Source organism: Pseudomonas sp. TH15 (genome assembly GCF_016651105.1).
Taxonomy (GTDB): Bacteria; Pseudomonadota; Gammaproteobacteria; order Pseudomonadales; family Pseudomonadaceae; genus Aquipseudomonas.
In genome coordinates this window covers 789,896-847,312 of sequence record NZ_JAEKEL010000002.1, presented here as the reverse complement: position 1 = coordinate 847,312, position 57,417 = coordinate 789,896, and the positions used below count along the sequence as shown (strand labels likewise).

Here is a 57,417-nt window from a genome sequence, read left to right as displayed (position 1 = left end):
TGATCATGGACGTGAAGACCGGCGAGATCCTAGCCATGGTCAACCAGCCGACCTACAACCCGAACAACCGTCGCAACCTGCAGCCGGCGATGATGCGTAACCGCGCGATGATCGACGTGTTCGAACCCGGTTCGACCATGAAAGCGATCTCCATGAGTGCCGCCCTGGAAACCGGGCGCTGGAAGCCGAGCGACACCGTCGAGGTGTACCCGGGCAGCTTGCAGATTGGTAAATACACCATCAAGGACGTATCGAAGACCGAAGGTCCGGTGCTCGACCTGACCGGCATCCTGATCAACTCCAGTAACGTCGGCATGAGTAAGGTCGCGTTCGATATCGGCGGCGAAACCATTTTCCGTCTGGCGCAAAAAGTCGGCCTCGGCCAGGACACCGGCCTGGGCTTCCCGGGCGAGCGCGTCGGCAACCTGCCGAACTACCGCGAATGGCGCAAGGCTGAAACCGCCACTCTGTCCTACGGCTACGGTATTTCGGTGACGGCGATCCAGTTGGTCCACGCGTTCTCGGCGCTGGCCAACAACGGTCGTATCGCGCCGCTGACCCTGATCAAGACCGACAAGCCACCGCAGACCACCCAGGTGATCCCGGAAAACGTCGCCAAAACCATGCAAGGCATGCTGACCCAGGTGATCGAGGCCCCGCGCGGTGTATTCCGTGCCCAGGTGCCGGCGTACCACGTGGCCGGCAAGTCGGGTACCGCGCGTAAGACGTCCGTGGGCACCAAAGGCTACGCCGAGAATTCCTACCGCTCGCTGTTCGCCGGCTTCGGCCCGATGAGCGATCCGCGTTACGCCATCGTGGTGGTAATTGATGAGCCGTCCAAGGCCGGCTACTTCGGTGGTCTGGTATCGGCGCCGGTGTTCAGCCGAGTGATGTCCGGGACGCTGCGCCTGATGAACGTCACCCCGGATAACCTGCCACCGACCCAACAAGCCAACGCTGCACCGGTCGTTCCGCTGAAAGCCAATGGAGGGCGCGGCTGATGTCTCTGAGTCTGAACAAGATTTTCGCCCATGCCGGTCGTGATCTGTTGATCCGCGAACTGACCCTGGACAGCCGCAATGTACGGGCAGGTGATTTGTTCCTGGCTGTCCCTGGCGGCAAATTCGATGGTCGTGCGCACATTGCCGATGCGTTGCAGCGCGGTGCTGCTGCCGTGGCTTATGAAGTCGAAGGCGCCACCGTGCTGCCAATTACCGATGCGCCGCTGATTCCGGTCAAAGGCCTGGCGGCGCAGTTGTCGGACATTGCCGGGCGTTTTTATGGCGACCCGAGCCGCCATCTGAATCTGGTCGGTGTCACCGGCACCAACGGCAAAACCAGCGTGACACAATTGGTCGCGCAAGCCTTGGACTTGCTCGGTCAACACTGCGGCATCGTCGGCACCCTGGGCACCGGTTTCTATGGCGCGCTTGAAAGCGGCCTGCACACCACGCCGAACCCGATTGCCGTGCAAGCGACCCTTGCCGACCTGAAAAAGGCCGGTGCCAAAGCTGTGGCGATGGAAGTCTCTTCCCACGGTCTGGATCAGGGCCGCGTGACCGCATTGGCGTTCGATGTGGCAGTGATGACCAACCTGTCCCGCGATCACCTTGATTACCACGGCACCATGCAGGCCTACGGCGAAGCCAAGGCCAAGCTGTTTGCCTGGAACGATTTGAAATGCCGGGTGATCAACCTCGACGACGAGTTCGGCCGGCAACTGGCGGCGGACAAGCGCGAATCACGTTTGATCACCTATAGCCTGGAAGACACCAGCGCCTACCTTTATTGCCGTGAAGCGCAGTTTGATGACGAAGGGGTGCGCGCCACCTTGGTCACGCCGCAAGGCGAGCACCATTTGCGCAGCACCTTGCTCGGTCGTTTCAACCTGAGCAACGTCCTGGCAGCGGTCGGTGCCTTGCTCGGTCTGGACTACGCGCTGGACGAAATCCTCCAGGTCCTTCCAAAACTCGAAGGCCCTGCGGGTCGTATGCAGCGCTTGGGCGGCGGGACTCAGCCGCTGGTGGTGGTCGATTACGCCCACACCCCGGATGCGCTGGAAAAAGTCTTGCTGGCCCTGCGTCCACATGCCAGAGGCCGGTTGCTGTGCCTATTCGGTTGCGGCGGTGACCGCGATCGCGGCAAGCGTCCGCTGATGGCTGAAGTGGTAGAGCGTCTGGCCGATGGCGTGCTGGTCACCGACGACAACCCGCGCACCGAAGATCCATCCGTAATTTTCGACGACATCCGCGCCGGTTTCACCGCTGTGGAAAAAGTGACGTTCGTGGCGGGTCGTGGTCAGGCGATTGCCCAGTTGATCGCCAGCGCAACCGCTGATGATGTGATTGTCCTGGCCGGTAAAGGTCACGAGGACTATCAGGAAATCAACGGCGAACGCCATGCCTTTTCCGATCTGGTCGAGGCCGATCATGCCCTGACTGCGTGGGAGGTGTCACATGCTTAAAGCCTTGAAACTGAGCGAACTGACACGCGTGCTGAATGCTCGCCTGGTGTCCGGCGATGCCAGTTTCGACGGTGTCAGCATCGACAGCCGCGCGATTAAGCCAGGTCAGCTGTTTATTGCCCTGACCGGTCCGCGCTTCGATGGTCATGACTATCTGAACGACGTGGCTGCCAAAGGCGCCGTAGCAGCCTTGGTCGAGCGCGAAGTCGCCGACAGTTCGCTGCCGCAGCTACTTGTAAAAGACGCTCGCCAGGCCCTTGGCCAACTGGGCGCGCTGAACCGTGCGGCTTATAGCAACCCGGTCGCGGCTATCACTGGTTCCAGCGGCAAGACCACGGTCAAGGAAATGCTCGCGAGCATTCTGCGCACTCGCGGCCCTGTGCTGGCGACCCGTGGCAACCTGAACAATGACCTCGGCGTACCGCTGACCCTGCTCGAACTGGCGCCGGAACACACCGCCGCCGTGATCGAACTCGGTGCGTCGCGCCTCGGCGAAATCGCTTACACCGTGGGCATGACCAAGCCTCACGTGGCCATCCTCAATAACGCCGGGACTGCCCACGTTGGCGAATTCGGCGGGCCGGAAAAAATCGTTGAAGCCAAAGGCGAGATTATCGAAGGGCTGGATGCCGATGGCGTCGCCGTTCTCAACCTCGACGACAAGGCATTCGGCATCTGGAAGACCCGCGCTGGCGCTCGAAAAGTGCTGACGTTCGCGCTGAACAACCCAAGCGCCGACTTCTACGCCAGCGAGCTGGATCGCGATGCTCGCGGTTGCCCGGCATTCAACCTGCACAGTCCTGAAGGTGTGGAACGGGTTCAACTGAACCTGCTCGGCACCCATAACGTCGCCAATGCCATGGCTGCCGCCGCCGCCGCACACGCCCTTGGCGTGTCGCTGTTCGGCATCGCCACGGGCCTTGGTGCAGTACAACCGGTCAAGGGCCGCACCGTTGCGCAACTGGCGACGAACGGAATGCGCGTAATAGATGACACTTACAACGCGAACCCCACCTCCATGTGCGCTGCCGTTGATATACTCGCCGGCTTTTCCGGACGCACCGTTCTGGTGCTCGGGGATATCGGCGAATTGGGCGACTGGGCGGAGCAGGGGCACCGCGACGTGGGCGAGTATGCCCGTGGCAAGGTTTCTGCGCTTTACGCGGTCGGACCGATGATGGTTCATGCCGTGAACGCGTTTGGCCCGCAGGCCTTTCACTTCAGCAGCCAGGCTGAACTGATCGAAGCTCTGGGCGCCGAGCAAGATACAAACACCACTATTTTGATCAAGGGTTCGCGCAGCGCTGCGATGGAAAACATCGTCGCCGCTTTGTGCGGGTCCAGTCTGGAGAAACATTAATGCTGCTGCTGCTAGCGGAGTATCTGCAACAGTTCTACAAAGGCTTCGCGGTCTTTCAGTACCTGACCCTGCGCGGGATTCTCGGCGTGCTCACCGCGCTGGTGTTGTCGCTGTGCTACGGCCCGTGGATGATCCGCACCTTGCAGAACCGTCAGATCGGTCAATCCGTTCGCAACGATGGCCCGCAATCGCACCTGTCCAAATCGGGCACCCCGACCATGGGCGGCGCGCTGATTCTGTCGTCCATCGGCGTCAGCACCTTGCTCTGGGCTGACTTGAGCAACCGCTATGTCTGGACCGTGTTGCTGGTGACCCTGTTGTTCGGCGCCATTGGTTGGGTCGACGATTACCGCAAAGTCATCGAGAAGAACTCCCGTGGCTTGCCGAGCCGCTGGAAGTATCTCTGGCAGTCGGTGTTTGGTCTGGGCGCGGCGCTCTTCCTTTATATGACCGCGACCACGCCGGTAGAAACCACGCTGATCCTGCCGATGCTCAAGGACTACAGCATTCCGATGGGCGCAGGTTTCGTCATCCTGACCTACTTCGTGATTGTCGGTTCGAGCAACGCGGTCAACCTGACTGACGGCCTCGACGGTCTGGCGATCATGCCGACGGTGATGGTCGGCGGCGGGTTGGGGATCTTCTGCTACCTGTCCGGTAACGTGAAATTCGCTGAATACCTGCTGATCCCTTACGTACCGGGAGCGGGTGAACTGATCGTGTTCTGTGGCGCGTTGATCGGTGCGGGCCTGGGGTTCCTCTGGTTCAACACCTATCCGGCCCAAGTCTTCATGGGCGACGTCGGCGCGCTGGCACTGGGCGCCGCGTTGGGCACCATCGCGGTGATCGTCCGTCAGGAAATCGTCCTGTTCATCATGGGCGGCGTGTTCGTGATGGAAACCCTGTCGGTGGTCATCCAGGTGGCCTCCTTCAAGATGACCGGTCGCCGTGTGTTCCGAATGGCACCCATACACCACCACTTTGAACTCAAGGGCTGGCCCGAGCCGCGCGTGATCGTCCGTTTCTGGATCATCACCGTAATTCTCGTGTTGATCGGCCTTGCCACCCTGAAGCTGAGGTAGAACGAGTGTCTCTGATCGCTTCTGACCACTTCCGCATCGTTGTCGGCCTCGGCAAGAGCGGCATGTCCCTGGTTCGCTTCCTGGCGAACCGGGGCGTGTCGTTTGCTGTGGCCGATACGCGGGAAAATCCACCGGAGCTAGACACGCTGCGTCGTGACTATCCGCACGTGGAAGTGCGTTGTGGCGAGCTGGACGTCGAGTTCCTGTGCCGTGCCGACGAGCTCTACGTGAGCCCCGGCCTGGCACTGGCGACCCCAGCCCTGCAAGCCGCTGCGGCCCGTGGCGTGAAGTTGTCCGGTGACATCGAACTGTTCGCGCGTAACGCGAAGGCGCCGATTGTCGCCATCAGCGGTTCCAACGCGAAAAGCACCGTCACCACCCTGGTTGGCGAGATGGCCGTTGCGGCGGGCAAGCGTGTCGCGGTTGGCGGTAATCTCGGTACGCCGGCGCTGGATCTGCTCAGCGACGACGTCGAGTTGTACGTAATGGAGCTGTCGAGCTTCCAGCTCGAAACCACCGATCAACTTAACGCCGAAGTGGCGACTGTACTCAACGTCAGCGAAGACCACATGGACCGCTACAGCGGTCTGCCGGCCTATCACTTGGCCAAGCACCGGATCTTCCGCGGGGCCAAGCAGTTTGTGGTCAACCGTCAGGACGCCCTGAGCCGTCCGTTGATGGGCGAAGGTCAGCCATGCTGGACCTTCGGTTTGAGCAAACCTGATTTCAAGGCGTTTGGTATCCGGGAAGAGGACGGCGAGAAATACCTGGCCTTCGAATTCCAGAACCTGATGCCGGTGCGCGAATTGAAAGTTCGTGGCGCTCACAACCAGTCCAACGCCCTCGCGGCGCTGGCACTGGGGCACGCCGTTGGCCTGCCATTCGACGCGATGCTGTCGAGCCTGCGCACCTTTGCCGGGCTTGAGCATCGTTGCCAGTGGGTCCGCGACCTCAATGGCGTGAGCTATTACAACGATTCCAAAGCCACCAACGTTGGCGCCGCACTGGCCGCCATCGAAGGCTTGGGCGCGGACATCGAAGGCAAACTCGTGCTGATCGCCGGTGGCGATGGCAAGGGTGCCGAGTTCAAGGATTTGCGTGACCCGGTGGCGGCCAACTGCCGCGCCGTGGTGCTGATGGGCCGCGACTCCGACCTGATCGGCCAGGCCATCGGCGATGGCGTGCCGCTGATTCGCGTCAACTCGCTGCTTGAAGCCGTAGAGCAATGCCGCGCCCTCGCCGAACCGGGCGACGCCGTGCTGTTGTCGCCGGCCTGCGCCAGTTTCGATATGTTCAAAAATTATGAAGACCGTGGTCACCAGTTCGTCCGCGCTGTGGAGGATCTGGCATGAGCCTGAGAAATATCATCAAGCCGTATCCGTCGCCGATCATTACCGGGCGCGGTATCGACCTTGATTTCCCGATGCTCGCTGGCTGCCTGGCATTGCTGGGCCTTGGCCTGATCATGATTGCCTCGGCATCCACTGAAGTGGCCGCGGCGCAGTCGGGCAGCGCGCTGTACTACATGATTCGTCACCTTATCTACATCGTGCTGGGCCTCGGTGCCTGCGTCATCACCATGATGATCCCGATTGCCACCTGGCAACGCCTGGGCTGGTTGATGCTGCTGGGCGCGTTCGGTTTGCTGATTATGGTGATCGTCCCCGGGATCGGCCGTGAAGTGAACGGTTCGATGCGCTGGATCGGTTTTAGCTTCTTCAACGTCCAGCCTTCCGAGATCGCCAAGGTGTTCGTGGTGATCTACCTCGCCGGTTACCTGGTACGTCGTCAGAAGGAAGTGCGCGAAAGCTGGATGGGCTTCTTCAAGCCATTCATCGTGCTGCTGCCGATGGCGGGCCTGTTGCTGATGGAGCCGGACTTCGGTGCCACCGTCGTAATGATGGGGGCAGCGGCGGCGATGCTGTTCCTCGGCGGGGTCGGGCTGTTCCGGTTTTCCTTGATGGTGGTGCTCGCTGTCGCGGCCGTGGTGCTGCTGATTCAAGTGCAGCCGTATCGAATGGCGCGTCTGACCAACTTTGCGGATCCGTGGGCCGATCAGTTCGGTGCCGGCTATCAGTTGTCTCAAGCACTGATCGCGTTCGGTCGCGGCGAATGGTTGGGCGTTGGCCTGGGCAACAGCGTGCAGAAACAGTTCTACCTGCCGGAAGCCCACACGGACTTCGTGTTCTCGGTCCTGGCCGAAGAACTGGGTGCCGTGGGTTCCTTGTGTACTGTCGCGCTGTTCGTCTTTGTCTGTATTCGTGGCATGTACATCGGTTTGTGGGCAGAGAAGGCCAAGCAGTTCTTCGCGGCGTACGTGGCCTACGGCCTGTCGTTCCTGTGGATTGGTCAGTTCCTGATCAACATCGGGGTGAACGTCGGCCTGCTGCCGACCAAGGGCCTGACCCTGCCGTTCCTCAGTTACGGCGGTAGTTCGTTGGTGATCTGCTGTGCCTGTCTCGGGTTGTTGCTGCGCATCGAGTGGGAGAGTCGAACCCACCTGGGCAGTGAAGAGATGGAGTTCCAGGAGAGTGACTTCGCCGAGGAGCCACCCCATGGGCGCTAACGTATTGATCATGGCGGGCGGCACCGGCGGGCACGTGTTCCCGGCGTTGGCCTGCGCTCGCGAGTTCCAGGCCCGCGGCTACACCGTGCATTGGCTGGGTACCCCGCGCGGCATCGAAAACGACCTGGTCCCGGCGGCCGGTCTGGAACTGCATCGCATCAATGCCAGCGGTCTGCGGGGCAAGGGCAAGCTGTCGCTGCTCAAGGCACCGTTCATGTTGCTCAAATCGATCTGGCAGGCGCGGGCGATCATTCGTCGGCTGCGGCCGGTGTGTGTGGTCGGTTTTGGTGGTTATGTGACTGGCCCTGGCGGTGTTGCCGCCAAATTGTCCGGCGTGCCGATCATCGTTCACGAGCAGAACGCCGTGGCAGGTACCGCCAATCGGTTGCTCATGCCGTTGGCCGCCCGAGTCTGTGAAGCGTTCCCCGACACCTTTACCCTGTCGGACAGCCGACGGACCACCGGTAATCCGGTGCGCACCGAGCTGTTCCTCGAAACACCGCGACCAGCCCTGGCCGGTCGCAAGGCGCGTTTGCTGATCCTGGGCGGAAGCCTGGGCGCAGAACCGTTGAACAAGTTGCTGCCTGAAGCCCTGTCGCAAGTCGCCGCCGACCTGCGCCCGGAAGTGTTTCATCAGGCCGGCAAAAACCACGATGAAGTGACCGCACAGCGCTATCGCGAGGCTGGCGTCGAGGCACAAGTGCAGCCTTTCATCAAAGACATGGCCCAAGCCTATGGCTGGGCCGACCTGGTGGTGTGCCGTGCAGGCGCATTGACTATCAGTGAACTGGCCGCCGCCGGTCTGCCCTCGATGCTGGTGCCTTTGCCCCACGCGATCGACGATCACCAGACCCGCAACGCCGAATATTTGGCTCGTGAAGGTGCTGCCTTCCTGATGCCGCAAAGAACGACTGGCGCCGCAGATCTTGCCGCACGCCTGACAGAGGTCCTGATGCAACCGCAACGACTCAATGACATGGCCAACGCGGCCCGCCGACTGGCGAAACCCGATGCAACCCGTAACGTCGTCGACACCTGCCTGGAGGTGGCCCATGGTTGAGAATCAGAAAGCCATGCCTCAACCGGAAATGCGCCGCATCCGTAAAATCCACTTCGTCGGTATCGGCGGCGTAGGCATGTGCGGCATCGCTGAAGTGTTGTTGAACCTGGGCTATGAAGTCTCAGGCTCCGACCTCAAAGCATCGCCGGTGACCGAGCGCCTGGAATCTTTCGGTGCTCACATCTACATCGGCCACCGTGCCGAGAACGCCGCGAGCGCCGATGTGCTGGTGACCTCCAGTGCCGTGAACACCTCCAACCCGGAAGTCGTCACTGCCCTGGAACGCCGGATTCCGGTGGTGCCGCGTGCCGAAATGCTTGCCGAGTTGATGCGTTATCGCCACGGCATCGCCGTCGCCGGTACCCACGGCAAAACCACCACCACCAGCCTGATCGCTTCGGTGTTCGCGGCCGGTGGCCTGGACCCGACGTTCGTCATCGGTGGCCGCCTGAATGCTGCGGGCACCAATGCCCAGCTCGGCACCAGCCGTTACCTGATCGCCGAAGCCGACGAAAGCGATGCGAGCTTCCTGCACTTGCAGCCGCTGGTGGCCGTGGTCACCAACATCGACGCCGACCACATGGCGACCTACGACGGTGACTTCAACAAACTGAAGAAAACCTTCGTCGAGTTCCTCCACAACCTGCCGTTCTACGGTTTGGCGGTGGTGTGCCTGGACGATCCGGTGGTGCGTGAAATCCTGCCGCTGGTCAAACGCCCGACAGTCACCTACGGCTTCGGCGATGACTGCGACGTGCGTGCAATCAATGTGCGCCAGCAAGGCATGCAGACCTTCTTCACCGTGCTGCGCCCTGAGCGCGAGCCGCTGGATGTCTCGGTGAACATGCCGGGCAACCACAACGTATTGAACGCTTTGGCGACCATCTGCATTGCCTCCGACGAAGGCGTCAGCGATGAAGCCATCGTCCAGGGCCTGTCCGGGTTCCAGGGTGTCGGCCGACGCTTCCAGGTCTACGGCGAACTGCCGGTAGACGGCGGCAACGTGATGCTGGTCGACGACTACGGTCACCACCCGACCGAAGTGGCCGCGGTGATCAAAGCCGTACGCGGTGGCTGGCCGGAGCGTCGTCTGGTGATGGTTTACCAGCCGCACCGTTACAGCCGCACGCGGGACCTGTACGACGACTTCGTCAATGTACTGGCCGACGCCAACGTCCTGTTGCTGATGGAAGTCTACCCGGCCGGTGAAGAACCGATCCCGGGCGCCGACAGCCGCAAGCTGTGCAACAGCATCCGCCAGCGCGGTCAACTGGACCCGATCTACATCGAGCGCGGTGTCGACCTGGCGCCGATCGTCAAGCCGCTGCTGCGTGCCGGCGACATCCTGCTGTGCCAGGGCGCCGGTGATATCGGTGGTCTCGCACCAAAACTGTTGAACAGTCCGTTGTTCGTCGGTGCCATTGCTGCGCCGGCTGTGGGGAAATTGAAATGACTGCTGCCTACGCCAACCTCGTCTCCACGATCGCGCCGAAAGACTTCGGCCGCGTCGCCGTGCTCTTCGGCGGCAAGAGTGCCGAGCGTGAGGTTTCCCTGAAGTCGGGTAACGCGGTTCTCGAAGCGCTGCAAAGCGCCGGTGTGGACGCGTTTGGCCTCGACGTCGGCGATGACCTGCTGCAGCGTCTGCTGAACGAAAAAATCGATCGCGCCTTCATCATCCTCCACGGTCGTGGCGGTGAAGACGGCAGCATGCAAGGCCTGCTCGAATGCCTGGGCATTCCTTACACCGGTAGCGGCATCCTGGCGTCGGCATTGGCGATGGACAAGCTGCGCACCAAACAGGTCTGGCACAGCCTCGGGATTCCGACGCCACGCCACGCCGTTCTTGGCTCCGAGGCCGATTGTATTTCGGCGGCCACGGAACTGGGCTTCCCTTTGATCGTCAAACCGGCCCATGAAGGTTCAAGTATCGGGATGGCCAAAGTGAGTTCCGCGTCCGAGTTGATCGACGCATGGAAAGCGGCCAGTACCTACGATTCGCAAGTGTTGGTCGAGCAATGGATTCAAGGTCCGGAGTTCACCATCGCCACCCTGCGTGACCAGGTGTTGCCAGTCATCGCCTTGGGCACCACGCACAGCTTCTACGACTACGACGCCAAATACGTGGCTAACGATACCCAGTATCGGATTCCGTGTGGCCTGGACAGCAACAAAGAAAAGGAACTCATGGACCTCACGGCGAAAGCCTGCGAGGCGCTGGGTATCGCCGGTTGGGGCAGGGCAGACGTGATGCAGGACGCCGACGGGCAGTTCTGGTTCCTGGAAGTCAACACCGCACCGGGCATGACCGATCACAGCTTGGTGCCGATGGCGGCCCGTGCTGCTGGTCTGGATTTCCAGCAACTGGTTCTGGCGATTTTGGCCGCCAGCGTTGCCGGCAACCACGAGCCGCGAGGTTAAGACCATGCAAGGCGCACAGCTGAGACATCAGCCCCCCGCACCGCCCGGCCGCAAGCCGGTGTCGCGGGGTGCCAGCCGAATGGTGGCCAAAGAGCCGATGTCTGTGCGCCTGCCGAAAGCCAATTTTGGTTTTCTCAAAGCGTTGTTCTGGCCGGTGTTGTTGGTTGCACTGGGGTTTGGCACTTACGAAGGCGCGCAGCGTTTGCTGCCGTACGCCGACCGGCCGATCACCAAGATCAACGTGCAGGGCGATTTGAGTTACATCAGCCAGCAAGCCGTGCAGCAGCGGATCGCCCCGTACGTGGCGTCGAGCTTCTTCACCATCGACCTGGCGAGCATGCGTACCGAGCTGGAACAGATGCCATGGATTGCCCACGCCGAAGTGCGTCGGGTGTGGCCGGATCAGGTGGTCATCCGCCTCGAAGAACAATTGCCGGTGGCCCGTTGGGGCGACGAGGCGTTGCTGAACAACCAGGGCCAGGCGTTTACGCCCAAGGAGCTGGCGAACTACGAACACCTGCCACAGCTGTTCGGCCCACAACGGGCCCAGCAGCAAGTGATGCAGCAATACCAGGTGCTGAGCCAGATGCTCAGGCCATTGGGCTTCTCGATTGCACGCCTGGAGTTGCGTGACCGAGGCAGCTGGTTCCTGACTACGGGGGCCGGTAGCGCTGGCCCGGGGATCGAACTGCTGCTGGGACGCGGCGCTTTGGTAGAAAAGATGCGCCGCTTCATTGCCATCTACGACAAGACGCTTAAAGAACAGATTACGAACATTGCGCGCATCGATCTGCGCTACGCCAACGGCCTCGCTGTTGGCTGGCGGGAACCTGTAGCGCCGACGACAGCCAAACCCGCTGTCGCGAAGAATTAAGAAGAGGCAGGACCCATGGCAAACGTGCAAAGCGGCAAAATGATCGTCGGTCTCGATATCGGCACCTCCAAAGTGGTGGCGCTGGTCGGCGAGGTTTCGGACGACGGCACGCTGGAAATCGTCGGGATCGGCACTCATCCGTCCCGTGGCCTGAAGAAAGGCGTGGTGGTGAACATCGAGTCCACCGTGCAATCGATCCAGCGCGCCATCGAAGAAGCGCAGCTGATGGCCGGTTGCCGGATCCACTCGGCGTTCGTCGGCGTGGCCGGCAATCACATTCGCAGCCTGAACTCCCACGGCATCGTGGCGATTCGTGATCGCGAAGTCAGCGCTGCTGACCTTGAGCGTGTACTCGATGCTGCCCAGGCCGTGGCGATCCCGGCTGACCAGCGCGTGCTGCACACCCTGCCGCAGGATTACGTGATCGATAACCAGGAAGGCGTCCGTGAGCCGCTGGGCATGTCGGGCGTACGTCTGGAAGCCAAGGTTCACGTGGTGACCTGCGCCGTCAACGCCGCACAGAACATTGAAAAATGCGTGCGTCGCTGCGGTCTGGAAATCGACGACATCATTCTCGAGCAGCTTGCTTCCGCGTATTCGGTCCTGACCGACGACGAGAAAGAGCTGGGCGTGTGCCTGGTGGACATCGGCGGCGGTACCACCGACATCGCGATCTTCACCGAAGGCGCGATCCGTCACACCGCCGTGATCCCTATTGCGGGCGATCAGGTGACCAACGACATCGCCATGGCGCTGCGTACACCGACCCAATACGCCGAAGAAATCAAGATTCGTTACGCCTGCGCCCTGGCCAAACTGGCCGGTGCCGGTGAAACCATCAAGGTCCCAAGCGTTGGCGACCGTCCACCGCGCGAGCTGTCCCGCCAGGCCTTGGCCGAAGTGGTCGAGCCGCGTTACGACGAGCTGTTCACGTTGATCCAGGCTGAACTGCGCCGCAGCGGCTACGAAGACCTGATCCCGGCCGGCATCGTGCTAACCGGTGGTACGTCGAAGATGGAAGGCGCGGTCGAACTGGCCGAGGAAATCTTCCACATGCCGGTTCGCCTGGGCGTGCCGCACGGCGTGAAGGGGCTGGATGACGTGGTCCGCAACCCGATTTATTCCACTGGCGTTGGCCTGTTGATGTACGGCCTGCAAAAGCAGTCTGACGGGATTTCGTTCTCGGGCATCAGCAGCCGCGACAGCTACAGCAATGAAGAACCGAAAGCCGCCTTGCTCGATCGCATCAAGAGCTGGGTACAAGGCAATTTCTAAAGATTTACCGCAGCACCGCAACAAACGCAGTAGGCGAAAAAACTAGAGAATGTAAGGAGAGGGAAAATGTTCGAACTCGTAGACAACATCCCCGCAAGCCCGGTTATTAAAGTTATCGGTGTTGGCGGAGGCGGCGGCAACGCTGTCAACCACATGGTCAAGAGCAACATTGAAGGCGTTGAATTTATCTGCGCCAACACTGATGCCCAGGCGCTGAAATCCATCGGCGCGCGGACCATCCTGCAACTCGGTACCGGTGTGACCAAAGGTCTGGGCGCCGGCGCCAACCCTGAAGTAGGTCGTCAGGCCGCTCTCGAAGATCGTGAGCGCATTGCCGAAGTCCTGCAGGGCACCAACATGGTGTTCATCACCACTGGCATGGGCGGCGGTACCGGTACCGGTGCTGCGCCAATCATTGCCGAAGTGGCCAAGGAAATGGGGATCCTCACCGTTGCGGTGGTGACTCGTCCTTTCCCGTTCGAAGGCCGCAAGCGTATGCAGATCGCCGACGAAGGTATCCGTCTGCTGTCTGAAAGCGTCGACTCGTTGATCACCATTCCCAACGAGAAGCTGCTGACCATCCTCGGTAAAGACGCAAGCCTGCTGTCGGCTTTCGCCAAGGCTGACGATGTACTGGCCGGTGCCGTTCGCGGTATCTCCGACATCATCAAGCGTCCGGGCATGATCAACGTCGACTTCGCTGACGTACGTACCGTGATGAGCGAAATGGGCATGGCGATGATGGGCACTGGCTGCGCCAGCGGTCCGAACCGTGCACGCGAAGCCACCGAAGCGGCCATTCGCAACCCGTTGCTCGAAGACGTGAACCTGCAAGGTGCACGCGGCATCCTGGTGAACATCACCGCCGGTCCTGACCTGTCCCTGGGTGAGTACTCCGACGTGGGTAGCATCATCGAAGCCTTCGCTTCCGAGCACGCGATGGTCAAGGTCGGTACCGTTATCGATCCAGACATGCGCGACGAGCTGCACGTGACTGTGGTTGCTACTGGTCTGGGCGCGAAAATCGAGAAGCCTGTGAAGATCATCGACAACACCATGCATACGTCCGTGGCATCGCAGCCGCAGCAACAAGCGCCTTCTCGTCAGGAAGCGCCTGCTGTGAACTACCGTGACCTGGACCGTCCGACCGTCATGCGCAACCAGGCTCAGGCCGGTGCTGCGACTGCCGCGAAGATGAATCCGCAAGACGATCTGGATTACCTGGACATCCCGGCTTTCCTGCGTCGTCAGGCTGATTGATGGAATGTATCAGGGCGATGAAGGTGATTGGTGTTCAGCAAAGGTCTGGTCTGCTATCATCGCCAGCCTTTGTTGATACCAGTTCGCAATTTGCGCTGAAGCGGCCCAAGCCATGATTAAACAACGCACACTGAAAAATATTATCCGTGCCACAGGTGTAGGCCTGCACTCCGGGGAGAAGGTATACCTGACCCTCAAGCCTGCACCTATCGACACCGGCATCGTGTTTGTTCGTGCCGATCTGGACCCTGTGGTGCAGATTCCTGCTCGCGCGGAAAACGTTGGCGAAACCACGATGTCGACCACGCTGGTCAACGGTGACGTCAAAGTGGATACGGTGGAGCACTTGCTCTCGGCCATGGCTGGCCTGGGCATCGATAACGCCTACGTCGAGCTCTCCGCGTCCGAAGTCCCAATCATGGATGGTAGCGCTGGACCTTTCGTATTCCTGATTCAATCGGCCGGCCTGGAAGAACAGGACGCTGCCAAGAAGTTCATCCGGATCCTGCGGGAAGTGACAGTGGAAGACGGCGACAAGCGCGCCACTTTCGTCCCTTTCGAAGGTTTCAAAGTGAGCTTCGAGATCGATTTCGATCACCCGGTTTTCCGTAACCGCACACAAAGTGCAAGCGTGGATTTTTCCAGTACTTCGTTCGTAAAAGAAGTCAGCCGCGCCCGTACCTTTGGTTTCATGAGTGATATCGAGTACCTGCGCAAGCACAACCTCGCACTCGGCGGCAGCGTTGAAAACGCTATTGTGGTCGACGCGGATGGTGTACTGAACGAAGACGGCCTTCGCTATGAAGACGAATTCGTGAAGCACAAGATCCTCGATGCAATTGGTGACCTCTACCTGCTGGGCAATAGCCTGATTGGTGAGTTCAAGGGCTTCAAGTCCGGACATGCATTGAACAACCAGCTGCTGCGCAAGTTGATTGAGCAGACAGATGCTTGGGAAGTCGTGACTTTCGAAGACGCCAGCACTGCACCGATCTCTTACATGCGTCCTGTTGCGGCCGTGTAAGCAAAAACCTCTCTAGTTTTTAAAGGCTGCCTTCGGGTGGCCTTTTTTTATACCCGCGATTTTTTGTGTTGTCTGCGCTGGCCCCTTCGCGAGCAAGCCCGTCGGCTCAGCGAAAAACTCAGCTAAGCCACCACCCGGTTACGTCCCGTTTCCTTGGCCTGATACAACGCCTTGTCCGCCGCAAACAACAACTGCTCCAGGCTGATCTCGCTCGCACTGGTCCAGGTACTAATCCCGATACTGACAGTCATCGGCGTCTTGGCATTCGCCACCAATGGCAGTTGCTCCACCGCCTCACGGATGTGTTCGGCGATCTGCTTCGCGCCCGCGCTGTCGGTTTCCGGCAGGATCACCGAAAACTCCTCACCGCCGTAACGGGCGACCACATCCGCCGGTCGTCGTACGTTTTCAATGATCACTCGGGCCAGTGTTTTCAACGCCTGATCCCCGGCCGGATGGCCGTGGCGGTCATTGAACGCCTTGAAATGGTCGGCATCGATCATCATCACCGATATCGGCTGGCCCGAACGCTGTGCGCGGAACCATTCGTGGCGCAACGACTGATCAAGCATCCGCCGGTTGGCGACACCGGTCAGCGCATCCGTGGCCGCCAGTTGCGCCAGTTCACGCTCGGCCCGCTGGCGCAAACGCAGTTCGCGGGCGAGCAGCCAGGTCAGCCACAGCAAACCCGCGCACAGCACGCCAGTCGCGCCGCTGATCAATATCGCGGTGCGGCGCCAAGTGGCAAATACCTCATCGCTGGAGAGCGCGACCATCACCGTCAGCGGCAGATTGCCAACCCGCGAATAGGTGTAGAGGCGCCGTTGATGGTCGATACTCGAAATGCTGGTGAAACTGCCATTACCATCCTTGTCGCGCAGAATCCGCACCACGTTGGGCCGATTGCCGAAGCTCTTGCCGATGGAGTCGCTTTGCAGATAGGGCTTCTGCGCGAGCAGCACGCCGTCGTTGTCGATGATGTTCAGCGTGCTGTTTTTGCCGATGTCGAGGCTGTTGAACAACTGATCGAAGTAGTCGAGTTTCATCGACGCCACGGCCACGCCGATGAACTCCCCGGTGTCCGAGGAAATGCGCCGGCTGAAGCTGATGCGCCATTGATTGGCCTCATCGCAGTCGCAGCGGGTTTTGAACGGGCGGCTGATGAACATGCCGACATCACGGTTGAAAGCGTGCGCGAGGAAGTAGTCGCGGTCGGCGAAATTACCCGGTTTGGGGTCGACCCGCGAGGAGTCGGCAATCACCTCGCCATGCTTGTCGAGCAGCAGGATGTCGCCTTTGAAGCGCGCGGTGGTGGAGCGGTCGAACAGCGCCAGATGGCGAATCTCTGGGGTGACGTCGCGCAAGTCATCACGCTGGGCGGCGGCGATCAGGCCTTGCAGGGTCAGGTCGTACAGTTCGACCGTGCGCAGGACGTCGGCGTCGATCAATTGCGCGATGGTGGTGGCGCTGCGGGTGGCCGAGTCCTGAGCGTTGGCGTGCTCACGAATCAGCAGAAAGGTGACGATGCAGATAATCGCGATCACGGTCAGTGAACTGCCGCAGATCAGCAGCAACTCGGGGCGTCCGGTCTTGCCCGTAACGGGTGGGGTACGGCTCGCGATCATGATGGGGTTATCGGTTGGGGGATCTTATAAGCGTAGTTGCACAAACACTGCGGGGGATAACACTGAAACAGATCTACTGTGGCGAGGGGATTTATCCCCGATGGGCTGCGAAGCGGCCGCAAAAAGGGTCTGCTGCGCAGTCCATCGGGGATAAATCCCCTCGCCACAAAAACCATTTCAATCAAAATTTGTATCAGATCGCAGCTGATTTGATGCTGATCTTAGAAGACGTTGATCGGGTAATCGACGATCACACGGTATTCATCGGTGTCCTGATCGAGCGCGCCGTAGCCATTGCCACCGCGGTTGGTCGCCCATTGCAGGCGCACCGCCAGGTCCTTGGCCTTGCCGCCCTGAACCACGTATTTCAGATCGACGTCGCGCTCCCAATGCTTGGCGTGTTTGCCGTCGGCGCTGTACCACGAGGTGTAGCCCTTGCTGTCCGGATCGACCTTGGTCAAGTCCGTTTCACCCCGGGAGTAGGAAACCGCCGAGGTCAGGCCAGGCAAGCCGAGACCGACGAAATCGTAGGCGTACTTGAGTTTCCACGAACGCTCGTTCGGGCCGTTGAAGTCCGAGTACTGCTGGGAGTTGTCCAGGTAGATGCTGTCGCCCTGGCTGATGTAGTCGAACGGCGTGTTGCCGTTGACCCGCTGATACGCGGCCGTAACGCTGTGATTGCCCACGCCGACGGTGAAATGCAGGCTGTAGGTGTTGTTGTCGATGTTGCCGAGCAGCGCATCACCGGTGTCTTGTGTGTGATAGAAGTGCAGGCCCGGGTTGAGGCTAACGAGGTCGTTCAACGCGTAGGTGTAATCCAGATCGTAGTAGTACTGGTTCCAGATGTCCTTGAGCTCGGAGGCGTACAGGCTGCTGGTCAGACCCGGCAAACCGCTCCAGGCCACGCCGGCCCAGTTCAGGTGCTGGCTCTCTTCACCGTCGGCGAGGGTGCCGTAAGAGGTGCTGATGCGCTTGTGGCCGCTCTGGTTGTAAGGCTTGGTGAAACTGGCCTGGCCACCTTCAATCAACCAGCCATCGAAGCTGTGATTGGTCAGGCTGACACCACGAAAGGTCTGCGGCAGCATGCGGCTTTCACCGCCGGCGATTACCGGGTTAGTGAGAAACAGGTCACCGGCCTTCAATTCGGTATCGAAGGCGCGCATTTTCAGCGTGCCGCCGGCGGTGGAGAACGAGCCCGGCGCTTTGCCGTTGCCAGCGCTCACCGGCAGGATGCTCGAATTGTCGGTGCCGCCACCGCCGTCGAGTTTCAGCCCGAGCATGGCGTGGGCGTCGAGGCCGAAACCGACGGTGCCTTCGGTGAAGCCGGATTCGAACTTGCCGAGAAAGCCCTGGCCCCACTCGATGTTGTCATCGGTGTGCTGGTGCCGGTTGCGGTTCATGTAGTAGTTGCGGGCGTTGAGGTTGAGGCTCGACCCTTCGACAAAACCTTCTTTGGCAGGCTCATCGGCGTGAGCGGAAGATGCCATCGTTGCGGCAATTGCAATGAACAACGGAGTAAAGCGGACTGGGTAACGCACGTGCAATGGAGCTCCTTGGGTCAACTGGCACCTCTATATTTTGAGGCGCTTGATGTTTCTTGTTGTTACAGACGAACCAAACGGCTTTCAGACCACAACGAAAAAAGGCCGCTGAATGGCAGCGGCCTGGAGTGACGACGGTTGAACGGGAAGAGCCAAACAACCGCGTCGAGGGAAACGGAGCGGTGCGCGACTCAGCTGTCTTTCTCGGACGCTTGAGCCTGGGTTGCGGCAGCCTGAGGCGCCTGCGTCGCGTCTTGGGCTTTTGCGGTCATCTCGGCCTGAGACTGTTCGAACGCTTTTGCCCGTGCCGCGTTTTGGGCAACAAAGGCTGGCGACTCTTCAGCCATGGCGAGCGGGGACAGGAACAAAGCGGACAAAACGAAAGCGCTGGCAATACCCATAGTGTTGGACATCTTTAAAACCTTTGCTTGGCAAGTGCTGTTTGGTGCGCCAAGGTTAAGGTTCAAGGACGATAGGAAACAGAGCTGATTTCAGAAAGGACTGTTGCGCAGGAAGTAAAAGTCGAATAGTGCGGTGCGGCTAAGAGCTACCCCCTCACCCCAGCCCTCTCCCCCAAGGGGGCGAGGGGAAAGGGAGGTAAAGACCGGGTACATCCTTTACGTTTGAGACCGGGGACATGGTTTACAGGTATCAATCATGGTCAGGAGGTGCTGACCATGCCCTGGAATCAAGAATCCCCAATGGATCAACGAGTGAAGTTAGTCAGCGACTGGCTTGGCGGCAGTTACACCAAAAGCCAATTAAGTCGGCGCTATGGCGTCAGCCGTCCAACCATCGACAAGTGGTTGGAACGGTATGCAGCGCTGGGCGTGGATGGCTTGAAAGAGCAATCGCGTAAGCCATTGAATTGCCCTCATCAGACTCCCGACGAAATCATAGCCACGCTGCTGACCAAGAAAAACGAGCATCCCGATCGGGGGCCGAAGCAGATCATTGATCGTCTACGCGTCTCCGATCCGGATATCCACTGGCCGGCCGCGAGTACCGCCGGGATATGGTTGAAGAAGGCTGGTCTGGTCACCGCGCGGCGCCCCTATCCCGTGCGCCCACGCGCTCCGACGCATTTGCGTCCGGTCGATCAACCCAATCAGACCTGGTGTGCCGACTACAAAGGGCAATTCAAAATGCAGGATGGCAATTGGTGCTATCCGCTGACCATTACCGACCAGATGAGTCGCTATCTGCTGCTTTGCCGGGCATTGCCCAGCACGCATGGGGAGCCGACGCGGCAGGGCTTCGAGTGGGCCTTCCGGGAGTTTGGGTTGCCGGATGTGATTCGCACGGACAATGGCGCTCCCTTCGCATCAACGGGTTTGGCGCGTTTGTCGAAGTTGTCGGTGTGGTTCATCAGGCACGGAATCCACGTCGAGACAATTACGCCTGGCCGTCCCGACCAAAATGGCCGGCACGAACGGATGCACCGAACGCTGAAAGCAGCGGTATTACGAACACCTGCGGAAAATCTTGTGCGCCAGCAATTGGCCTTTGAGGATTTCATCCAGGACTTCAATCAGGTTCGACCGCACACCGCGTTGGACATGAAGCCACCTGCTTCGGTGTATAGCCCGTCGTTACGACCCTACCCCGGTTACCTGCCAGCGGTTGAATACGGCACTGACGTTGAAGTGCGTAAGGTTCGTTCGAACGGAGAGTTCAAATGGAAAGGACAGCTGATTTTTCTGGGAGAGGCACTGATCGGCGAAGAGATCGCGCTGAAGGAGGTGGCTGATGATGTGTGGGAGTTGTACCTTTGCACCTTCTGTTTAGGCAGGCTTGAACGCGGCGCTAAACGCGTAGCAAGCCTGGAAAAGGTGTAAACGATGTCCCCGGTCTAATGTGTAAAGGATGTACCGGTCTCTACAGGAGCAGATCTCTTTGCTTTTCAAAACTTGAGTTCGACTGGATATTTCAGGTCGGTGTACTTCGACAGGACAACTCGGTCAGTCCCCTCTCGCCCAAGAGGGCGAGGGGAAAGGGAGCAGATATCTTTGCTTTTCAAAACTTGAGTTCGACTGGATATTTCAGGTCGGTGTACTTCGACAGGACAACCCGGTCAGTCCCCTCTCGCCCAAGGGGGCGAGGGGAAAGGGAGCAGATCTCTTTGCTTTTTAAAACTTGAGTTCGACTGGATATTTCAGGTCGGTGTGCGACAGGACAACTCGGTCAATCCCCTCTCGCCCAAGGGGGCGAGGGGAAAGGGAGCAGATCTCTTTGCTTTTCAAAACTTGAGTTCGACTGGATATTTCAGGTCGGTGTACTTCGACAGGACAACTCGGTCAGTCCCCTCTCCCCCAAGGGGGCGAGGGGAAAGGGAGCAGATCTCTTTGCTTTTTAAAACTTGAGTTCGACTGGATATTTCAGGTCGGTGTACTTCGACAGGACAACTCGGTCAGTCCCCTCTCCTCCAAGGGTGCGAGGGGAAAGGGAGCAGATCTCTTTGCTTTTCAAAACTTGAGTTCGACTGGATATTTCAGGTCGGTGTATGTCGAGAGGACAACTCGGTCAGTCCCCTCTCCCTTTGGGAGAGGGTTAGGGTGAGGGGCTTTTAAACAGGCAGGTGAATCCCGAACGTATTCATCCCATGCTCACTGCGCACAAAAACATCCCCGCCATGCATCAACGCAATCGCCTTGACGATCGCCAACCCCAGCCCATGGTTATTCCCACTGTTGCTGCGCGACGCATCCACCCGATAAAACCGCTCGAACAATCGCGACAAATGCTCACTGGCAATCGGTGAGCCCGGATTGGCCACACCAATACTCACCTGATGCTCTTCAACCACAATCCGCACCTCAATCACCTGGCCAGGCTCGGTGTGTTGCACCGCATTGCTCAGCAGGTTGATCAATGCTCGCCGCAGATGCGCGATCTCAATGCTCACCTGTGCATCACCGCTGACCCGAACCTGAACCTGAGCATCTTCAAGAATGAAATCCAGATACTCCAGGGTCGTGGCCACTTCATCAGCCAGGGACGTGGAAGTCAGTTTGGTTGCCTTGCTACCTTGATCGGCGCTGGCGAGGAACAGCATGTCATTGATGATCGAGCGCAGCCGTTCCAGTTCTTCAAGGTTCGATTGCAGCACCTCGAAATAGTGTTCGGCCGAACGTCCGCGGGTCAGCGCCACTTGCGTTTGGCCAATCAGGTTGGTCAGCGGCGAGCGCAGTTCGTGGGCGACGTCGGCGTTGAACGACTCAAGCCGCGAATAGGCCTGTTCGACTCGCTCCAATGTGGAGTTGAACGAACTGACAAACTGATCCAGCTCCGGCGGCAACGGCGACAACCGTAAACGCCCGGAGCGCAATGGCGGGGCCAGACGCTGGGCCTCCTGCGACAACTTGATCAACGGCTTGAGACCGATCCGCGCCACCCAATAACCAAGCGCCGAGGCCAGCAACACGCCGATAATCGCCAGGCTGATCAAGGCGAGCAGAAGATGATGCTGAGTCTGCAAAAACGTCTCGGTGTCGATGCCGATGATGAAACGCAGCGGCGGGCGCTGGTCCTTGGCCGGAAACTGACTGACCAGCACTTTCAGCGGGTAGGCATGTTCCGGTAATTGAAGGTCGCGCCGGCCCAGCGGCCCTTCGGCAAAGGCACGGATCTGCGGGGTGATGTTGCCGTACTCGTATTGCGAATCGCCGCTGATGATCCAGAAACTGATGCGCTTGTCTTCTTCGCCCAGCAGTTTGAGCTTGTTGTAGATCTTCACCCAGTGCTCGGGCGTGCCGAACCGTCCGACCGTAGACTCAAGCACGCTGTAGCGCGCATCCAGCTCGGCTTCGGGCAACAACCCCAAACCCTTGTCGACCTGCTGGTACAACGCCCAGCCGATCAACAGAAACACCAGCAATGCCACCAGCGTGAACATCCCGCTCAAACGTAGCGCGATTGAGTTACTGGACACCGCGACTCTCCAGCACATAACCCATGCCACGAATGGTGTGCAGCAACTTCTCGTCGAAAGGCCCGTCGAGCTTGGCCCGCAAGCGTTTGATTGCGACTTCGACGACGTTCGCGTCGCTGTCGAAATTGATGTCCCAGACCATCTCGGCGATGGCGGTTTTCGAGAGGATTTCACCTTGGCGTCGGGCCAGCACGCTGAGCAGTGAAAACTCCTTGGCGGTCAGGTCCAGGCGAGCACCGGCGCGGGTGGCTTTACGGCTGATCAAATCTATCCACAGGTCGGCGATGCTCACTTGCACCGGTTCATGGCCGCCGCTGCGCCGGGTCAGCGCTTGCAGGCGCGCCACCAGCTCAAGGAAGGAAAACGGTTTGCCGAGGTAATCGTCGGCGCCATCGCGCAGGCCTCTGATCCGGTCTTCGACCCGCTCGCGGGCGGTGAGCATGATCACCGGGGTTTGCTTGCGGGCGCGCAAGGCACGCAACACGCCGAAGCCGTCGAGACCCGGCAGCATCACGTCGAGGATGATCACCGCATAGTCGCTTTCCAGCGCCAGGTGCAGGCCCTCTACGCCATCGCGCGCTAAATCCACGGTGTAACCCTGTTCCGTCAGGCCGCGGTGCAGATAATCCGCGGTTTTTTCTTCATCTTCGATAATCAGAACGCGCATGACCCCGCCTCAGTCTGTGGTCGCCAGTGCCGGTAGCGGCATTGGTTTGGGCCGATGGAAAAGCCGCTCCAGCCACAAGTATATGACCGGAGTGGTAAACAGCGTCAGCGCCTGACTCACCAGCAAGCCGCCGACTACCGCAATACCCAATGGCTGGCGCAGTTCGGCGCCGGTGCCGTAGCCGAGCATCAGCGGCAAGGCGCCGAGCAGGGCGGCGAGGGTGGTCATGATGATGGGCCGGAACCGCGTGATACAGGCCTTGAAAATCGCCTCTTCCGGCGGCAAGCCACCCTTGCGCTGCGCTTCGAGGGCGAAGTCGATCATCAGGATGCCATTTTTCTTGACGATGCCGATCAGCAGCACCAGCCCGATCAGCGCCATGATCGAAAAGTCCTGGCCCCAGATCCACAACATGATCACCGCCCCGAGTCCGGCCGACGGCAGAGTCGAGATGATGGTCAGCGGATGGACGAAGCTCTCATAGAGCACGCCCAGAATGATGTACACCGCCACCAGCGCCGCCAGAATCAGCCACGGTTGGCTGGCCAGCGAACTCTGGAACGCCTGGGCTGCGCCCTGGAAGTTACCGCTGATGGCCGTCGGCATGCCGATGTCGGTTTTGGCCTGATTGAGCATGATCACCGCATCACCCAACGCGACGCCGGGCGCCAGGTTGAACGAGAGGTTGGCGGCCGGGAACATCCCGTCGTGGGCGATGGACAATGGGCCGATGGTCGGCGCATCGAATTTCGCCAGCGCCGACAACGGCACCATTTCCCCGCTCAACGGCGAGCGCAGGTAGAAGTAGTTCAGGCTTTCAGCCTTGCCGCGCTGCTTGGTGTCCAGTTCCAGGATCACGTTGTACTGGTTGATCTGGGTCTGGAACTCGTTGATCTGCCGCTGGCCGAAGGCATCGTACAACGCTTCGTCGACATCGCTGGCGGTCAGGCCGAAACGCGCGGCGGCGCTGCGGTCGATGCTGATGTGGGTGATGCTGCCGCCCAGTTGCAGGTCGTTGGAAATATCACGGAACGCCGGGTTGGTCCGCAGTTTTTCCGTCAGGCGCTGGGTCCAGGTACTCAGCACGCCACCGTCGTTGCTCTTGAGCACGTATTGATACTGGGCGCGGCTCGGACCGGAACTGAGGTTGATGTCCTGGCCGGCGCGAAGATAGAGCACGATGCCGGGGACTTTCATCAATTGCGGGCGAATCCGGTCGATGAACTGGCTGGCGCTCACGTCGCGGTCACCGCGTGGTTTCAGCGCAATCCAGAACCGGCCGTTGGCGATGGTCTGGTTGCTGCCCGACACCCCGACCGAGTGGGAAAACGCCTGCACGGCCGGGTCAGCCGCGACGATTTCCGCCATCGCCAAGTGCTTTTTCACCATGTCGCCGTAGGAAATATCAGCAGCCGCTTCGGTGGTGCCGAGGACGAAACCGGTGTCCTGAATCGGGAAGAAACCTTTGGGGATAAAGATGTAACCGGCAATCGCCAGGCCCAGCGACAGGCAGAACACACCGATCATCAACTTCTGGTGGGCGAGGGCGCGGCGCAGCAGTTTTTCATAGCCATCCAGCAAGCGTTCGCCGAAGGTCTTTTTACTGTGAGCGTGATGCACCGGTGCGCGCATATATAGCGCGGCCAGGGTCGGCGCCAGTGTCAGCGACACCACTACCGAAATCAGAATGGTCGAGGTCGCCGTCAGGGCAAACTCTTTAAACAGCCGCCCGACCACGCCGCCCATGAACAGCAGCGGAATAAACGCCGCCACCAGCGAGAAGCTGATCGAGACCACGGTGAAGCCAATCTCGCCGGCGCCTTTGATCGCCGCCTCGCGCATGCCGTCGCCGGCCTCCAAGTGACGGTGAATGTTTTCCACCACCACAATCGCATCGTCCACCACAAACCCCACGGCCACCACGATGGCCACCAGGGTCAGGTTATTCAGACTGAAGCCCATGATGTACATCAGGGCGAAACTGGCGGTCAGCGACACACCCAGTACGGCCGACACAATCATGGTCGCCGACCATTGGCGCAGGAACAGCGCCATCACCGCCACCACCAGCATGATCGCGATCAGCAGGGTGATTTCCACTTCATGCAACGATGCGCGAATGGTCTGGGTCCGGTCGATCAACACCTTGACCTGCACCGAGGCCGGCAGCATCGCTTCAAGGCCCGGCAGTGCAGCTTGGATACGATCGACCGTTTCGACAATGTTCGCCCCTGGTTGCCGGGAGATCACCAGGTTCACCCCCGGTTGATCGCCAGCCCACGCCTGAACGTAGGCATCTTCCGAACCGTTGACGACTTTGGCGACATCCTTGAGGTGAACCGGTGCACCGTCCTTGTAGGAAACGATGAGTTGGCTGTAATCCTCAGGGTGGAACAGCTGGTCGTTGGTGGACAGGGTCGAAATGCTCGACTCACCGTACAACGCACCTTTGGCCAGGTTAAGGCTGGTCTGCTGGATCGCCAGGCGAATATCGGCCAACGTCAGGCCGATGGCCGCGAGTTTGTCCGCCGAGGCCTGGACGCGGATCGCCGGACGTTGCTGACCGGTGATGTTGATTTGGCCTACGCCATCGATCTGACTGATCTGACGCGACAGCAGGGTTTCCACCAGGTCACTGAGTTCAGTGCCGGGCATTTGGGTCGAGCTGACGCTGAGGATCAGCACCGGGCTGTCGGCCGGGTTGACCTTCTTCCAGGTCGGCAGGGTCGGCATGTCCTTGGGCAGTTTGCCGGCGGCGGTGTTGATCGCGGCCTGGACTTCCTGGGCGGCGGTGTCGATGCTCTTATTGAGGGTGAATTGCAGGGTCAGCAGGCTCGAACCCAAGGCACTGCTCGACGTCATCTGGGTCATGCCGGGGATGGCGCTGAATTGCACTTCCAGCGGCGTGGCCACCGACGACGCCATGGTGTCGGGGCTGGCACCGGGCAGTTGCGCGGACACCTGAATGGTCGGGAATTCTGCTTCCGGCAACGGGGCGATAGGCAGACGCGGGAAGGCAATGACGCCCAGCAACACCAGAGCAAAGGTCAACAGGATGGTGGCGACCGGGTGATCGATGCACCACGCGGAGGGGCCCTTCATTGTTTAGGCTCCGCTTGCACCACTTGCGGCGGCTCGGTCAGCACCTGCACGGTCGAGCCGGGCTTGAGCCGGGACTGGCCGTCGCTGACCAGCACATCGCCCGGTTTGACGCCGGTGATGATGTCCTGGCCGCTGCCCTGATAAACCATCTGCACCTGGACGATCTCGACCTTGTCGCCGTTGACCCGGTAAACGAAATGTTGATCGAGGCCGCGCTGTACGACGGTCGGCGGCACCACCAGCGCATCTTTATCCAGCGCTGTCTGAATTTTTACCGTCACCAACAGGCCGGGCCAGAGCTTCTGGCCGGCGTTGTCGAATTCAGCCTTGGCGCGGATGGTCCCGGTGTTGGCGCTGATCTGGTTGTCAATCAGCGTCAGGTGGCCTTCGCCCAGCAGGTTGCCGGTTTCGCCATCGGTGTCGGCGCCGATGTAGGCCTTCACCTGAGCGCGCTGCGGGTCGCTGATCAAACCTTGCAGGGTCGGCAGCATTTGCTGCGGCAGGGAAAACTCCACGGCAATCGGGTCGATCTGGGTCACCGTGAACAGCCCTTGGGCGTCAGCCATGCGCAGGAAGTTGCCTTCGTCCACCGTACGAATACCGACGCGACCGGTGACCGGGGAGCGAATCTGCGTGTAGGAAAGCTGCACCTGAGCCGCGTCGATGGACGCTTGATTGCCTTGGGCGGTGGCTTTGAGTTGGTTGACCAAGGCCTGTTGCTGGTCGTAGGTCTGCTTGGACACGCCGTCATCGACGCTCAGCAGTTTGTAACGCTTGAGGTTGACCAGCGCCACTTGCAGCTGCGCCTGGCTTTCACCCAGTTGGGCGCGGGCCTGGTCGAGGCTGGCGCGGATTGAGCGGTCGTCGATGGTCGCGAGCAAATCGCCGGCCTTGACCAGTTGACCTTCCTTGACCAGCAGCTTGGTGAGGATGCCGTCGATTTGCGGGCGCACCACAACGCTGTGCAAAGACAGCACCGAGCCGATGCCGCTGACGTAGCGCGGGACGTCTTTTTCGCTGACGGCTATGACTCGCACGGGAATGGCGGTGGGGGTGGCGAGTTTGGTGGGGGCGGGTTTTAGTGCAAACCATAGGCCGGTGGCTGCCAGCAGGATCAGGAGGGTGGCTAGCAGGGCTTTGTGCTTTTGGATTCGCATGCTTTTGAGGCGCCGAGGGTTTGGAGTTTGGGCAGGTTGGGTAGTTATAAACTTGTTTGGGGGTCAGGAGGGTGACGGCTGGCTGTCAGCGCTGTCAGTTTCGTGTGTACATATCTGTGGCTGCGGTAATGGCGGCTTAGGGTTTCGCCCTTACGGCGACTCACTTTTTTACAAGCGCCTAAAAAAGTAAGCAAAAAACGCTTGCTCCTGCGTGCGGCCCGCTCGCTGGGGCTCGGGGTTCCTTCGCTGCGGGATCGATCCGGGCGCAGCGCCTACGGTTTGCTTCGCTGCACCTCCTCTCGCTGTGTTTGGCTGCGCCAAACGGTCGCTGCGCTCCCACCCCGGATCAATCCCTCCACTCAGCCTTCCGACGTCGCCCGTGGATCAGGATCAAAAGCTGCACCCGAGCTAACGCTCATCCTGTTGAGTGGTGAGAAGCAAAAGCGGTGCGCGTTCTGCTTTTGCTCTTCGTAGGAGCAGAGCTTGCTCGCGATGGCGCCCCGCCAGCCGACCATTTTTTTAGTTGGCGGCAATCTTATGTAGGAGCTGCCGCAGGCTGCGATCTTTTGATCTTGCCTCTGACGTTGAACATCAAAAGATCGCAGCCTGCGGCAGCTCCTACATCGGCAGTGGGTGTTTAAAAGCGTTTCGAAATGGGTGAACCTTCCCACAAGGTTTTCAGGTTGTCCGTCGGACGTGCGCTCTCTAGGCTTGGGTTGTCGCCGAATACTCGGCGATCGGGTGTGAGAACCCGTTGAGATGTTTTAATCAAACACGAGTACGACCATAATCGCCGCCAGCTCATCTGCTGCCGGCAATACGTTATGGCGGCTGTGTGCGGGCGAACCTCGGTTCGGCCGGGTTGCTCTCTTACCGGTTTCTCACTCCGCACATAGCTGCCACCTCTCGTCGCGTGAGAAACGACAAGTGATGGCTTCAAATCATTTGATAAGAGAGTGTTTCCATGACTAAGCCCGTACCCGATCCCCCGCTAGAAACAACAACCCCCTCGAAGACGCTCTCCGCGCCGACGACCAGTTAAAAAACCGCGAAGCCATAAAACGCGCCCTCGATTTCTACCTCAGCCCCGATCCCATAAAACCGCGCCTACCCAGCACGATGTTCCTCGTCCACCCGAACATCGACACAGAAAGCCTCCTCGCTCACGCCTGCGAGTCCCTGGCCTCGGCCCACGTGATGGCTGGCGATTTCGCTGATCAGCTCAGCCGTCCGCAACGCAGTACGGCATTGGCCATCCAGCAGATCGTGATGCTCGCCGAACTGGCGGTAAACCGTGTTTTGGATCGGGTTGATCCTCAGTCCTGATCAGGCAGGAACGCCGCGTCATCGTTCATCGCGAGCAGGCTCGCTCCTACAGTGGGAATGCATTTCAAATGTAGGAGCGAGCTTGCTCGCGATGGCGATTGTTCTGTCAGCGCTGCCTCTACAGGTTGAAGATTCCCAAAAAGGGACCTATCGTTCCCTTTTTGGGACTCATCGGTTGCCACTGTGAAAAACCTTTCCCTCAGCGAAGCCTTGTTCACAACTACTCAGCAAAAAGTACTGGGCTTATTGTTCGGCAAACCCGACCGCAGTTTTTACGCCAACGAGATCGCCCGCTGGGCACAAGTAGGTAAAGGCAGCCTCATGCGCGAGCTGGATCGGTTGCAGCAGGCCGGCGTGCTGACCCTGACACGCCAGGGTAACCAGACCCACTATCAAGCCAATCCCGACTGCCCGATCTATGCCGAACTGCTGGGCATCGCCCGCAAGACCTTTGGTATTGCCGAGCCTCTGCGCCAGGCGCTGCAACCCTTTGCCGAACAGATCACCTGGGCCTTTGTGTACGGCTCTATCGCCAAGGATTCGGCAAACGCATCCAGTGACATTGATCTCATGCTGATCGGCGAAAGCCTCCACTACAGTGAAGTGATGGAGCGGCTCATGCCTCTGGAGGAACAACTGGGCCGCGTCCTCAACCCGACGCTCTACACCCCCGGCGACTGGGCCGCAAAACTGGCGGCTGAAAACAGCTTTGTCGTGCGGGTAGCGCAGCAGGACAAGATCAACCTGATGGGGCAAAACCCTTTGGAGTCCAAGGATGGGCAGCAACGAGAATCTGGAGAACCTGTTACGTAGCGGTGGACTGAAAGCCGAGCCGTCGGACTCGCAAGGAGTGCGAAGGGCTGCTGCGTTCGGCGGTGGATCGATTGAAAGATGCGCAAACGCCTTCGCTGTCCTTCGCGAGTCGGTTCGACCTGGCTTACAACGCTGCCCATGCGCTTGCACTGACGGCGCTTCGCTTGTGTGGCTACCGTTCGGACAAGCGATATCTGGTGTTTCAGTGCCTGGTTCATACGGCTGATATTGGCAAAGTACAGGTTCGGTTGTTCGCCCTGTGTCATGAGCGACGGAACCTGGCGGAGTACGAAGGCTATATGGATGAAGATGAAGCTCTTCTGGAGCAGTTGCTGGAAAACACCTCGCAATTGTCGAGCAACGTCCAGCAACGAATGAACTGATATCGGTCATGGCTTTCAATCTTCCATCGAACGCTTAAAGATCATCCTCTCTAAGCAAATCAGCTTGTATGGCACGGCGCAAATCTCTCTGGGCAACTCCCACCGGGGTTGTCCGCCACGGAGTCCCGTCAGGTCGAAATCAAGCCTGGTCTGAAAGTCGATGTGGACACTTATCGCAATGCTTGCAGTCATCAATTGCTGCCGATGTCCATGACCTATGAAGCACTCAAGACTTCGACCGACAAAGGTATTGTCACCATCACGTACTTGTAAGCCGTTCGGCGTGCGGTGCAAATCTTCAGGTGCCGAGCCAAGGCGTGCAGGTATACTGCGCGCCTTCGCGGCTCACTGTTCGGGCCCGACTTTTTGCTTTCCGGAGCTTTTATGACTTCCCCGACCCTGCCGCCGGTTGACGACGCTGTAAGCGCTGTCCCGGCAGAATTGGCCGATGCCAGCGACACCCACAGCGAAATCCCGGCCTTCAAATTCCCGTTCAAACCGGGCGAGTTGGCGTCTGCCAAAGGCTCTAACCAGCCGTGGTACAAGAACGGCGCCAAGAATGGCCACACCAAGACCCCGGGCATGGCCCCGCCGGGCACCCGTCGTTCGATGGGCAAGCGCTGAGTTTTATTCCCGCCTGCGGCCATCGCTGTGATTTTCGGATCTCTATGAATTTCGAACACAGTGATGGCTAAGTGCTCAGTTCCTGAGCCAGATCAATATTTGACCAATTGGTGCGCTTAGAGTCAGCAGCCCTGCCGACTCTTCCCAATAAAACGAGCGCGCTATCCATGAAGATCAACCTCCTGGTGACCGGTCGCAACGTCGAAGTAGCGCTGGATGCGAACATTCTTTCGACCACCGATCTGACCAGCGCAATCACCTACGCCAACGATGATTTCATCAGGATCAGCGGTTATACCCGCGACGAACTGCTTGGTGTGCCGCACAACTTGCTGCGTCATCCGGACATGCCGGCGCAGGCGTTTGCGCACCTGTGGCAGACGCTCAAACGTGGGCGTTCGTGGATGGGGCTGGTGAAGAATCGTTGCAAGAACGGTGATCATTACTGGGTCAGCGCGTTCGTCACGCCGGTCACTCAGAACGGTGCGGCGGTCGAGTATCAGTCGGTGCGCACGCGGCCGGATGAGCGCCAGGTGAGGGCAGCGGAGCGTGCCTATGCGCAGTTGCGCGGGACGCAGGTGAAACGCTGGCAACTCCCTGCGATCAGCTTGCGCGCGAAACTCACGGCGTTGACCAGCACGTTGCTCGGTGCTGTGTTGAGTGTCGAAGCGTGGTTGCGACCCGAGTCGATGTGGATCGACGCGGCGGCGTTTGTGATTGGCAGCGGTACTTGTGCAGGGGTTGTGCACTGGATGCTGCGGCCGCTGGAGCGGTTGACCGAGCGTGCCCGGCACATTGCCGATAACCCGTTGAGCCAAGGCATCTATACCGGTCGACGGGATGAATTCGGGCAGATCGAGTTCGCTTTGCAGATGCTCGAGGCGCAGGTTGGCGCGGTGGTCGGGCGCATTGGCGATGCTTCGCAACAGTTGGCCGGGCATGCGGCGCAACTGGTCGATCATTTGCAAAGCAGCCATAGCAGTTCATTGGCGCAGCAGGCGGAAACCGATCTGGTCGCGGCGGCGATTCATGAAATGGCTGCCAGTGTCGCGCAAGTGGCCAGCCATGCGCAGCAAGCCTCGGTGGCGGCGGACATGGCCGGGACGGAAACCCGTGAAGGGCATTTGCTGGTCGGCGAAAGTCGCAGCGCGGTGTTGCGCCTGGCGGAGGAGCTGGGGCGCGCCACCGAGGTGATCCATCAACTCGAAGGCCACAGCAGCGAGATTTCCGGAGTGCTGGACGTGATTCGCTCGATCGCCGAGCAGACCAATCTGCTGGCCTTGAACGCGGCGATCGAAGCAGCGCGTGCCGGCAATGCCGGACGCGGCTTCGCCGTGGTGGCCGATGAAGTGCGCGGGCTGGCGCAACGCACGCAGCAATCGACCAACGAGATTCAGCGGATGATCAGCACCCTGCAAAATGGCGCGCGTGATGCGGTGCAGGTGATGCAGCAGAGCAGCGAGCATGTCGATGACAGCGTCGAACAGGCGCAACGGGCGGCGCGGGCGCTGGACGGGATCAGTGCGCGGGTCGAGCAGATCACCGAGATGAGTCTGCAGATCGCGGCGGCGGTGGAGCAGCAAAGCGCGGTGAGCGAGGACATCAATCGCAATATCGTCAGCATCCGCACGGCGTGCGAGGTGACGGTGGATGAGGGACGGCAGAGTCAGCGCAACTCCGAGGATGTGGCGGGACTGGCGGGGGATTTGCGCATGTTGGCGCGGGAGTTTTGGCGGCGGCGGCAGGTTCGCGATTGAGGTTGACCGGGCTGGCGCTTTCGCGAGCAAGCTTGTAGTGGTTCAGTTTTTTTAAACCATTCCGTAGGAGCATTAGGCCGCCTGCCGCTCAAATAGCGCAGGTGGCAAGTGGTTTGAAGCAGAGTGGCAGCGGCGATGGTTGTAGTGCGAAATGAAATCCATCACATCCTTCTCCGCTTCCAAATGATTTTGGTAGCCGTTCTCCGGCATCCAGTCGTGCTTCAATGTTCTGAAATAGCGCTCTACCACGGCGTTATCCCAACAGTTTCCTCGACGGCTCATACTCTGCAAAATCCGGTTTTCTGCCAAGCAGGCAACAAATCGATCAGCTGTGTACTGACAGCCCTGGTCTGAGTGAAATAACAACTCAGGCATCGGTCGGCGAAATGCCACTGCCAACCTCAGAGCCTTCGCAGCGAGTTCGGCGTCGGCAGTTCTTGAGCACGCCCAGCCCACAATCCTGCGTGAAAAAAGATCCATCACTACGGCAAGATAAAGCCAACTGTTACCGACCCTGATGTAGGTGATATCGCCTGCCCAAAGAGTATCTGGCTGAGTCGGATTAAATCGACGATCAAGTATGTTGGGAGCAACGATTGCCGGCTTTGTGGCGCGGCGATAGTGTGCATAACGCGGTCTGCGCCGGTGCAGACCGAAGGTTTTAATCAACGTGCGCATTCGATAGCGTCCGATAAAGACCCCTTCTTTTCTCAACGCTTTGCAAAGGCCACGAGTACCTAAGGCTTCCCGATGCTGTTTGTGCAATGCACGAAGCTTGCGCCTTAGCCAACGCAGACGAGGCTTTAGTCGTTTGGTTTTACGCTTTGCGTAATAGCTGCTTCGAGCAATGCCAAGCACGGAGCACGTGCGCCGAATTGACAACGCACCTCTAACGCCATCAATCATTTGGTTCGACCGAACAGAACCTTCAGATGAGAGGGCAATTGCTTTTTTAACACTTGATTCTCGGTCTCAAGTAGCGCCAGTTTCGCTTGAAGCGACTCGATCAGTTCCTGATCCTGCAGTCGTGGCAATTGAGCAACGCCTTCCTGATCCCGGCGCCACCGTATTACCCATCGACGCAGGGCTGTAGGCCCTACACCGGTGGCCTCACAGGCTTTGGGGACGGAGTATTGCATGTCCACCACCAAGCGAATCGCCTCTGCTTTTTCTTCTGGTGTAACAACCCGATATCCCATGATGCTTCCTTAAATCGACGCTCCTACATCATGGTCTAAAAAGTTCGACCACAGCAGCTCAGCTCCTACAGGGATTGATGGGCAACAAAAAACCTTGTAGGAGCAAAGCTTGCTCGCGAAGAGGCCAGCAGCCACAGCACCAGATTTCTGGATCAGGCGGCCCGCAACGAGATAAACGCATAGTTAACCGGCGCCTCAGTCGTCACTTCACCCCCAGCCGCCAGCACTTGCCCGGCAATGTCCTCGCCGGAGACGTGAAACAGCCATTCACTGCTCGCAGCTTCCAACGGTTGCGCCACGACTTGATCAATGACCGAAGCAAAAGCCCCCATCTCCGGCAAATAAGCGGTAAACCCATCGCCCTTCAGCGCTGTCGTGCGAATCCCCAACAACCCGCAAATCGCATCCTTGGTCTGAACATCATCGCGATCCGCCTGGCGTGAGTTCTGGATCAGCGTCTTCAACTCCTGATCCACCAACTCGCCACCCACAATCAGGTCCGGCCCTTGTTCCCAGGACTCGGGCGGGCATTCCTTCACTGCCGGGTTCAGCGGGATGTGCGGATTGATTTCCATTGGGTAGATGCGGCACACCAGCGGCCGGCGCTCATAGATGCGGCAGAGATTCTCTTCGTCAAGATTCCGGCAGCGGCCGACGTTGTAGGCCGCGAAGGTGATCGCGACGTACGCCTCGGTTGCCCCGCTGCGAACCAGCACCGAACGACGTTCGGCGTGTTCTCGCTGCAAGAGAGGCAGGCCCAGGCCATTGCCCAGAAAGCCTTCCACCAACACGATCACCTGGCCGCCATCGTCAGCCCACATGCGGGCTTCCGTCAGGGTCAGGGGGACATGGTGGTCGTTGCAGCATTTGCCGCAACCTACGCAGGAAAACGTCGTGTTCATTGTTCGATCGATCGCCGGTAAGGTCATCAAATGGCGACAGAAAGCCATCGCCAAGGCGTGTCTCGAAGCAAGTTATGCGCCACTCACGGCTTCTTGGCGGTCGGGCGGATGGAGTCCCATTCGGTGACGTAGGCGGTTTTGGTTGCCTTGTTGTAGAGGCATAGCTCGGTGCCTTGTTGGCCCTTCATGTGCTTTTGCGGGTATTGGCCTTGCAACAGGAGCGCGGTGTAGCCAACCCGGTCGTCGAATTGCGCGGCGGTGCCGACGGGTTTGGCGTCCTTCAGGCCGCTGGCCTTGGTGCAAGTGGCGAGGACGGCTTTGTCGTAAGCGGCCCAGGCGTCGGGGCTGGCGGCGTGAGCTTGGGTCGTGAGGGCGGTGAGGGAGAGTAAGAGCAGGGTGGTGGTTTTCATTATTTGGGCGTCCTTGGGCGTGATTTGGCCAAGGTTGGAGTATGCCTGATGGTTGTGTGGTGTTTGTGCGGGCCTCTTCGCGAGCAAGCCCACTCCCACAGGGGGAATGCATTCCAATGTGGGAGCGGGCTTGCTCGCGAAAGCGGTGTTAGGCCGGAACGGGTTCCCGGCGAACCACCCGCATCCCGGCACTTTCATACAATCCCTGCGCCCGAAGGTTGTCTTCCAGCACCTTCAGATCAACAAACCCCTCGCGGCGTTGCTGAAACGTTTTGAAAGCATGTAGCAGCAAAGCACGACCCAGCCCAAGACCCTGAACCCGTGGATGCACCACCAGGCTCTTGATGTAGGCGCTGGTCCAGCACTGGCAAACGCCGACGATGCCCTCGGCGTCCAGCGCGATGAAGCACAGGCTCGGATCGTATTCAGGATCGGTTTCAAAACGCTGCTGCCAGACGTCCAGCGCCGGCACGCGACCGCCACCTTCGCGATAGCCAAGTTCCATCAGTTGATGCACGGCTTCAGCGAGTTCGGGGCGGTATTGGCGCAGTTCAATGCCGGTTGGCCAGGCGATGTCGGGCACAGCCTCAGCGAGGTTGCGCCGCATCAAGAAGCAAAAGTCCTCGGCCACACTCAGTGACCTTGCTCGGCGACAGCCTTGGCGGCTTCGATCAGGCACCTGGTCAGTTCTGGCGAGGAGAACTTGGTCAGTACCGCGTTGGCGCCGGCCAAGCGCGCTTTTTCGCTGTTCATCGCGCTGTCCAGCGAGGTGTGCAGCAGCACGTAGAGGTGCGAGAAGTCCGGGGTTTCACGCAGGGTGCGGGTGAAGGCGTAGCCGTCCATCTCCGACATTTCGATGTCCGAGACGATCAGGTTGATCTGCTGGGCAGTGCCTTGCAGGTCCAACAGGCAATCGATGGCTTCCTTGGCGCTGCGGGCGGTGTGGCATTGCAGGCCGAGGTTGCGCAGGGTGTGCACCGATTGTTGCAACGCGACCTGGCTGTCATCGACCACCAGAATCCGCGCGTTACCGAGGACTTCAGCATCTTCCATACTCAGTTCGGTCGGCGCCGTTTCGATCTGCGCCGGGGCGATGCCGTGGATGACTTTTTCGATGTCCAGTACTTGCACCAGCACGCCGTCGACCGAGGTCACGCCGGTGATGTACGAACGCACGCCGCCAGAGCCGAAGGGCGGCGGACGGATGTCGGTGGTCAGGCAGTGAACGATCTTGCTCACCGCTTGAACGTGCAGGCCCTGCTTGGAGCGGCTGACGTCGGTGACGATCAGGCAGCCGCCGTTCGGATCTTCCAGCGGCCGTTCGCCAATGGCGCGGCTCAGGTCGATGACCGACAACGACGCGCCGCGCAGGGTGGCGATGCCTTTGACGTGAGGGTGCGACTCCGGCAGCTTGGTCAGCGGCGGGCAGGGGATGATTTCACTGACTTTCAGCAGGTTGATCGCCATCAGCTTGCCGCTGCGCAAGGTAAACAGAAGAAGCGAAAGTGAATCTGCGCGGGCTTTGGTGGAGGACATAAAAACCTTCTTTGGAGAAAGGTGATGGGCGAGTGGAACGTCGCCAAAAGCTATTGATGCCGGGTTATCGGCGTCAAAAGGTTGGGCTTTAGGTCAGTTGTCGGCTGGTCTTCAGATCCAAAGCCCCTCACCCCAGCCCTCTCCCCGAGGGAGAGGGAGCTGACCGAGGTGTCTTGCGTCGTACATCGACCTGAGCGACCGAGTCGATTGTGGGTTCGGCAAGCAGATTCAGGTCGGCGTAATTCTGCAGCATCCCCCAATCAGTTCCCTCTCCCTCCGGGAGAGGGCTAGGGTGAGGGTTTGCTTTAGCTTTTCATGCCCAACCGCTTGGCCATGCGCCCAAGGTTTGCCCGATCCAGCCCCAACTCACGCGCCGCGCTCGCCCAGTTGTCCTGATTGCGCTCCAGCGCCGCACTGATCAAGCGCCGCTGATATTCCTCGGTGGCGCTGCGCAAATCGCCTTTGATCAGCGGCGCCGCCGCTACAACATCGGCAGCAGGTTCGGCGGAGTTATCCACAACCTCGCGCGGCAAGTCCAGGTCCGCCGCGCTCAAACTGAGAATCTTCGGCCGTTCCTTGCAGTTGCCCAGCGCCTTCAAGGCACTGCGGCCAATCAAGTGCTCCAGTTCCCGCACGTTCCCCGGCCACTGATACGCAAGCAGCGCCGCTTGGGCATCGCTGCTCAGGCGCAGGCTGTTGAGGCCCATGCGCGAGCGGTTCTGTTCGAGGAAGAAGCCACTGAGCAGCAACACATCGCGCCCGCGATCCCGCAGCGCCGGTACCAGCAACGGATACACGCTGAGGCGATGATAGAAGTCGGCGCGGTAGCGGCCGCTGCGTACTTCTTCGGCGAGGTCGCGGTTGGTCGCCGCGATCAGCCGCACGTCGACCTGATGCTCTTTATCCGAGCCCAATCGTTGCAGTTGACCGCTTTGCAGCACCCGCAGCAGCTTGGCCTGCACGGTCAGGGACAGTTCACCCACTTCATCGAGGAACAACGTGCCGCCATTGGCCAGTTCGAACTTGCCGCGCCGGTCGTTCATCGCCCCGGTGAACGCGCCGCGCACATGACCGAACAGCTCGCTCTCGACCAAGGTGTCCGGCAGGGCGGCGCAGTTGAGGCTGATGATCGGTTTGTCGGCGCGTGGCGAAGCGGCGTGAATTGCCTGGGCTACCAGCTCTTTGCCGACCCCGGTTTCCCCAGTGATCAGCACGGTCAGGTCGCTGCCGCCCACCAGGTTGATTTCTTCCACCAGGCGTTTGTGAGCCTTGCTCTGGCCGATCATCTCGCGGTTCTGCTGGCCGCTGGCCTGACGGTAGATCTCGGCGCGCTGATGTTCGTCTTCGACGCGAGTGGCCAGCCGTTCGATGCGCTCGGCGGCGTTGACGGTCGCGGCGGCGAGGCTGGCGAAGGCTTCCAGGGCGTCCAGTTCGATCGGCTCGAAGCGCTCCGGGTCTAGCGCATCGAGGGTCAACAGGCCCCACGGGCGCTCATCGATAAACAGCGGGCAGCCCATGCAATCATGGACTTCCAGATGCTCGTCGAGGCCATCGACCAAACCGTCGTAAGGGTCGGGCAGGTCGCTGTCGGCGGCGAAGCGGGTCGGCCCGGGGCTGCTGAGCAGCGCCTCGAAACGCGGGTGTTCGCTGATTTTGAAGCGCCGGCCCAAGGTATCGGTGCTCAAGCCGTCCACGGCCAGCGGCACCAGCCATTCGCCGTCGAGACGCAGCAGGGCAGCGGCATCGCAGGGCAGCAGGGCGCGCATGGCTTCGAGCAGGCGCCGATAGCGCTCGCCTTCAGGCAATTCGCGGGACAGGTCGGAGACCAGCGGGAGCAGGGCAGTGAGCAGGGATTTTGCAGTCATAGTGACTCCATGTAGTCGACATGACTATAAAGCACTGCGTGTCGATATGACTATGGCGAATACAAGTTATTGATTTATAAAGTTTTAATTCTTGGCATGGAAACTGATAAGTAAAGGGTATTCACATAAAGCTCAGGAGTCGCCCTTATGCTTAGCGTTCAAGACCGTGCCATCGTCAAATCCACCGTGCCGCTGCTGGAAAGCGGTGGTGAAGCGCTGATCACTCACTTCTACCGCATGATGCTCTCCGAATACCCGGAAGTCCGCCCACTGTTTAACCAGGCCCACCAGGCCAGCGGTGACCAGCCTCGTGCGTTGGCCAACGGCGTGCTGATGTACGCGCGGCACATCGATCAGCTCGACCAGTTGGGTGACTTGGTGGCGAAGATCATCAACAAACACGTGGCCCTGCAAATTCTTCCGGAGCATTACCCGATTGTCGGCGCGTGCCTGCTGCGCGCGATTGCCGAAGTGCTGGGTGATGAAATCGCCACCCCTGAAGTCATCGCGGCGTGGGGTGCTGCCTACAACCAATTGGCCGACATTCTGATCGGTGCCGAAACCAGCATCTACGACCAGAAGGAACAGGCGCCGGGCGGCTGGCGCGGGGCGCGGGAGTTCATCGTCGCGGCCAAGGTCGAGGAAAGCGCGGAAATCATCTCGTTCTACTTCGAGCCCGCCGACAAAGGCCCGATCCTCGCCGCCGAGCCGGGTCAGTACATCGGCATGAAGCTGATCCTCGATGGCGAAGAGATTCGCCGTAATTACTCGTTGTCCTCCCTGTCGGACAACGGCCAGTACCGCATCAGCGTCAAACGCGAAGCTGGCGGCCGCGCCTCCAATCATTTGCATGATCAACTGCATGTGGGCGCGAGCATTCAGCTGTTCCCGCCCTCGGGCGAGTTCACCCTGACCGCCAGCGACAAACCACTGGTGCTGATCAGCGGCGGCGTCGGCATCACTCCGACGTTGGCGATGCTTGAAGCGGCGCTGGCGACCGAGCGGCCGGTGCACTTTATTCACTGTGCGCGTAATGGAAGTGTTCATGCGTTCCGTGACTGGATCGATGGTTTGGCGGCGCGTCATCCGCAGCTCAAGCGCTTCTATTGCTACGCCGAAGACGATGGCGTGAGCCCGGTGGCGGACAAGGTCGGGCTGTTGAGTCAGGAGCAGTTGGGGGCGTGGTTGCCGCAGCAGCGGGATCTGGATGCTTACTTCTTGGGGCCGAAAGGCTTTATGGCGGTGATCAAGCGTCATTTGAAAGCGCTGGGTGTGCCGGAGAAGCAGAGTCGTTATGAGTTCTTTGGGCCGGCTTCTGCTTTGGAGTAACAGTCGGAGACCGAGTCGCTTGCTCGCGAATGGCCACACCTCGGTCTAAATTCTGGAAAACGCTCAAAAGTTAATCCCTTCTTAACCGGTCTATCGTCTATTCCCCGACATCTACCGGCGCGCACCTGGCTCTCAACAGTCACGGTCTGCGTGTAGACTTCCGGCAATCGATATTTAGAAGGGAAACGCGATGAGTGACGAAACGATGCGATTGGGCCGTGAACGGCGTTATCTGGTGTTGCTGGGCATCATCTGCCTGGCATTGATCGGCGGCGCGCTGTACATGCAGGTGGTTCTGGAAGAGGCGCCGTGCCCGCTGTGCATCCTGCAGCGCTACGCGTTGTTGCTGATCGCGATTTTCGCTTTTATTGGCGCCGCCATGCGCACTCGTCGCAGTCTCACGGTGTTCGAGGTGCTGGTGGTGATCGCCGCGCTCGGTGGCGTTGCGGCGGCCGGGCATCATGTTTATACGCAGTTCTATCCGGCGGTCAGCTGTGGCGTCGATGTGCTGCAACCGATTGTCGACGGCTTGCCGCTGGCGAAGATCTTCCCGCTGGGCTTCCAGGTCGACGGCTTCTGCGACACGCCGTACCCGCCGATCCTGGGCCTGTCCCTGGCGCAGTGGGCGCTGGTGTCGTTTGTGCTGGTGGTGGTGCTGGTGCCGTTGCTGGTCTCGCGTAACCGCAAGGCGCTGCGCTGAATCAACTTTTCGGCAGTTGCGCCGATACAGCTAACGCCTCGATTTGCGGATCAGCAAGTCGGGGCGTTTTGCCGTTCAGAGACTTTGTGAAATCGCCGTGACGAACGGCAAGGGAGGGTGCGGCAGGTGTGCGACATGTTGTCACACGCGGTGTGCCGCAGGGCTTCGTGAAGTGGCCGATTGGCCTCTTGTTACATAAAAACATTGGTCTGTTTCAGCGTTTTTCTGGTTTTGAACGTGAGTGCCAGATCAGGCAGTTTTAACACGCTCTGGCAAATGGCCAGAGCCCTTGGAATATCGGGCTTTGCGCCGATCAGACGTTCAGAAAAAGCCTTCGGAGCTGTCTGAACTGAGGCGGATACACCTACATTTTTTGGTGTTTTTGTTGAGAATTTATTTCGATACCATGCTGAACTTTTGCAAAATCCGTTAATGATTGTTGCTGGAACGGATAAAAATTATTTCGAGATGAGACATGGTTTATACAGCGCGACGTATCTACAATCGCCCGCACTGAATTCCCGGCACTGTTCAGCCTTTATTAAGGAGCACTTTATTAAAGGGCTGCGCAGGAAGTCGGGTGTCGAGCAAGTCGAGAGGCTTTCAAGACACCCAGGTGTTGGTGCCTTTCCGACTATCCGCACCAAATGGAATTGGTCTGTAACAAGGCCTTTGACCACGAATTCGAATAAGAACTCACCGCTAGCCCAGGTTTTGTCGAACAGCGTCTGACGCGCGACGGGCAGCCCTTATTCAATCAAAGAAAATGCCAACCCTTGGCAGGGTGAAGTGTTGGCGATCAAAACCCAACTGCATTGCGCAAGCTGCTTTAGAGGTCGTGAGATGAGTAAAAACAGGTACCCCAGACTACTAGGCTTATTGCCGCTGATCGGCACGTTGTTGCTGTCAGGCTGCAACATGACCTTGCTCGACCCCAAGGGCCAGGTGGGCCTGGATGAGCGAAACCTGATCATCACCGCAACGCTGCTGATGCTGTTGGTCGTTGTGCCGGTCATCGTCATGACGTTCCTGTTCGCCTGGAAATACCGCGCTTCCAACCAGGACGCGGTGTACGCGCCTAAATGGTCGCACTCCACCAAGATCGAAATCGCGGTGTGGGCTGTTCCGGTCCTGATCATCATTGCCCTGGGTTACGTGACCTATAAGTCGACCCACGCACTGGACCCTTACAAGCCGCTGGAATCCGACGTCAAGCCGATCACCATTGAAGTGGTCTCCATGGACTGGAAGTGGCTGTTCATCTACCCGGAACAAGGCATCGCCACCGTTAACAAACTGGTGTTCCCGGCCAACACGCCAGTCAATTTCAAAATCACCTCCGACACCGTGATGAACTCGTTCTTCATCCCGGGCCTGGGCGGCCAGATCTACGCGATGGCGGGCATGCAGACCAAGCTGCACCTGATTTCCAACCAGAACGCTGAATACGACGGTATCTCCGCCAACTACAGCGGCGCGGGTTTCACCGGCATGAAGTTCAAAGCTATCGCCACTTCCCAGGCGGATTTCGATGCGTGGGTCAGTGATGTCAAGAAGGCACCTAAACAGCTGGAAAAAGCTGAATACGAAGCCCTTTCCAAACCAAGCCAGAACAACCCAGTCGAGCTCTACGCCTCGTTCACGCCAAACCTGTTCCAGATCATCCTCGACAAGTACGAAGGCATGAAACCGGGCAAGCCAATGGAACACGAAGGTAAAGAGCACGAAATGGCCACCATGGAAGGGATGGACATGAGTTCGCATTCAGCTGCCGGGGCAGAGGAGTAAACGATGTTTGGTAAATTAAGTTGGGAAGCGATCCCGTTCCACGAGCCGATTGTGATGATTACCATCGCCATGATCGCGCTCGGTGGTCTGGCGGTATTTGCTGCAATCACCTACTTCAAGAAGTGGACCTACTTGTGGACCGAATGGCTAACGTCGGTCGACCACAAGAAAATCGGCGTGATGTACATCATCGTTGCCATGGTCATGCTGCTGCGCGGCTTTGCCGACGCCATCATGATGCGTACCCAGTTGGCCATGGCCACCGAGGGTTCGCCTGGCTACCTGCCGCCTGAACACTATGACCAGATCTTCACCGCTCACGGTGTGATCATGATCATCTTCATGGCGATGCCATTCTTCACCGGCCTGATGAACCTTGCAGTGCCGCTGCAGATCGGCGCGCGTGACGTTGCCTACCCGTTCCTGAACTCCCTGAGCTTCTGGCTGCTGGTCTCCGGCGTCGTGCTGGTGAACGTGTCCCTGGGTGTCGGCGAATTCGCCCGTACCGGTTGGGTTGCGTATCCACCGCTGTCGGAACTGGGCTACAGCCCGGGCGTGGGTGTGGACTACTACATCTGGGCATTACAACTGTCCGGGCTAGGTACGACACTGACGGGGGTCAACTTCCTGGCCACCGTGCTGAAAATGCGTACCCCAGGCATGAAGATGATGGACATGCCTATCTTCACCTGGACCTGCACCTGGGCTAACGTCCTGATCGTGGCTTCGTTCCCGATCCTGACCGCTACCCTGGCACTGCTGACCCTTGACCGTTACATGGATTTCCACATTTTCACCAATGAACTTGGTGGCAATCCAATGATGTACGTGAACATGTTCTGGGCCTGGGGTCACCCCGAGGTTTACATCCTGATTCTGCCGGCGTTCGGGGTCTTCTCCGAAGTCATCTCGACCTTCTCCGGTAAGCGTCTGTTTGGCCATCACTCGATGATCTACGCGTCTGGCGCGATCTCGATCCTGGGCTTCATGGTTTGGCTGCACCACTTCTTCACCATGGGGTCGGGTGCCAGCGTTAACGCCTTCTTCGGTCTGGCGACGATGCTGATCTCGATTCCGACGGGGGTGAAGCTATTCAACTGGCTGTTCACCATCTATCGCGGTCGTCTGCAGTTCACCAGCCAGGTTCTCTGGACCCTGGGCTTCATGGTGACCTTCGCCATCGGCGGCATGACCGGCGTACTGCTGGCCATCCCGGGTGCTGACTTCGTCCTGCACAACAGCCTGTTCGTGATCGCTCACTTCCACAACGTGATCATCGGCGGCGCCGTGTTCGGCTACATCGCTGGTTTCGCCTTCTTCTTCCCTAAAGCGTTCGGCTTCAAGCTGCACGAAGGTTGGGGCAAGGCAGCGTTCTGGTTCTGGATCTCGGGCTTCTTCGTCGCGTTCATGCCGCTCTATGCACTGGGCTTCATGGGCATGACCCGTCGTCTGAACGCCACCACCAACCCTGAGTGGGTGCCTTACCTGCACGTTGCATTGTTCGGTGCGTTCATGATCGCTGTCGGCATTGCCTGCCAGTTGATCCAGCTGTACGTCAGTGTGCGTGACCGCAAGAAGCCAGAGAACATGTGCGAACACGGCGATCCGTGGAATGCCCACACGCTGGAATGGTCGACCTCGTCGCCACCGCCGTTCTACAACTTCGCCGTACTGCCGAAAGCCCCAGGCATCGACCCGTTCACCGAAGCCAAGGAAAACGGTACTGCGTACCAGACTCCGGTCAAGTACGAGCCGATCCACATGCCAAACAACACCGCGACCGGCCTGGTCATGGGTGCTCTGTTGACCGTGTTCGGTTTCGCGATGATCTGGCACATCTGGTGGATGGCCATCTTCGGCCTCGCCGGTACCGTGATCTACTTCGTTATCCATGCTGCCCGTGATGACCAGGGCTATATGGTGCCGGTCGACGTGATCGAGCGCATCGAAGCCGAGCAGCACAAGCGTCTGGTAGCGGCCGGGAAAGTCCCAGCTGGCGCCACCCGTGTTGAAACCTCGTTGGAACAGGCTTAAACCATGTCGAACTTAGTGACCAATGCTGGACACACCCATGTCGATGAACATGGGCACGATGACCATCACCACGACTCGGGCGAGATGACCGTATTCGGTTTCTGGCTCTACCTGATGACCGACTGCATTTTGTTTGCGTCGATCTTCGCGGTGTACGCGGTACTGGTTAACAACGTAGCGGGTGGCCCGTCGGGCCACGACATCTTCGAACTGCCATACGTGCTGGGCGAAACCGCCTGCCTGTTGCTCAGCTCGATCACCTACGGCTTCGCCATGCTGGCGTTGTTCAAGGGCAACAAGAAGGCAGTGTTGGGCTGGTTGGCCATCACCTTCCTGTTCGGCCTGGGCTTCATCGGCATGGAGATCAACGAGTTCCACAAGCTGATCTCCGAAGGCTTCGGCCCTAGCCGCAGCGGCTTCCTGTCCGGGTTCTTCACCCTGGTCGGCACCCACGGTCTGCACGTGACCAGCGGTCTGATCTGGATGGCGATCATGATGTATCAGGTCAACAAGCACGGCCTGACGTCGACCAACAAGACCCGCCTGAGCTGCCTGAGCCTGTTCTGGCACTTCCTGGACGTGGTGTGGATCTGCGTATTCACCGTTGTTTACCTGATGGGGACCCTGTAATGGCTAATGCAGCTCACTCAAATCATGGCCACGATGCCCACGGCCACGACAGCCACGACGATAGCCATGGCAGCGTAAAGTCCTACGCCATCGGCTTCATCCTGTCGGTAATCCTGACGATCATTCCGTTCGGCCTGGTGATGTACCCATCGCTGCCGAAAGTCTGGACGCTGTGGATCGTACTGGCCTTCGCAGTGATCCAGGTGCTGGTTCACCTGGTGTACTTCCTCCACCTGGACCGCTCTGCCGCCCAGCGTAACAACGTGATTGCGTTTGTGTTCGCTGCGATGGTGATCGTCCTGCTGGTTGGCTTGTCGCTGTGGATCATGTTCAGCATCCACACCGTCATGATGGCGCACTGAGGAAAGTCCGGATGTCCTTTAAGCACTTTATCCAAATCACCAAACCGGGGATCATTTTCGGTAACGTGCTTTCTGTGGCAGGCGGGTTTTTCCTGGCCTCGAAAGGGCATGTCGATCTGGCCATATTCCTGGCCGCCATGATCGGCACGTCCCTGGTGGTGGCTTCCGGTTGCGTGTTCAACAACTGCATCGACCGCGACATCGACCTGAAGATGGAACGCACCAAGAACCGGGTGCTGGTCCAGGGCTTGATCTCCCTGAAACTGGCCCTGATCTACGCGACCGTCCTGGGCATCGCCGGCGTTGCACTGTTGTACAAGGTGGCCAACCCGTTGGCCGCGCTGTTCGCCGTGATCGGTTTTGTCATCTACGTCGGCTTCTACAGCCTGTACCTCAAGCGCAAGTCGGTTCACGGCACGCTGGTGGGCAGTCTGTCGGGCGCCATGCCGCCGGTGATTGGTTACGTTGCCGTGACCAACAGCTTCGACATGGCTGCGCTGACCCTGCTGGTGATGTTCAGCCTGTGGCAGATGCCGCATTCCTACGCCATCGCAATCTTCCGCTTCAACGATTACCTGGCCGCATCGATTCCGGTGCTGCCAGTGAAGCGCGGGATCCAGGTCGCCAAGAAGCACATCCTGCTCTACATCCTGGCATTCCTGGTCGCGACCTTGATGCTGACCTTCAGCGGCTACGCCGGCATGAGCTACCTCGCCGTCGCCGCGGCCATGGGCATGTACTGGTTGTACATGGCCTGGACCGGTTACAAGGCAGTGGATGACACGGTCTGGGCACGCAAGCTGTTCGTGTTCTCGATCTTCACCATTACCGCGCTGAGCGTGATGATGTCGCTGGACTTCAAAGTGCCGAGTGAGCTGTTGCTGACTTATGCGCCTTAAGGTTTAGCCGCTGTACGAAAAGCCCCGCCCTTCGAGAGAAGGAGCGGGGTTTTTTATTGCTCGTCATAAATTCCCCTCACCCCAACCCTCTCCCGAGGGAGAGGGAGTCGACCGAGTTATCACGAGGCCTCTATTGACCTGAAACATCTTGGCGGTTATGGATTCGCTGAAGCGCTTTCAGGTCGGTGTAACTCGTCAATATTCCGCGATCAGTCCCCTCTACCTCTGGGAGAGGGTTAGGGTGAGGGGAAGGGTTGCGACTAAGGTTCAAAACCCCTAGATTTGGATCCAACCAATTCAGTGACAGCGCCAAGCCTTTTACAGGTGCTCAACTGTTCTTCACGCATCGATAAAGAGGCTGGGCGAAATGACTGAGAGGATGACCTGCGACGAACGCTTCATTGCCCTGGCCCAGGATCTGAACTATGACATCTATGGTGAGAACACGGCCGGCGGCAATTACGCGCCGCTGATCCGTCATCACGATGAGTTGTACATCAGCGGCATGGTGCCGCGTACTCACGGCAAGATTCAGTATCCCGGACGCGTCGGACTGGAGCTGACCCTGAGGGATGCCCAGGCCGCCGCGAGCATCAGTGCGATGCGTTGTCTGGCGCTGATCGTCGATGCAGTCGGTTCTCTGGACAAGATCAAGGCGTTGCTGCGGGTCACCGTGTATGTGAAGTCGACGCCGGACTTTGTTGACCTGAGTGAAGTGGCCAACGGCGCATCGGACGTGTTCAGCCATGTGCTCGGCGATGCTGGCCGGCACACGCGTACCACCGTCGGTGTGTATCAGTTACCGAAGAATGCGGCGATTGAAGTCGACATGATTGCGGCATTGCACTCCGACGCATAACCCCCAGGCCGAAAACCAAAAAGCCCCACACTGAATCCCAGTGCGGGGCTTTTTCGTCAGCGCTGAAAATTACTGCGCGGCGATGCTGTAACCATCAAACGCGGTTTGCTGCTGCAGCGCAGTGATGATGTTTTTGCGGTTCACCGCTTGTTCGGTCCCGGCATTGTCCAGGAAGGTTTCGCTTTCCAGTTCCGCTTCCTCACCTTCGCCAACAAAGGTAAAACCGAGGAATTCCAGGGCCTCACGGTCAACGTTCAGGCGCGAGCGCGGGGTGCGCACCGGCAGGGTGACGTTCACGCCATCCTTGCTGATGGTGAACACTTCGACTTCTTTCTTGGCCCGAGCGGTCTTGCTCTTGCCGCTGCTCGGGTTGCTGATGGCTTGATGCGTCTGGTTCAGCACCGTCAGTGCCAAGCCGTAGACGATTTCCTGAAACGCCGGGTCGTCCTTGAAACTGGACAGAATGCGGCTGATCGGGAATTTGCTGCTCAGGTCTTCCAGGGCTGCAATGTCGGAAGCCTCGGCATCCTTGAGTTGCTTGAGTTCGCCCATCAGTTCGTAGGCTTTATCGTCATCGAAGCTGTCGTGAGCCTGGCGAATCGCGGTGCGCAGTTCGCGGATCTGGTCGCTTTCGCGAGTGGACTGGAAAGCGTCCAGCACCATCTCACTGATGGTCTTGGCCTGTGGCACATGCTGTGAAAGATTGATGGAGTTTTCGTATTCCGCTTTGGACGACAAGGTGACTACGGATTCAGCGGTGTTGGAATCGGACATTGAAATTTCACTACTTCTTTTAACTTGAGTTGAGGCGAGAAAGCGCTAGGCCTTTTCAGGGGGCCTAATCTATTGGACCGAGGCGACGTTGTCACGGAGCAACGGGCCGGCGGTCTCAACTATTTCCCCGGCGAATTCAGATTCATCGAACGAACCACCCCTTGTTCGGCTGTTTGTTCGTCCACGGGCAACGTGAAGCGGAAGGTTGCGCCACGCCCAGGCACATCGATCAACTGGATATCGCGGCCATGCAGTTGCAGGATCCGATGCACGATCCGCAGCCCCAACCCACCATCGCGCCGTGCGCCGCCAATATTGAACGGCCGCAGGAACAGCCCTTCACGCAGTTCGGCGGCGATGCCGGGACCGGTATCGCTGATGGTCACCTCAACGAAAGAGCCTTGCGGCCGCAAGCTGAGTTCGATTTCACCGCCCTGTGGTGTATGGCGCAGGGCATTGTCGAACAGGTTGGTCAGCACCCGTTCGATCAGCCCCAGGTCAGCACAAGCGGCTGAAACGTTGGGGGCGAAGGTCGCCTTGAGTTCCACTTGGCGTGCTTCGGCGGTGAGTTCGAATTTCTGGAAGATGTCCTGCACCAGGTCGGTCATGGAGAAACGTTCCAGTATCGGCTGCACGAAACCGTGCTCCAGTCGTACCAGTTCCAGCAGCGATTGCGCCAGGCCACCGACCTTGCGGCTTTGATCGAGGGCGATGCCCAGATAACGGCGGCGGTCTGTGGGAGACAGCGTGGCATCCTTGAGCGACAGGGTTTCCAGATAGCCGTGCAGCGAGGCCAGCGGCGTGCGCAGGTCGTGGGAGATGTTCGCCACCAGTTCGCGGCGTTCCTGGTCCTGCCGGGTCAGCGAACGCCATTGCTCACTGAGGCGGGTTTGCATCTGCCGGAACGCGGCGTCGAGTACGGCAATCTCATCGTGGCTGGCAGCTTTTTCAACCGATGCTGGTGCGGACGGTGTGACCGGCACGCCGTCGATGTCGAACTGGCTGACGGTTTCGGTCAGGCGCCGCAAGGGCCGGGTAATCAGGGCAAAGGCTGTAAGGCCGGCAATCAGGCACAACAGCGCCACCAATCCGATGGACAGTAGGGCCGTGTTGAGCGCGGCGCTGGTTGCACCGCGTTCGGCGAAGCGGTCGTGTTCTTCACTCAGCAACACCACATACAGATAGCCCGCCGGTTTACCGTCGACCTGCAACGGTGCAGCGCTGAAGACCTTGCGGCCATCGATGCTGCGCGGGTCGTCACCGAGAATCGGCAGCGCATCGCCCTTGAGCAAACGCTGGATCGGCAGCAGATCGACTTGCTCGCGGCGTATCCGTCCTTCAGGCGCGGCGCTGCCGACAATCCGTCCCTGACTGTTCAGCAGATAAACCTCGACGCTCGGGTTGACCAGCATCAGTTGGCTGAACAGATCGCGCACGGCATTGGGCATCAGGCCTTTGCTGTCCATCAGCACGGTGTCGTGGGCGATGTGCTGGGCCAGGTCCCGGGACAACCCCTGCACCACTTCCAACTCATGCATCTGATTGGAGCGCACCTGCATCCATGCCGAGGTGCCGCAGCACACCAGCAGCAACACGGCGAACACCAGGGACAGGCGCTGTGTCAGGGTCAATCTCATGACGGGTCCTCGGGTGCCGCGAATTTATAACCACGTCCCCACACCGTGAGGATGCGCACCGGTTGTGCCGGGTCGGTTTCGATCTTGGCCCGCAGGCGATTGATGTGGGTGTTGACCGTGTGCTCATAGCCTTCGTGGCTGTAGCCCCACACGGCGTTGAGCAGGTCCATGCGCGAGAACACCTTGCCCGGTTGGCGGGCGAAGAAGTAAAGCAGGTCGAACTCCCGTGGCGTGAGGTCCAGGCGCCGGCCGTCGAGGGACACTTCGCGGGTGATCGGGTCGATGGACAGGCCATCGACGATCAGGCTGCCGGCGTCCATCTTCAGGTTGCGGGCCATGGCGTCGACCCGTCGCAGCAGTGCCTTGACCCGTGCCACCAGCTCCAGCATGGAAAACGGTTTGGCCAGGTAATCGTCAGCGCCCAGCTCCAGGCCCAGGATGCGGTGCAGTTCGCTGGAGCGCGCACTGGTAATGATGATCGGCGTATAGCGGGCCATGGCCCGGGCGCGGCGGCAGATTTCCAGGCCGTCGACGCCGGGCAGCATCAGGTCGAGGATCAGCGCGTCCCAGCTTCCTTGCTGCAACAGGCGCATGCCTTCATTGCCGTCGGCGCTATGCACCACCTCGAACTGCTCATCGCGAAGATGCAGGCAGATAAGGTCGGCGATGTGCAAATCGTCCTCGACCACCAGGACGCGTTTGGTCGGTTCCATGAAGCTCAATCCTTTGCTGCGAATGGGCACATTGTGCGGGTTTTCCTCAGGGGGAGTTATCACGAATTGTTTAACTTCCCGTGAGGATTTGGCGATCAACCCAAGCCTAGGCTGTGTTCCATGACAGGCACCTGGAATTTTGGAGACGGCCATGTTTTCACGCAGACAATTTCTTTTAACGAGCGGTGGGCTGGGGGCTGCAGCCCTGGTGATTGGTGTATTGCCAAAATTTGCGGCGAGCACCGCGCTGGTCAGTGATGCCAGCGCGGCTGAGGCTTTCGAGGTCACGCACACCGACAGCGAATGGCACGCCATCCTCAGCGCCGAACAGTACGAGATCCTGCGCGAAGAAGGTACCGAGCGGGCCTATACCAGTCCGTTGAACGATGAGCACCGCGCTGGCACATTCGCTTGCGCCGGGTGTGATCTGCCGGTGTTTTCATCCGAGACCAAGTTTGACAGCCGCACCGGTTGGCCGAGTTTCTGGAAGCCGTTGGACAAGGCCGTGGCCACGCGTCAGGACCGCTCCTTCGGCGTGGTGCGCGAAGAGGTCCATTGCCGGCGTTGTGGCGGTCATCTGGGCCATGTCTTCGACGATGGGCCAAAACCGACGGGGCTACGCTATTGCATGAATGGCCTGGCGATGACCTTTAAGCCACAGACCACTTGATCCACGGGCACTCCTTTCTCTCTCTTGATGCAGGTCGACACTATGTGGCTTTTGATTCTCTCTTATCTCGGTGGTGTGCTGACGATTGTCAGCCCGTGCATTCTGCCGGTATTGCCCTTCGTCTTCGCGCGTACCGGGCAGCCGTTTATGAAAAGCGGCTTGCCGCTGCTGGCGGGTATGGCCATGACCTTCGCGCTCGTCGCGTCGCTGGCGGCAGTGGGTGGTGGTTGGGTGGTGCAACTCAATCAGTACGGTCGCTGGGTCGCGTTGGTGTTCGTTGCGCTGTTCGGGCTGACGCTGTTGTTGCCACAACTGGCCGACCGCTTGACCCGGCCACTGGTGGCGGCGGGCAGTCGGTTGTCGGAAGTGGCGGGCGCCAATGCCCGGCCACGTCCCGGCGCTTCGTTCCTGATCGGTGTCGCCACGGGCCTGCTCTGGGCGCCTTGTGCCGGACCCATTTTGGGGTTGGTGCTGACCGGTGCCGCGCTGCAAGGGGCAAGTATCGGCACTACGTTGTTGCTGCTGGCTTACGCGGCGGGCGCCGCTACATCGCTGGCGGCGGCATTGCTGCTGGGCGGTAAGGTCTTTGCGCTGATGAAGCGTTCGATCGGCACCGGCGAGTGGATTCGTCGTGGCCTCGGCGCATTGATGTTGGCCGGTGTCGCGGCGATTGCGCTGGGGCTTGATACCGGGGTTCTCGCACGGTTATCGACGGCGTCTACCGGTGGTCTGGAACAGTCTCTGGTCGGCAGGCTTTCGGGTAAAACCGCCAACGCGAACGGCGCGATGATGGCGCAGATTCCGCCGGCAGATGACACGGCCAACGGCAACATGATGGCCGCTGGCGGTGCAATGAAAATGGCGGCCAAAGCTGCGGGCACATTACCGGTCGAGGGTCAGTTGCCGCCGCTGGACGGCGCCGTGCAATGGCTTAACTCGCCACCACTCACCGCCGAGGCGTTGAAGGGCAAAGTGGTGCTGGTGGATTTCTGGACCTACTCCTGCATCAACTGCCTGCGCACCCTGCCATATGTGAAGGCCTGGGCCGAGAAGTACCGCGATCAGGGGCTGGTGGTGATTGGCGTCCATGCGCCGGAGTTTGCCTTCGAACGTAATGTCGGCAACGTCACCAAAGCCATGAAGGACCTGGGTATCAACTACCCGGTGGCCATCGATAACGATTTCAAGATCTGGCGTGCGTTCAACAACGAGTACTGGCCGGCGCACTATTTTGCCGACGCTCAGGGGCGCATTCGTTATCACCACTTTGGCGAAGGCGAGTACGCCGAGTCGGAGCGGGTGATCCAGCAATTGCTCAAGGAAGCCGGGGCGACGAAGGTCGCGGACGGGCTGATCAATGCCAGTGCCGAGGGGGTTGAGCTCGCGCCGCAGATGAACGAAGTCAAGTCCCCGGAAACCTATGTCGGCTATCAGCGGGCGGAGAATTTCGTACCTGAAGCGAGCCTCGCGGCGGACAAGGTAGCGATGTACAACCCGCCGGCCCAACTGGCCCTCAACAACTGGAGCCTGGGCGGCCAATGGAATGTCGGGTCGGAGCGAGCCACTGCAAGTGCGCCGGCCAGTCGCATCGTCTACCGCTTCCATGCTCGGGATCTGCATCTGGTCTTGGGGCCAGGATCAGATGGCAAGCCAGTGCGCTTCAAAGTGCTGATCGACGGCAAGGCCCCGGGTGAGGCTCACGGTACTGACGTGGCGCCCGATGGCAGCGGCAGTGTGACCGAACAACGCTTGTATCAGCTGGTGCGTCAGTCCGGCGATGTCACGGACCGCACCTTCAGCATCGAGTTTCTCGATCCGGGCGTCTCGGCGTATGCCTTCACGTTCGGCTAATCAGGAATTATTGAAATGAAAATTACATGGCGTCGTATGTTGTTGGGAGTGGCGGTTGCAGGCGTGATAGGCCAGGTTTCAGCGTTCTCCCTGGGCGGTGAAGACGCGGTGGTCATTCCACCGCCAACCCTTGATGAAGTCACTCAGGCACGCAGCGAAACGGCGGTGTTCGCCGGTGGCTGCTTCTGGGGTGTGCAGGGTGTTTTCCAACACGTCAAAGGCGTGCAGAAAGCCGTTTCGGGTTACGCCGGCGGCGCGGCCAATACGGCAGAGTATGAGCGGGTCAGCGAAGGCGATACCGGCCATGCCGAGTCGGTGCAAGTCACCTTCGATCCGGCTCAGGTCAGCTACGGCAGCCTGCTGCAGATCTACTTCTCGGTGGCCCACAACCCCACTGAACTCAACCGCCAAGGGCCGGACAGCGGCACGCAATATCGCTCGGCGCTGTTCCCGGTCAACGCCGATCAGCAGAAGGTTGCGCAGGCCTACATCACGCAACTCGATGCGGCGCATGCCTTCAATAAACCCATCGTCACGAAACTGGAAAGCTACAACGGCTTCTACCCGGCGGAGGACTATCACCAGGATTTCCTGACGGAGCACCCAAGTTATCCCTACATCGTGATCAACGACATGCCGAAGGTGGCGAATCTGAAGCAGGTGTTTGCTCAGCGCTATCAGGAGAAACCGGTGTTGGTGAAAAGTGGCTCCTGACTCATTGGCTGCCCAATGGCGGGCGTTGAGCCTGAAGGGTGCGCAGCAAGCGGTAATATTTCAGTGAGCGAGCGCTGATCAGACCAGTGATAAAGCCCGATGCGACGGCTTTGAACAACACCATATCCGGGGCGGCAGCCCGCTCCGGGTGCACGTCATCCTGATAGCCGAAATAGTAATTCACGGCAAAAAAAGCAGCAGCAGTATCAGCGCTTTCCAGGTGCCCGGCACGATCAACCCGGTTTCCGGATCATCAAGATTGACCCCCTTGTTCGGGAAAATCAGCCATGCCGACAGGGTGCCCAGTAACAAAGCAATGAGCCAGCCGCCCAGGGTCAAGCCTGGATCATCCGTCAGGTTCAATGACATCAGCGACCAGACCAATAACACCAGCGGGGTCGATAACAGCGCAAATCGGCTTTCGTTTTGCGGTTTGCGGGCCTTGAGACCGAAATACAGCAGAACCAGAAAAACGACATAAACCCACAGGGGGGTATTTTGTAGAGTGACAAGCATCGCACAGCGTCCGTGCTGGAAAGAGGAACCGGATCATAGCGGTTGCCAGGGTGGACGCCGCTTATTTTAATCGCGGCCGTTCCATTGCAATCACCGATGTCTCAAACCCCAGGCTGGCAAAAAAGGCCTCGGCACCTTCCCGTCCGGCGCGCAGTACCCAGGTGATGTCGGGGTTGTCGCCCATCACATGCTCAACCAGCTGGCGGCCAATGCCTTCGCGCCGGTACTGGCCGTCGACCACGACCATCGACAGGTAGCCGTTGGACAAACCATCGCAGATACCCCGGGCGAAGCCGACGATCCGGGCGTCGCGCAGGGCAACCGCCGTGCGTTGAGAGTTGTTGATCAGTTGCGTGAAATGTTCGCTGGATCCGGTGCGGTGCCCCCAGCCATGTTGTCCGAGGAACAGCCGTACCGACTCCACCTCGTCAGGCAACAGGTTGCGTACGGTCAGGTTGTTTTTCATCAATGGTTCGACTCCTTGTCAGCAGTTTTTCGAGATTAGTCCAGCGCTCGACGTCAGGATCTACCCCACATCTGCATGGCGAAGTCGACGAAGCTGCGCAGTTTTGGCAACCGGTAGCGATCCTGGGCGTAGACCAGATGCATTGGCCGGCTCGGCAGTTGGTAGTCCTGCATCAAGGCCACCAGTTTTCCGTCCTTCAGGTCTTGCTCCACCAGTGCGTCGGGGACCATCACGATGCCCATGCCGGTTCGCGCCGCTTGATGCAGGCCCGCCGAGCTGTTGATCAGCATCGGGCCGCTGACCGCCACAAGGACCTCGCCTTCGGGGCCGGTCAGTCGCCACTGTTTTTCCACCGAGTGCCAGTCATCTCCGGCCGGATAGGCAAAGGCCAGGCAGTCGTGGTGTTGCAGATCTTCGGGTTTTTGCGGTGTGCCCCGACGCGCGAGGTACTCCTTGGAGGCGCACATCGTCAGGGTGTAGTCGATGAGGGGGCGGGCAATCATGTTGGACGGCTCGATTGCGCCCAGGCGAATGGCTGCATCGAAGCCGTTCTCCAGCAGATCCGGGCGGCCGTTGGTGAGCACCACGTCGAGCTTGACCTGCGGGCAGCGCAAAGCGAATTCGCTGAGTGCGGGCGCGAGCCGCTCAGTGCCAAAGGTCAGCGGCGCGGTGATGCGCAGCGTGCCGCTCGGCTCGTCGAGGGTTTGTTCCGCCAGCCGTTCAGAGTCGGCCACCAGCCCCAGCACTTCGAGGCAGCGCTGATAATACGCAGTGCCAAACTCCGTCAAGCGCTGGCGCCGGGTCGTACGGTTGAGCAGACGCACGCCGAGACGTTGCTCCAGGGCGCGCAGGTGATTGCCAACCATGGTCGTGGACATTTCGCACTGCAATGCGGCGGCGGTCATGCTGCCGGTTTCCACCACGCGGACGTAAACGGTCATTGCCTGGAACAGATCCATTATCAAGCCCAGCTTTTAAATGATTGAAGTATTGCAGCGTTTATCCAGCTCAGGTGGCTAACCATACTGCAAAAACACCGACCATTGCTGGAGCTTGATGCCATGACCACCGCCTGCCTGATGACCACTTACCAACCGCTGGCCCTGAGTTTCATCAAAGGCCTGGGCACGCGCCTGTGGGATCAGGCCGGTCGCGAGTATCTGGACGCAGTGGCGGGCGTAGCGGTGACCAACGTTGGTCACTCTCATCCAAAAATCGTCTCGGCCATCAGCGAACAGGCCGGGTTGCTGTTGCACACCTCGAACCTTTACAGCATCGACTGGCAGCAGCGACTGGCGGAAAAACTGACTCGGCTATCGGGCATGGAGCGGGCGTTTTTCAATAACTCGGGTGCCGAAGCCAACGAGACGGCGCTGAAACTCGCACGGCTTTACGGCTGGCACAAAGGCATCGAGCAGCCGCTGGTGGTGGTCATGGAGAACGCCTTCCACGGCCGTACATTGGGTACGTTGTCGGCCAGCGATGGCCCGGCGGTACGCCTGGGTTTCAATGAACTGCCGGGGGATTTCGTCAAAGTGCCGTTCGGCGACCTCAACGCTTTGGACAAAGTGCAACAGGCCCACGGCCCAAGGATCGTGGCCATCCTGATGGAGCCGATCCAGGGCGAAAGCGGTGTGCAACTGGCGCCGCCCGGTTACCTCAAGGCTGTGCGCGAACTCTGCAATCGGCGCTCGTGGCTGTTGATGCTCGACGAAATCCAGACCGGCATCGGCCGCACCGGCCAATGGTTCGCGTTCCAACACGAAGGCATTGTCCCGGACGTCATGACCTTGGCCAAAGGCCTGGGTAACGGCGTACCCATTGGCGCCTGTCTTGCTCGGGGCCGAGCGGCGGACCTGTTCACCCCCGGCAGCCATGGCAGCACGTTCGGCGGTAACCCACTGGCCTGCCGGGTCGGTTGCACTGTGCTGGACATCATCGAAGAACAAGGTCTGTTAGAGAATGCCCGGTTGCAAGGCGAACGCCTGCTCGCCAGATTACGCGTCGAACTGGCCGATGACCCGAACGTCCTGGCGATCCGCGGCCAAGGCTTGATGATCGGCATCGAACTCGCCCAACCGATCCGCGACCTGACCCTGATCGCCGCACGGGATCATGGCCTGCTGATCAACGTGACCCGCGGCAAAACCATTCGCCTGCTGCCACCGCTGACGATTGATGAGCGGGAAGTGGAGATGATTGTTAGAGGTGTGGGACGGGCGGTGTCTGCGGACTGACGCGCAGCCGAAACCCCTGTAGGAGTGAGCCTGCTCGCGATAGCGGTGTATCAGGCGTTGTACGTTTTGAATGGCCTACCGTAATCGCGAGCAGGCTCGCTCTTACATTGGAAGGGTGCGCGTCAGTCCGGATAATCCGCCAGATCCGGCGCCAGCATCCGCGTTTTCTCCGCGCCATTCGAATTGTGCTGATAGATCTCCCGCGGCTGGCCTTTTTCATTAAACAGCACCTGGCCAATCCCCGCCGAGTTCCATAACCGCTCGCCCGCTTCAGCGTGTTCGGGTATGTGCGGGACGATGCGCATGCGTCGACGTTTGGTCAACCAGTTAAGCGGCGAACGCGGCGAGTAGAGCCAGCGGTTGAGGCGGTCGAACCATTCGAGCAGGGCTCGCGGGAATTCGTTTTTGATCCCGCTGCTGGTGATCTGCCAGATGCGCGGGCCGGCCTTGCGGTGTCGGATCAGGACTTCGTAGACGAAGGAATAATGCACATCACCCGACAGCACCACGTAGTTACCGGGTGTGCGCGAGTGTCGGAAAATGTTCAGGATGACCTGGGCCGCGCCGCGATGGGACATCCAGTTTTCGGCGTCTACCAGCAGAGGATAACCGCACCAACTGAACACTTTTTGTACGGTCTCGATCAGTTTGACGCCGAAGATCGGCGCTGGCGAAACGATGATTGCCGATGGGTGATCCAACAGGTCCTGTTGCAACTCGCTGAGGGCTTCCCAGTCCAGCAGACCCGAGGGTTGCTTGAGGTTCATCTCGCTGCGCCAGCGCCGAGTACGAGTATCCAGCACCACCAGGGCGGGAGTGGTCGGCAACACGTAATGCCAGTTCTGGAAGCTCAGCAATTCGTCGATCAGGTCATCCTGGATGGCGCTGTCGAGGTATTGGCTGGTGCTGCTCAACAGACGGGTTTTCTCTAACACGCCTGCGAACGCATCCGGATTGTTGCCCCAACCCTGGCACAACAGATAGGCGAGTAGCGCGTTCCCGATGATGCGCTTGGAG

49 protein-coding genes and 5 pseudogenes (2 of these 54 only partly in view) are annotated in these 57,417 nt (G+C 59.4%); 33 read left to right on the top strand and 21 right to left on the bottom strand.

Annotated elements, in window-relative coordinates:
* The 13 genes from JFT87_RS27675 to lpxC all read left to right on the top strand — a co-directional run.
* A protein-coding gene (locus tag JFT87_RS27675) for a peptidoglycan D,D-transpeptidase FtsI family protein (RefSeq protein WP_201206791.1) crosses the window boundary here: on the top strand, positions 1-1,001 show its 3' portion. Its footprint begins 739 nt before the window's first position; the window shows 1,001 of its 1,740 coding nt (coding positions 740-1,740); its start codon lies beyond the left edge, outside the window; its stop codon occupies positions 999-1,001.
* Positions 1,001-2,464, top strand: coding sequence for a UDP-N-acetylmuramoyl-L-alanyl-D-glutamate--2,6-diaminopimelate ligase (locus JFT87_RS27670; RefSeq protein WP_201206562.1), 1,464 nt, complete (start codon positions 1,001-1,003; stop codon positions 2,462-2,464). Before JFT87_RS27675 ends, JFT87_RS27670 begins: the two co-directional genes overlap by 1 nt.
* Positions 2,457-3,824 carry a UDP-N-acetylmuramoyl-tripeptide--D-alanyl-D-alanine ligase gene (locus JFT87_RS27665; RefSeq protein WP_201206560.1) on the top strand — a complete coding sequence of 456 codons (1,368 nt, stop codon included), beginning with the start codon at positions 2,457-2,459 and terminating at the stop codon, positions 3,822-3,824. Before JFT87_RS27670 ends, JFT87_RS27665 begins: the two co-directional genes overlap by 8 nt.
* The gene (mraY, locus tag JFT87_RS27660; RefSeq protein WP_201206558.1) at positions 3,824-4,906 is read left to right on the top strand and encodes a phospho-N-acetylmuramoyl-pentapeptide-transferase; all 1,083 of its coding nucleotides are present in this window, start codon (positions 3,824-3,826) and stop codon (positions 4,904-4,906) included. The genes JFT87_RS27665 and mraY overlap by 1 nt, the downstream gene beginning before the upstream one ends.
* Before the next feature lie 5 nt (positions 4,907-4,911).
* Positions 4,912-6,258 carry a UDP-N-acetylmuramoyl-L-alanine--D-glutamate ligase gene (gene murD, locus JFT87_RS27655; protein ID WP_201206556.1) on the top strand — a complete coding sequence of 449 codons (1,347 nt, stop codon included), beginning with the start codon at positions 4,912-4,914 and terminating at the stop codon, positions 6,256-6,258.
* Positions 6,255-7,472, top strand: coding sequence for a putative lipid II flippase FtsW (gene ftsW, locus JFT87_RS27650; RefSeq protein ID WP_416195296.1), 1,218 nt, complete (start codon positions 6,255-6,257; stop codon positions 7,470-7,472). Before murD ends, ftsW begins: the two co-directional genes overlap by 4 nt.
* A complete protein-coding gene (murG, locus tag JFT87_RS27645; protein WP_201206554.1) occupies positions 7,462-8,532 on the top strand; it encodes an undecaprenyldiphospho-muramoylpentapeptide beta-N-acetylglucosaminyltransferase in 1,071 nt (356 codons plus the stop codon). Before ftsW ends, murG begins: the two co-directional genes overlap by 11 nt.
* A complete protein-coding gene (gene murC, locus JFT87_RS27640) occupies positions 8,525-9,985 on the top strand; it encodes a UDP-N-acetylmuramate--L-alanine ligase (protein WP_201206552.1) in 1,461 nt (486 codons plus the stop codon). The genes murG and murC overlap by 8 nt, the downstream gene beginning before the upstream one ends.
* Positions 9,982-10,950, top strand: a complete 969-nt coding sequence (locus JFT87_RS27635; RefSeq protein ID WP_201206549.1) for a D-alanine--D-alanine ligase — start codon at positions 9,982-9,984, stop codon at positions 10,948-10,950. The genes murC and JFT87_RS27635 overlap by 4 nt, the downstream gene beginning before the upstream one ends.
* Positions 10,951-10,954: 4 nt before the next feature.
* A complete protein-coding gene (locus tag JFT87_RS27630; RefSeq protein ID WP_201206547.1) occupies positions 10,955-11,824 on the top strand; it encodes a cell division protein FtsQ/DivIB in 870 nt (289 codons plus the stop codon).
* A gap of 15 nt (positions 11,825-11,839) precedes the next feature.
* The gene (ftsA, locus tag JFT87_RS27625; RefSeq protein WP_046048247.1) at positions 11,840-13,099 is read left to right on the top strand and encodes a cell division protein FtsA; all 1,260 of its coding nucleotides are present in this window, start codon (positions 11,840-11,842) and stop codon (positions 13,097-13,099) included.
* A gap of 66 nt (positions 13,100-13,165) precedes the next feature.
* Positions 13,166-14,359: a cell division protein FtsZ gene (gene ftsZ / locus JFT87_RS27620; protein ID WP_201206545.1), complete on the top strand. Its 1,194-nt coding sequence runs from the start codon at positions 13,166-13,168 to the stop codon at positions 14,357-14,359.
* Between the two features lie 112 nt (positions 14,360-14,471).
* Positions 14,472-15,383, top strand: a complete 912-nt coding sequence (gene lpxC / locus JFT87_RS27615; RefSeq protein ID WP_054045542.1) for a UDP-3-O-acyl-N-acetylglucosamine deacetylase — start codon at positions 14,472-14,474, stop codon at positions 15,381-15,383.
* Positions 15,384-15,505: 122 nt separating this feature from the next.
* Here the strand turns inward: lpxC and JFT87_RS27610 are convergent, their stop codons facing one another.
* The 3 genes from JFT87_RS27610 to JFT87_RS27600 form a co-directional block, all read right to left on the bottom strand.
* Positions 15,506-17,008 (bottom strand): sensor domain-containing diguanylate cyclase, encoded by a 1,503-nt coding sequence (locus JFT87_RS27610; RefSeq protein WP_201206543.1) that lies wholly within the window; start codon positions 17,006-17,008, stop codon positions 15,506-15,508.
* 221 nt (positions 17,009-17,229) lie between these two features.
* The gene (locus tag JFT87_RS27605) at positions 17,230-18,546 is read right to left on the bottom strand and encodes an OprD family outer membrane porin (protein ID WP_201206541.1); all 1,317 of its coding nucleotides are present in this window, start codon (positions 18,544-18,546) and stop codon (positions 17,230-17,232) included.
* A gap of 194 nt (positions 18,547-18,740) precedes the next feature.
* Positions 18,741-18,962, bottom strand: a complete 222-nt coding sequence (locus tag JFT87_RS27600; protein WP_201206539.1) for a hypothetical protein — start codon at positions 18,960-18,962, stop codon at positions 18,741-18,743.
* Between the two features lie 264 nt (positions 18,963-19,226).
* On the opposite strand from JFT87_RS27600, the gene JFT87_RS27595 reads away from it, so the two are divergent.
* The gene (locus tag JFT87_RS27595) at positions 19,227-20,387 is read left to right on the top strand and encodes an integrase core domain-containing protein (protein WP_141130028.1); all 1,161 of its coding nucleotides are present in this window, start codon (positions 19,227-19,229) and stop codon (positions 20,385-20,387) included.
* Positions 20,388-21,115: 728 nt separating this feature from the next.
* Here JFT87_RS27595 and JFT87_RS27590 read toward each other — a convergent pair.
* From JFT87_RS27590 to JFT87_RS27575, 4 genes are read right to left on the bottom strand one after another with little or no spacing between them, the layout of a single operon-like run.
* Positions 21,116-22,480 (bottom strand): heavy metal sensor histidine kinase, encoded by a 1,365-nt coding sequence (locus JFT87_RS27590; RefSeq protein ID WP_201206537.1) that lies wholly within the window; start codon positions 22,478-22,480, stop codon positions 21,116-21,118.
* On the bottom strand, positions 22,470-23,147 hold the full coding sequence (locus tag JFT87_RS27585) for a heavy metal response regulator transcription factor (protein ID WP_201206535.1): 678 nt from the start codon (positions 23,145-23,147) through the stop codon (positions 22,470-22,472). The genes JFT87_RS27590 and JFT87_RS27585 overlap by 11 nt, the downstream gene beginning before the upstream one ends.
* A gap of 9 nt (positions 23,148-23,156) precedes the next feature.
* A complete protein-coding gene (locus JFT87_RS27580) occupies positions 23,157-26,249 on the bottom strand; it encodes a multidrug efflux RND transporter permease subunit (protein WP_201206533.1) in 3,093 nt (1,030 codons plus the stop codon).
* Positions 26,246-27,406 (bottom strand): efflux RND transporter periplasmic adaptor subunit, encoded by a 1,161-nt coding sequence (locus tag JFT87_RS27575; protein WP_201206531.1) that lies wholly within the window; start codon positions 27,404-27,406, stop codon positions 26,246-26,248. Before JFT87_RS27575 ends, JFT87_RS27580 begins: the two co-directional genes overlap by 4 nt.
* Before the next feature lie 964 nt (positions 27,407-28,370).
* On the opposite strand from JFT87_RS27575, the pseudogene JFT87_RS27570 reads away from it, so the two are divergent.
* From JFT87_RS27570 to JFT87_RS28980, 7 genes and pseudogenes are all read left to right on the top strand, one after another.
* Positions 28,371-28,732 (top strand): annotated as a pseudogene (locus JFT87_RS27570) (DUF6124 family protein).
* Positions 28,733-28,915: 183 nt separating this feature from the next.
* Positions 28,916-29,545: a transcriptional regulator gene (locus JFT87_RS27565; protein ID WP_201206529.1), complete on the top strand. Its 630-nt coding sequence runs from the start codon at positions 28,916-28,918 to the stop codon at positions 29,543-29,545.
* A pseudogene (locus JFT87_RS27560) lies at positions 29,508-29,928 on the top strand (hypothetical protein). Before JFT87_RS27565 ends, JFT87_RS27560 begins: the two are co-directional and overlap by 38 nt.
* A 108-nt stretch (positions 29,929-30,036) precedes the next feature.
* Positions 30,037-30,201 (top strand): hypothetical protein, encoded by a 165-nt coding sequence (locus tag JFT87_RS27555; protein ID WP_242487352.1) that lies wholly within the window; start codon positions 30,037-30,039, stop codon positions 30,199-30,201.
* A gap of 111 nt (positions 30,202-30,312) precedes the next feature.
* Positions 30,313-30,552, top strand: a complete 240-nt coding sequence (locus JFT87_RS27550; RefSeq protein ID WP_201206527.1) for a hypothetical protein — start codon at positions 30,313-30,315, stop codon at positions 30,550-30,552.
* A 167-nt stretch (positions 30,553-30,719) separates the two neighbouring features.
* Positions 30,720-31,001, top strand: a pseudogene (locus JFT87_RS28985) (PAS domain-containing protein); the annotation flags it as partial.
* A 300-nt stretch (positions 31,002-31,301) separates the two neighbouring features.
* Positions 31,302-32,309 (top strand): annotated as a pseudogene (locus JFT87_RS28980) (methyl-accepting chemotaxis protein); the annotation flags it as partial.
* Between the two features lie 72 nt (positions 32,310-32,381).
* Here the strand turns inward: JFT87_RS28980 and JFT87_RS27540 are convergent.
* The 7 genes from JFT87_RS27540 to norR form a co-directional block, all read right to left on the bottom strand.
* On the bottom strand, positions 32,382-33,215 hold the full coding sequence (locus JFT87_RS27540) for an IS3 family transposase (RefSeq protein ID WP_201200759.1): 834 nt from the start codon (positions 33,213-33,215) through the stop codon (positions 32,382-32,384).
* Positions 33,212-33,508, bottom strand: a complete 297-nt coding sequence (locus tag JFT87_RS27535) for a transposase (RefSeq protein WP_201200757.1) — start codon at positions 33,506-33,508, stop codon at positions 33,212-33,214. Before JFT87_RS27535 ends, JFT87_RS27540 begins: the two co-directional genes overlap by 4 nt.
* Before the next feature lie 152 nt (positions 33,509-33,660).
* Positions 33,661-34,410 (bottom strand): YkgJ family cysteine cluster protein, encoded by a 750-nt coding sequence (locus JFT87_RS27530; RefSeq protein ID WP_201206523.1) that lies wholly within the window; start codon positions 34,408-34,410, stop codon positions 33,661-33,663.
* Between the two features lie 83 nt (positions 34,411-34,493).
* On the bottom strand, positions 34,494-34,820 hold the full coding sequence (locus JFT87_RS27525; RefSeq protein ID WP_201206519.1) for a hypothetical protein: 327 nt from the start codon (positions 34,818-34,820) through the stop codon (positions 34,494-34,496).
* Between the two features lie 148 nt (positions 34,821-34,968).
* Positions 34,969-35,427 carry a GNAT family N-acetyltransferase gene (locus JFT87_RS27520; protein WP_201206517.1) on the bottom strand — a complete coding sequence of 153 codons (459 nt, stop codon included), beginning with the start codon at positions 35,425-35,427 and terminating at the stop codon, positions 34,969-34,971.
* A 26-nt stretch (positions 35,428-35,453) separates the two neighbouring features.
* Entirely contained in the window at positions 35,454-36,356 is a 903-nt protein-coding gene (locus JFT87_RS27515) for a chemotaxis protein CheV (protein WP_201206516.1), read from the bottom strand.
* A 305-nt stretch (positions 36,357-36,661) separates the two neighbouring features.
* A complete protein-coding gene (norR, locus tag JFT87_RS27510) occupies positions 36,662-38,221 on the bottom strand; it encodes a nitric oxide reductase transcriptional regulator NorR (RefSeq protein ID WP_201206514.1) in 1,560 nt (519 codons plus the stop codon).
* Positions 38,222-38,368: 147 nt separating this feature from the next.
* Here norR and hmpA point away from each other — a divergent pair, with 147 nt between their 5' ends.
* The 8 genes from hmpA to JFT87_RS27470 all read left to right on the top strand — a co-directional run bounded on the left by hmpA (position 38,369) and on the right by JFT87_RS27470 (position 46,822).
* On the top strand, positions 38,369-39,550 hold the full coding sequence (gene hmpA / locus JFT87_RS27505) for an NO-inducible flavohemoprotein (protein ID WP_201206512.1): 1,182 nt from the start codon (positions 38,369-38,371) through the stop codon (positions 39,548-39,550).
* Between the two features lie 190 nt (positions 39,551-39,740).
* Complete coding sequence (locus tag JFT87_RS27500) at positions 39,741-40,250, top strand: disulfide bond formation protein B (protein WP_149658143.1); 510 nt, start codon at positions 39,741-39,743, stop codon at positions 40,248-40,250.
* An 843-nt stretch (positions 40,251-41,093) separates the two neighbouring features.
* The gene (gene cyoA / locus JFT87_RS27495) at positions 41,094-42,038 is read left to right on the top strand and encodes a ubiquinol oxidase subunit II (RefSeq protein WP_201206510.1); all 945 of its coding nucleotides are present in this window, start codon (positions 41,094-41,096) and stop codon (positions 42,036-42,038) included.
* Between the two features lie 3 nt (positions 42,039-42,041).
* Complete coding sequence (gene cyoB, locus JFT87_RS27490; RefSeq protein WP_201206508.1) at positions 42,042-44,072, top strand: cytochrome o ubiquinol oxidase subunit I; 2,031 nt, start codon at positions 42,042-42,044, stop codon at positions 44,070-44,072.
* Between the two features lie 3 nt (positions 44,073-44,075).
* Complete coding sequence (locus JFT87_RS27485) at positions 44,076-44,702, top strand: cytochrome o ubiquinol oxidase subunit III (RefSeq protein ID WP_054613570.1); 627 nt, start codon at positions 44,076-44,078, stop codon at positions 44,700-44,702.
* Positions 44,702-45,064, top strand: coding sequence for a cytochrome o ubiquinol oxidase subunit IV (gene cyoD, locus JFT87_RS27480; protein ID WP_201206506.1), 363 nt, complete (start codon positions 44,702-44,704; stop codon positions 45,062-45,064). The genes JFT87_RS27485 and cyoD overlap by 1 nt, the downstream gene beginning before the upstream one ends.
* 11 nt (positions 45,065-45,075) lie before the next feature.
* Positions 45,076-45,963: a heme o synthase gene (gene cyoE / locus JFT87_RS27475; RefSeq protein ID WP_123410182.1), complete on the top strand. Its 888-nt coding sequence runs from the start codon at positions 45,076-45,078 to the stop codon at positions 45,961-45,963.
* A gap of 367 nt (positions 45,964-46,330) precedes the next feature.
* The gene (locus tag JFT87_RS27470) at positions 46,331-46,822 is read left to right on the top strand and encodes a RidA family protein (protein ID WP_201206504.1); all 492 of its coding nucleotides are present in this window, start codon (positions 46,331-46,333) and stop codon (positions 46,820-46,822) included.
* A gap of 69 nt (positions 46,823-46,891) precedes the next feature.
* On the opposite strand, the gene JFT87_RS27465 is transcribed toward JFT87_RS27470, so the two are convergent.
* The 3 genes from JFT87_RS27465 to JFT87_RS27455 all read right to left on the bottom strand — a co-directional run bounded on the left by JFT87_RS27465 (position 46,892) and on the right by JFT87_RS27455 (position 49,946).
* On the bottom strand, positions 46,892-47,596 hold the full coding sequence (locus tag JFT87_RS27465) for a hypothetical protein (protein ID WP_201206503.1): 705 nt from the start codon (positions 47,594-47,596) through the stop codon (positions 46,892-46,894).
* 119 nt (positions 47,597-47,715) lie between these two features.
* Positions 47,716-49,233, bottom strand: coding sequence for a sensor histidine kinase (locus JFT87_RS27460; protein WP_201206501.1), 1,518 nt, complete (start codon positions 49,231-49,233; stop codon positions 47,716-47,718).
* Positions 49,230-49,946 carry a response regulator transcription factor gene (locus tag JFT87_RS27455; RefSeq protein ID WP_201206499.1) on the bottom strand — a complete coding sequence of 239 codons (717 nt, stop codon included), beginning with the start codon at positions 49,944-49,946 and terminating at the stop codon, positions 49,230-49,232. Before JFT87_RS27455 ends, JFT87_RS27460 begins: the two co-directional genes overlap by 4 nt.
* Before the next feature lie 151 nt (positions 49,947-50,097).
* Here JFT87_RS27455 and msrB point away from each other — a divergent pair, with 151 nt between their 5' ends.
* Genes msrB through msrA form a run of 3 tightly spaced genes read left to right on the top strand, consistent with a single transcriptional unit; the run spans position 50,098 to position 53,181 of the window.
* On the top strand, positions 50,098-50,616 hold the full coding sequence (gene msrB, locus JFT87_RS27450) for a peptide-methionine (R)-S-oxide reductase MsrB (RefSeq protein WP_201206497.1): 519 nt from the start codon (positions 50,098-50,100) through the stop codon (positions 50,614-50,616).
* Between the two features lie 42 nt (positions 50,617-50,658).
* Positions 50,659-52,467, top strand: coding sequence for a cytochrome c biogenesis protein DipZ (locus JFT87_RS27445; protein ID WP_201206495.1), 1,809 nt, complete (start codon positions 50,659-50,661; stop codon positions 52,465-52,467).
* A 15-nt stretch (positions 52,468-52,482) separates the two neighbouring features.
* Complete coding sequence (gene msrA / locus JFT87_RS27440) at positions 52,483-53,181, top strand: peptide-methionine (S)-S-oxide reductase MsrA (RefSeq protein WP_201206493.1); 699 nt, start codon at positions 52,483-52,485, stop codon at positions 53,179-53,181.
* Position 53,182: 1 nt separating this feature from the next.
* Here msrA and JFT87_RS27435 read toward each other — a convergent pair.
* The 3 genes and pseudogenes from JFT87_RS27435 to JFT87_RS27425 all read right to left on the bottom strand — a co-directional run bounded on the left by JFT87_RS27435 (position 53,183) and on the right by JFT87_RS27425 (position 55,122).
* Positions 53,183-53,697 (bottom strand): annotated as a pseudogene (locus JFT87_RS27435) (DUF6622 family protein).
* A gap of 61 nt (positions 53,698-53,758) precedes the next feature.
* A complete protein-coding gene (locus tag JFT87_RS27430; RefSeq protein ID WP_201206491.1) occupies positions 53,759-54,163 on the bottom strand; it encodes a GNAT family N-acetyltransferase in 405 nt (134 codons plus the stop codon).
* A 53-nt stretch (positions 54,164-54,216) separates the two neighbouring features.
* Positions 54,217-55,122 carry a LysR family transcriptional regulator gene (locus JFT87_RS27425; RefSeq protein ID WP_201206489.1) on the bottom strand — a complete coding sequence of 302 codons (906 nt, stop codon included), beginning with the start codon at positions 55,120-55,122 and terminating at the stop codon, positions 54,217-54,219.
* A 102-nt stretch (positions 55,123-55,224) separates the two neighbouring features.
* On the opposite strand from JFT87_RS27425, the gene JFT87_RS27420 reads away from it, so the two are divergent.
* On the top strand, positions 55,225-56,400 hold the full coding sequence (locus JFT87_RS27420; RefSeq protein WP_201206487.1) for an aspartate aminotransferase family protein: 1,176 nt from the start codon (positions 55,225-55,227) through the stop codon (positions 56,398-56,400).
* Positions 56,401-56,522: 122 nt separating this feature from the next.
* Here the strand turns inward: JFT87_RS27420 and JFT87_RS27415 are convergent, their stop codons facing one another.
* Positions 56,523-57,417: the 3' end of an alkaline phosphatase D family protein gene (locus JFT87_RS27415; RefSeq protein WP_201206485.1), read on the bottom strand. 1,016 nt of this gene lie beyond the right edge of the window; only the last 895 of its 1,911 coding nucleotides appear in the window; the start codon falls outside the window, past its right edge; its stop codon occupies positions 56,523-56,525.

Bases quoted from the DNA above. Each gene is read 5' to 3' on its own strand.
- msrB (WP_201206497.1), top strand. From the start codon at position 50,098: ATGTTTTCACGCAGACAATTTCTTTTAACGAGCGGTGGGCTGGGGGCT.
- cyoE (WP_123410182.1), top strand. From the start codon at position 45,076: ATGTCCTTTAAGCACTTTATCCAAATCACCAAACCGGGGATCATTTTC.
- cyoB (WP_201206508.1), top strand. From the start codon at position 42,042: ATGTTTGGTAAATTAAGTTGGGAAGCGATCCCGTTCCACGAGCCGATT.
- JFT87_RS27470 (WP_201206504.1), top strand. From the start codon at position 46,331: ATGACTGAGAGGATGACCTGCGACGAACGCTTCATTGCCCTGGCCCAG.
- msrA (WP_201206493.1), top strand. From the start codon at position 52,483: ATGAAAATTACATGGCGTCGTATGTTGTTGGGAGTGGCGGTTGCAGGC.
- JFT87_RS27595 (WP_141130028.1), top strand. From the start codon at position 19,227: ATGCCCTGGAATCAAGAATCCCCAATGGATCAACGAGTGAAGTTAGTC.
- norR (WP_201206514.1), bottom strand. From the start codon at position 38,221: ATGACTGCAAAATCCCTGCTCACTGCCCTGCTCCCGCTGGTCTCCGAC.
- JFT87_RS27455 (WP_201206499.1), bottom strand. From the start codon at position 49,946: ATGGAACCGACCAAACGCGTCCTGGTGGTCGAGGACGATTTGCACATC.
- JFT87_RS27530 (WP_201206523.1), bottom strand. From the start codon at position 34,410: ATGAACACGACGTTTTCCTGCGTAGGTTGCGGCAAATGCTGCAACGAC.
- JFT87_RS27630 (WP_201206547.1), top strand. From the start codon at position 10,955: ATGCAAGGCGCACAGCTGAGACATCAGCCCCCCGCACCGCCCGGCCGC.
- cyoA (WP_201206510.1), top strand. From the start codon at position 41,094: ATGAGTAAAAACAGGTACCCCAGACTACTAGGCTTATTGCCGCTGATC.
- JFT87_RS27500 (WP_149658143.1), top strand. From the start codon at position 39,741: ATGAGTGACGAAACGATGCGATTGGGCCGTGAACGGCGTTATCTGGTG.
- JFT87_RS27425 (WP_201206489.1), bottom strand. From the start codon at position 55,122: ATGGATCTGTTCCAGGCAATGACCGTTTACGTCCGCGTGGTGGAAACC.
- JFT87_RS27445 (WP_201206495.1), top strand. From the start codon at position 50,659: ATGTGGCTTTTGATTCTCTCTTATCTCGGTGGTGTGCTGACGATTGTC.
- JFT87_RS27580 (WP_201206533.1), bottom strand. From the start codon at position 26,249: ATGAAGGGCCCCTCCGCGTGGTGCATCGATCACCCGGTCGCCACCATC.
- JFT87_RS27575 (WP_201206531.1), bottom strand. From the start codon at position 27,406: ATGCGAATCCAAAAGCACAAAGCCCTGCTAGCCACCCTCCTGATCCTG.
- mraY (WP_201206558.1), top strand. From the start codon at position 3,824: ATGCTGCTGCTGCTAGCGGAGTATCTGCAACAGTTCTACAAAGGCTTC.
- JFT87_RS27600 (WP_201206539.1), bottom strand. From the start codon at position 18,962: ATGTCCAACACTATGGGTATTGCCAGCGCTTTCGTTTTGTCCGCTTTG.
- JFT87_RS27550 (WP_201206527.1), top strand. From the start codon at position 30,313: ATGACTTCCCCGACCCTGCCGCCGGTTGACGACGCTGTAAGCGCTGTC.
- ftsA (WP_046048247.1), top strand. From the start codon at position 11,840: ATGGCAAACGTGCAAAGCGGCAAAATGATCGTCGGTCTCGATATCGGC.
- murC (WP_201206552.1), top strand. From the start codon at position 8,525: ATGGTTGAGAATCAGAAAGCCATGCCTCAACCGGAAATGCGCCGCATC.
- JFT87_RS27585 (WP_201206535.1), bottom strand. From the start codon at position 23,147: ATGCGCGTTCTGATTATCGAAGATGAAGAAAAAACCGCGGATTATCTG.
- JFT87_RS27610 (WP_201206543.1), bottom strand. From the start codon at position 17,008: ATGATCGCGAGCCGTACCCCACCCGTTACGGGCAAGACCGGACGCCCC.
- JFT87_RS27665 (WP_201206560.1), top strand. From the start codon at position 2,457: ATGCTTAAAGCCTTGAAACTGAGCGAACTGACACGCGTGCTGAATGCT.
- ftsW (WP_416195296.1), top strand. From the start codon at position 6,255: ATGAGCCTGAGAAATATCATCAAGCCGTATCCGTCGCCGATCATTACC.
- lpxC (WP_054045542.1), top strand. From the start codon at position 14,472: ATGATTAAACAACGCACACTGAAAAATATTATCCGTGCCACAGGTGTA.
- JFT87_RS27535 (WP_201200757.1), bottom strand. From the start codon at position 33,508: ATGGGATATCGGGTTGTTACACCAGAAGAAAAAGCAGAGGCGATTCGC.
- JFT87_RS27515 (WP_201206516.1), bottom strand. From the start codon at position 36,356: ATGTCCTCCACCAAAGCCCGCGCAGATTCACTTTCGCTTCTTCTGTTT.
- hmpA (WP_201206512.1), top strand. From the start codon at position 38,369: ATGCTTAGCGTTCAAGACCGTGCCATCGTCAAATCCACCGTGCCGCTG.
- ftsZ (WP_201206545.1), top strand. From the start codon at position 13,166: ATGTTCGAACTCGTAGACAACATCCCCGCAAGCCCGGTTATTAAAGTT.
- cyoD (WP_201206506.1), top strand. From the start codon at position 44,702: ATGGCTAATGCAGCTCACTCAAATCATGGCCACGATGCCCACGGCCAC.
- JFT87_RS27465 (WP_201206503.1), bottom strand. From the start codon at position 47,596: ATGTCCGATTCCAACACCGCTGAATCCGTAGTCACCTTGTCGTCCAAA.
- murG (WP_201206554.1), top strand. From the start codon at position 7,462: ATGGGCGCTAACGTATTGATCATGGCGGGCGGCACCGGCGGGCACGTG.
- JFT87_RS27485 (WP_054613570.1), top strand. From the start codon at position 44,076: ATGTCGAACTTAGTGACCAATGCTGGACACACCCATGTCGATGAACAT.
- JFT87_RS27540 (WP_201200759.1), bottom strand. From the start codon at position 33,215: ATGATTGATGGCGTTAGAGGTGCGTTGTCAATTCGGCGCACGTGCTCC.
- JFT87_RS27430 (WP_201206491.1), bottom strand. From the start codon at position 54,163: ATGAAAAACAACCTGACCGTACGCAACCTGTTGCCTGACGAGGTGGAG.
- JFT87_RS27420 (WP_201206487.1), top strand. From the start codon at position 55,225: ATGACCACCGCCTGCCTGATGACCACTTACCAACCGCTGGCCCTGAGT.
- JFT87_RS27670 (WP_201206562.1), top strand. From the start codon at position 1,001: ATGTCTCTGAGTCTGAACAAGATTTTCGCCCATGCCGGTCGTGATCTG.
- JFT87_RS27635 (WP_201206549.1), top strand. From the start codon at position 9,982: ATGACTGCTGCCTACGCCAACCTCGTCTCCACGATCGCGCCGAAAGAC.
- JFT87_RS27520 (WP_201206517.1), bottom strand. From the start codon at position 35,427: ATGCGGCGCAACCTCGCTGAGGCTGTGCCCGACATCGCCTGGCCAACC.
- JFT87_RS27525 (WP_201206519.1), bottom strand. From the start codon at position 34,820: ATGAAAACCACCACCCTGCTCTTACTCTCCCTCACCGCCCTCACGACC.
- JFT87_RS27460 (WP_201206501.1), bottom strand. From the start codon at position 49,233: ATGAGATTGACCCTGACACAGCGCCTGTCCCTGGTGTTCGCCGTGTTG.